We start from the raw sequence: 56951 nt of genomic DNA, 5'->3' as shown, positions 1-56951 counted from the left end.
CCGATCGATGCTGACGCCGGCTGTCGTGGTGGGATCCGATCGGCGCATCAGGTCCTTCAAAGTTGACTCTCATGCTCCGCCGCGCGTTTCACGATATCCGCGGCGACGATTCGCCCGCCTGTAGCCTCGCGGACGCACTGATCTGCCGCAGTCATCGCGCGCCAGCCCGGCACGGCAGTCACTGTCCGTGTCCGCCGTTTGATGAACAGGTGCACGGCTTAGCCGAGAACAGCGCGTCCGATGTCGTGTCGAATGGCGGCCAGCGTGCAGTTCTCGTTGAGTCAGAACGTTGACGACGTCCACCCGGATCGGTACGAGGTGTTCCGTCGTGGCGATGATTCCTACCCGGCGCCGACTTCACACAGATTGATGACGCCCGGCCAACTCCCGAAGATCGGTGACCAGTTCGTCGATCCATCCGCGGGACACCGGGACCGCGTGGACGCCGGTCTCCACGACCCAGCGCAGCGCGTTCATGGTCCAGCACAGGCCGCCGGTCACCAGCTGATCGGTCACCGTCTGCGGGTCGGTGCCGGCTTCGTGCGCGAACAGCTCCGGCAAGGCTTCCATCCGTACGCTTTCGATCCGGCCCTGTTTCCGGCCCTCGCGGAGCAGGAGGTAAAGGTCGCCGAGGTGTGGGTGCACGTAGGCGTCCGACCAGTCGATGGTGACGATCCCGCCGCCGGGGGTGTGCAGCAGGTTTTTCGCCTGGAAGTCGCCGTGCACGATGGTCTCGGGTTCGCTGGAGAGTTGCTCCAGGCGGCCGGTCATCGCTCGGACCGGGTCGTCGAGCGCGCCGGCCAGGTCTGGGCGCAGGGCTGTCATCGCCGCGTCGGCCCGTGCCGCCACGGCCACGAGATCGGCGGTTGACCGGCGCAGACCGGCGGCCAGTGCTGGGTCGCAAGCCAGGCGCAGCGCCGACTCGGCACGGATCCGGGCCAGGACGCGGACGGCCTGCTCGTATCCTTCGGCGGTCGGGCGGTCCTCGAGGTTGTCGCCGCCGAAGTCCTCCAGGACGATCACCCCCGGGCCGCCCGCTGCGAGCAACCGCGGCGCGGGAATCCCGAGCGGAACGACCAACTCGTGATAACGCCGCGCTTCGCCGGCCGGCTCGCCGACGCCCCGCTTGGCGATCACCGATTTCCGGGTGGCACCGTCCAGGCGGATCCGCCAGACTTCCGACAGCGCCCAGCCGCGCAGTAGATCACCGCCGACGATCGTGCCGTCGAGGTCGGGAAGCCAGCTGGGCAGCGTTGTCTCGATCACCACGGCATTCTGCCCAAGGAGCCCCGCTATGCGCGTGCTGATTCTCGGCGGCACCAAGTACCTCGGTCGTCACCTCGCCGAGCACGCCCTGCAAGCTGGGCACGACGTCACTTTGTTCAACCGCGGGCGTACGGGCACGGATCTGTTTCCCGGCGTGCCCCGCCTGATCGGCGACCGGACCGCGGACGGCGACCCAGCCGGCCTGACCGCGCTCGGTACCGGCACCTGGGACACGGTTTTTGACTTCAGCGGCTTCCACCCGCGCCAGGTCGCCGCCACCGCCGGGCTGCTGGCCCCGCGCATCGGGCAGTACGTCTTCATGTCCTCGATCGCGGCCTATCCCCACTCGGCCGAGGCGGGCCGGTCGGAGGATGCCAAGCTGCTGCTGGCGGAGCCCGACGACGGCGAGTACGGCAACCTGAAGGTCGCCTGCGAGCAGGCGGCCGAGGCGGCCATGCCCGGCCGGGCGACGTCCGTCCGCGCGGGACTGATCAGCGGCCCCGGTGATCCGTTCGGCGCGTTCACCAGCTGGGCCCTCGCCATGGCCGGCGCCGGGGTGGTCCCGTGCGCGGCTCGGGCCTCGCAGTCGGTCCAGGTGACCGATGTCCGTGACCTGGCCGCGTTCCTGCTGCGGATCGGTACCGGCCCGTTCAACGTGATGCCGCCACCGATGACCTTCGCCCAGATGCTCGACACCTGCCGCCGGGCCGGTGGTGGAACGGCGACCGTCAAGTGGACGCAGGACGAGAACGTCGACGACCTCGGCGGGTTCATCGTGCAACCCCGCGACGGCAGTGACGACGGTGTATTCCAGCTCTCCGGCGAGCGCGCGCGGCTGGCTGGCTACCGGCCCCGGCCGTTCGCGGAGACGGCTCGTGACACGATCGAGTGGGCGCTGCGTACGAAGGCGACCTTCACCTACCCGCACTGACGCGCTTCGTTGCGCCGAAAGTCAGCAGCGAGTCGACCCGGGGCAGGGCCGTCCCACGTTTCGGTCGCACTCGCACGGCCAGCTTCCGACTCACCATCACTCTGGTCCGCAGCCGCGGGCTCAGAGCCTCCCACCAGGCGTCGCACGCATGCCGCCATTTTCGCCGGCCACGCCGAACGGTATCTCCGCACCCACGCGGTCCTGACGCCATCCGGATCTGCCGCAAGTCGGGCGCTCGACGGACCAGCGCGATCAGTAGAACAGGCCAGGTGTCCAGACGGATCCGGGCCCTGGCCTGTTCGCACGTGACCCGTGGTCGAAACGGGGACGGGGCGGAAGGTCGGTGAGCCGCCCGCTCTGCCGGGATCATCGCGATCGGTTCTGCCACGAACCGCTACGGACGTACGCCGACCCCGTCGACGCTGCACCGGATCCGGGCGACCCTGCGCTCGGCGTTGAACGCCGCGATTCGCGAGGGCTTGCTGCGGGATAACCCGGCCCGCTACGTCGAGGTGCCATCCCCGCGGCGTCCGCACGCGCTGGTGTGGACCGCCCCACGGGTGCAGGCGTGGCAGCAGACCGGCGAACGGCCGGCGGTCGCGGTCTGGACCACGCAGCAGACCGCCGCGTTCCTGCGCTTCGTCGCCCGGGACCGGCTTTCGGTGATGTGGTGGCTGATCGCCCTGCGCGGCCTGCGTCGAGGTGAAGCCGCCGGGCTCCGCTGGACTGACGTGGACCTCGACGCCGAGGTGGCGATGATCGAGCAGCAGCGCATCGCCAACGGCCACCTGATCACCGTCGGTCCGCCCAAGACGGCCGCGAGCCGGCGTCTGGTCGCGTTGGACCGGCACACGGTGCGGCTGTTGCGCGAGCACCGCCGCCGGCAACGCGCTGAGCAGCGGGCGGCGGGGGAGGTGTGGCTGGACAGCGGCTACGTGTTCACCACCGAGGACGGCGCGCCGCTGCACCCGGACTACCTGACCCGCCGCTTCCACCGCCTAGTGCTCGACACGGGGTTACCGCCGGTGCGGTTACACGACCTGCGGCACGGCGCCGCGAGCCTCGCGCACTGCGCCGGCGTCGACCTCAAGACGGTGCGGGCCCAGCTCGGGCACAGCAGCATCGTGCTCACCGCAGACACGTACACCAGCGTCCTGACCGACCTCCTGGCGTACGCCGCCGAAGCCACCGCCCGGCTCGTCCTCGCCGCCGCAGCCCGCAATCCCGGCCGCCGCCACCGCGGCAACGACCGCCCGACGAAATCCGCTGGGCCGGGCGGAGTAGCCCGCCCGAAACGGCCGGCGACCAGGCAGTCCGGCCATCGCAGGGGCGTGAAACGGCGGCGCCCACACACGTCCCACCGACGTCCCACAAAGATCAAGGCCGTATAGCCTGACGGCCATACGGCCTGGTGAAGCATGGTGCGCCGCGTAGAACTTGAACCTACAACCCGCGGATTAAGAGGGGTGGCCGTCGGGACGGGGGACCAGCTGGCTCAGTAGCATTCCCGCCATGATCGAATTTCCGGTGATCACGGCAGGGTCGCGGGTCGCTCCCGAACATTTCCACGCCCGATGGTGTGACGTGGTGACGCATCCGGAGTGGGCACCCGGCATGGAATACATCCGGCTCGACGGGCCGGTGTGTCCCGGCGCCCGCGGGGTGATGAAGACCCGGGCGGGGCAAGAGACTCCGATGCTGGTCAGCGATGTTGTTCCCGGGGTGGCCTTCCAGGACACCATTTTCCTGGACGGAGGTGCCTTGACGGTCCGTCACGAGTCGCACCGTGACGGCACGGGCAGCCGGCTGGAACTACACGCCTGGATCGACGGGCCACGGGCGGCGGAACTCGCGGCGACGATGGCTGGCCTCGAGAAGGTGCTTGCTGCTGACCTGGCCAGCTTGATCGCCCTGGTGGAACGCGAACACAACCGATAAAGGGTGCCCCTGGGGGCGCTGCCGCATCAAAGTTCAATGCGCGATTCGGGTCGGGCCGGGCGGAGTGGCAACGTCAGGCGGGCCGCCATCGGCCGACCTTGGCCCCGAGCCCCAGCCTTAGTCAAGATCACGTCTACCGACCTGGTTCCAACGGCGTGTACTTCCTTCGCCGACGGCCGGTCACGGACAGAGTGACGCAGCGGCTCCCTGTGTCGATCTCGCCACTGACTCCCGATGGTCAATAAGGTGGCGCTCGTTCTGTCGAACCGGTTCGAAATCGCAGACAGAACCACACCAGCCATTCGGCCGACCGGTCCCGCACGAACCTGTGAGTGGTCAGCCGCCGGTACCGGGCGTTTCGGCTCGGGCCGGAATCGGCTGGTCAACGGCTGGTCCACCCGAGATGATCTTCGAGTGGCGAACCTTCTCACTCAGCTGTCCGGAATCGAGTATGGCGAGACACCGACCGGTGTGCCGCTGGTGAGCGCCCGCTTTCCGGAGGGCGAGCACGACCGGGTCTGGCGTGCGTTGCGTGCCGAGCACAGCCGCACGGGTCTGTGGCCGGTGCTGGGCTGGACGGCTCCCCAGGCAGCCGAGATAGCACACCATTGGCCGTTCGGACCTCAGGGCCGCCCGTTGCTGGCCGCACTGCGTGATTTCGACGCGACGGAGCGGATGGCCCTCATCGTGCGGTCGATCCGGGAGTCGTGCATCGAGGGACTTGACCCGGCCGACCCGCAGGACGCCACCAGGATCACGGAATTCGAGGCGGACTTCGATCCGGTACGCGTGGCCGACGCGGTTGCGCCGCTTACCGAAGTCCCGGCCGGAGTCGAGCGGCATACCATGTGTGATCCGCCCACGCAGGTACTTCTCGTGCCGGCGGCGGCCGGCCATGAGGTTCTCGCCCTGGCGCCCGGGGTCCTTCCCGTCATGAACAACTGGACGGGAGGCCCGTCGCACCCGAGCCTCGAATACGCCGACCACATACTGGTGTTGCGGCACTGGGAACGCGCCTGGGGTGCGCAGCTCTACTACGGCCGCGGTGCGGTCCTGGAGCTTGCGGTCGCCCGACCACCGCGTGACCCGCTCGCGCTCGCGACCTGCGCGATCGAGCAGTCGTCCTACTGCGACGATCTGGCCCAAACCGTCGGCGCCGTGGCGGTCGTCGCGCGCGAGCAGGCGCCCGCAGGCCACTGGTCGTTCTGGTGGGACTGAACCGGCCGATCAACCAGGGGCGCGCGGAGCCTCGTCATGACCGCCATCCTTGCCGGGCTGCGCTCTTGCCGTGGGCGTGCACAAATCGCATCCGCCGGGGCCGGGTCCACTCCGGGTCCGGATGAGCCGGTTAGAGGTCTCGCGGGCGGCTGGGCAGCCAGATAGGGTGCCTCACCATGATCCGGATCGCGGGTGTGGAATTGACCGAGGCAACCGTGACGGGGCGCCCCGCGTGGCGACATGATCCCTCCGGGGTCGTATTCCGGCTGGTGCCGGCGGGCTCGTTCCAGATGGGGTTCTCGGACCGGGAGCTTGCCACCATCGAGGCCCTCTGCGACGACGAACTGGAGTGGCAGGACGACTACGCTGAGCGGTCGCGGCCGGTACGGGCGGTGAGCGTCCCGTCGTTTTTGATGGCGTGGCATCCGCTGACGGCTGCCCAGGCGCGGTGCTTCCTGCCCGGCTACAACGAGGGTGATCAGGGCGAGGACGAGCATGCCGCGGCAGCGCTGCACAGCCTGGAGTGTCTGGACCAGCTGCTGGCCGCGCTTCCTTTCCGGCTACCGAGCGAGGCTGAGTGGGAGTACGCCGCCCGCGCCGGAACCGCCACCCTGACCTACCGCGGCGACCAGCTCCCGGACCAGGACACGGACCTGCTCAGTAGCTTCGGGGACGAGGTTGTGATCCGGCGGCACGAGAATCGGTTCGGCGTTGCCGCGATGGGATCGGTCCTGGAGGCGTGCGCCGACACCTACCGGCCCGGCTACAGCCACGCTCCCCGCGACGCCGAACCGTATCTCGGTCAAGGTTCCCGAGTGAGCCGTGGCGGCGCCGCCGATTGCAGCCCCTGGCAGGGCTGCGGCGAGGAAGCCCTCATGTTCTCGGGCTTCCGTGCGGCCATCGAGCCGGACACCGTGATCGGCATGATCAACGCCGGCATCCGACCCGCCCTCGACTGGCCGCCCGCATCCTCATGACTGGCGCAGCGCATCAATGGCTCGAACGCGCTGCTTCAGCCGACTTGGGGACCCTCGTCTCCCATCGCGTCGCCGCCCGGACCGGTGTCCGGCGGAGATAACCCGGCGTCCGGATTTCGCCGAGAGCCGCGCGTTACCGACTGTGAATACCGCCCCGACTTGGTCGGCGCGGTGCTCTTGCCGAGGGTGCGTATGTCTATGGGGTAGGCGCGCTTGAGCTGCCTACGGCACCAGCGTGGCCCGGCGGATCATGGGCTTCTTCACCGGCGCACACAAGGACTACGCCGTCACGGTCTTCCCCGAGCTCACCAGCCGGGAACGCGAGATCCTGGAACTCGTCGCCGCCGGCGACGCCCAGGTGCGGGGGCTGTGAGGCCGTCGAGGGTGCGAGAAGGCCCCCAGCTCGGCTAGCAGGATGAGCGTTTCTTGGGGAGGTAGAGGGCGTAGGCGTGGTCGGAGGATTGGGGGTCCTTGACGTAGGTGGCCGTGATCAGGTGGGTGTCGTCCAGCGACTGCAAGTAGGTGACGGTCTTACCGGTGGGGACGTCGGCGCAGGAGAGGACTCGGCCGGTCTTGGCGTCGAGCTTGGCGAGGAGGCGGTCGCCGCCGTACCAGGAGGGGGAACTGACCCAGATCGATTTATCCTCGGGGCGCAGTTCCCGATGGTTGTAGGCACCGAACTGGTAGCCCGTCTCGCGGGTATCCCCGGTCACCTTCCAACGGGTCTTGTCGGACGGCTGATCGACGATGAGCATCTCGCCGCCGCCCTGGACGTGGGCGTAGCCGCGGTAGTCGACCCCGGCACCGGTGGCGACCAGCTTGCCGCTGTCGGTCATTGCGTAGAAGCGCGCCTTGTAGTCGTTGCCGTCGGAGTTGTGGTGTTCGAGGAGCAGGCAGTCCGAGCCGTCCGCCGCGCAGCCGTGCACCGCCACGCCGTCGGGACCCCTGCTGCCGGGGGTGTGCGGCCAGGATCTGGGGCGGAGCTCACTGGTGACGACGCCGGTGCGCGCGTCCAGCACCTTGACGTGGATGTCGGGGGAGGTCTCGCAGCCCGCGTCGACCACGACGAAGGCGCCCATCGGATTCCAGTTGGCGTCGCGGTCGCAGCCGGCCTGCTCGGTCTGCCACAGTTTTTTGCCGGTCGCCAGGTCGTAGCCGGCCAGTTGCCAGGCCCAGCCGACCAGCAGCGTCGAACCGGCGGTCGTGAAGGCGGCGCCGGAGTAGTAGCCGCTGACGCTCGATACATTGAACGAGCCGGTGATGACGCCCTCGCCCTGCGGCTCGAACTCCGCATGCCACGCGATCTTCCCGGTCAGCGCCTCCAGAGCCACCAGGCCGCCGTCGTCCCAGCCGGCTACCACGAGCTTGCGCCCGTCCAGCTCGACCACTCGCACGTCGGAGACGGCGGGATCACCGGCGCGCTCGTACGACCAATGGGCAGCGGCGTCCAGCGGGGCATCGATCGGCTGGGCGACCACCTTGTGCTCGAACACGGTGACCCGAAGGGCGTCGTCGACGGCCAGCGGCGGCGCCGGGAAATTCTCGATGACCGTGCCAGGCGGTGCGGACACGGCGACGACCGCACCGGACGCGGTGTGCACGGTCTCATCCCAATCGAAGCTGCTGTCCTCCGCACCGAGGCTGCAAGCGGCAAGAGACAGTGTGAAACCGGCGGCCGCCCCGGCCGCGGTCAACCTTCGCAACATGTGTAGTAGTCCTCCCGTGAGGGGAAGACCCTAACGCGCCCGGACGGTCTGACCGGCGACGAGGTGGCGGCGCCGAGGCCGGCGACCTCGTCGATGCGGTATAATGCGCCGACCCTCGCCTTACCCCGACGTGCTCGTCGGGGCCCCGCCGCAGCCGTTCCAGGTCCAATACCCGGGCCTGTCCGCGACGTAATAGGCGCACCGGGCCCGGGCTGCGAGCCCGTACCCTTCTGTCGCGATCCGCGCGTTGCTGGCTGCGGTGAGTGATGCTGCGTTTGCCCTTCCGAGCTCCACATCGGAGTGACCTGGTAGCCATTGGTGTGCCGCTCAGGCTCATTGTTGAGCTATCCGATCGAGGGAGGCGTGGCGATGAGCGGTGGAGTGTTCAAACGGTGTGGGTGCAGGTCGTCGAGCACGGGCCGGCTCCTGAACTTGAGCTGTCCGCGGCTGCCTGAACGGTGCCATGGGAGCTGGTACTTCGACTGCGCTGTGCCGGTCCTGCCCGGCATGCGAGAGCGCCTGCGTCGTGGGGTTTACCCGACGCGGCGAGATGCCGTCGCGGCCCGCGACGCGTTGATGGGTGACGGCGACACTGCATTGGCCGAGGGATGGACGGTAGCCCGGTGGCTGCGGTACTGGCTGACCACCCGAACGAAGATCCGCCCGACGACCCTGCGTTCCTAAGGTCCACGTCGAGCGGCATCTGATCCCGCATCTCGGCCGGGCCCGGCTCAGTGATCTGGCTGGTCGGCACATCACTGACATGATCACCGCGATCGGTTCTGCCACGAACCGCAATGGACGTACGCCGACCCCGTCGACGCTGCATCGGATCCGCACGACGCTGCGCTCGGCGTTGAAAGCCGCGATCCGCGAAGGTCTGCTGCGGGACAATCCGGCCCGCTACGTCGAGTGCCGTCCCCGCGCCGTCCGCATGCCTTGGTCTGGATTGCGCAGCGCGTGGACGCCTGGCAGAAGATGGGCGAACGGCCGGCGGTCGCGGTGTGGACCACCGAGCAGACCGCCACCTTCCTCACCTTCGTCGCCCAGGATCGCCTCGCCGTGATGTGGTGGCTGATTGCCCTACGCGGCCTACACCGAGGCGAGACCGCCGGGCTGCGCTGGGCCGGCGTGGCCCTCGATGCCGGCGTCGCGATGATCGAGCAACAGCGCATCGCCAACGGCCACCTAATCACCGTCGGCCCGCCCAAGACCGCCGCGAGCTGGCGTCTGGTTGCCTGGACCGGCACACGGTGCGGCTGCTGCGCGAGCACCGCCGTCGGCAACGCGTCGAACAACGGGCGGCGGGGGAGGTGGGTGGCTGGACAGCGGCTACGTGTTCACCACCGAGGACGGCGCGCCGCTGCACCCGGACTACCTGACCCGCCGCTTCCGCCACCTGGTCCTCGAATCCGGCCTACCGCCGGTGCGGTTACACGACCTACGGCACGGCGCGGCCAGCCTCGCGCACTGCGCCGGCGTCGACCTCAAGACGGTGCGGGCCCAGCTCGGGCACAGCAGCATCGTGCTCACCGCGGACACGTACACCAGCGTCCTGACCGACCTCCTGGCGTACGCGGCCGAAGCGACTGCCCGGCTTGTCCCCGCCGCCGAGCGAAATCCCGGACGCCGCCACAGCGGCAACGACCGCTCGACGAAATCCGCTGTGCCGGTCGATTCCGGCTGGCCGAAGCGGCCCGCGACCGGGCAGTCCGGCCATCGAAGGGGCGTCAAACGGTGGCGCCCACCCACGTCCCACCGACGTCCCACAAAGATCAAGGCCGCATAGCCTGACGGCTATACGGCCTGGTGAAGCATGGTGCGCCGCGTAGGACTTGAACCTACAACCCGCGGATTAAGAGTCCGCTGCTCTGCCAGTTGAGCTAGCGGCGCTCGCTGACAACGCAGAAACATTAACACGGGGTTCGCGGCGGCCCGAAATCGGGCCGCCCGCATGATCGTCCGGGGTAAACCCGCCCTGTGGATGACCCCGCGCGTTGCGCGCATAGGGCAGGATGTGCCAGCCGGAACGTGAGAACGGGGCACAGAATGGTCAGCATGCGGCGCTCGGTCGTGGCGGTTGTGGCGTTGGCGGTGGTCACGCCGCTGGCGCTGGCTGCCTGCGGCGGTGACGAGGACAAACCCACCGCCGCGTGGGTGGGTGGCTCGCAGGCTCCACCGTCCTCCGGTGTGGTTCCCGAGTCCGGTTCGACCGCGGCTGCGACCGGTCCGGTCTCACTGAGCGTGACGCCCGCCACCGGCAAGAAGGGTGTGCCCATCAGCACTGAGATCGGTTTCACGGTCTCGGGGGGCAAGGTCACCACCGTCGCGCTCAAGGATGCCTCCGGCAAGGCCGTCGACGGCGCGCTGCGTGAGGACGGTTCCGCCTGGGTGCCGAGCAAGCCCCTCAAGACCAGCAAGCGGTACGACGCCACGGTCACCGCCGTCGACGCCGCCGGGCAGGCCAAGACGGCCTCCACCACGTTCACCACGATGGGCAGCCCTGGTAAGCGGACGGGTACGGGCCTGTACCTCTTCGACGACCGCACGTACGGGGTGGCCATGCCGGTCGTCGTCGAGTTCAGCCCGGGCATCAAGAAGAAGGACCGGGCCGCCGTGCAGAGGCGGATGTTCGTCAAGACCGAGCCGGCGCAGCCCGGAGTCTGGTCGTGGACCGCGAGCGGCTCACAGGCCTACTACCGCGCCCCCGACTACTGGACGGCGGGCACCAAGCTCTCCGTGCGCATCGCCGTCGGTGGCCTGCCGACCGGCGGGGGGCGCTACGGCGACCAGGACCGGGGTGCGGTTGCCAAGATCGGCCGCAGCTTCGTGATGAAGGTCGAGAACAAGACCAAGAAGATGACCGTGGTGCAGGACGGCAGGACGATCCGTACCATCCCGGTCAGCCTCGGCAAGTCCAGCACGCCCTCGTCCAGCGGCACCATGGTCGTGATGGAGAAGAAGGCGGCCACCGTCTTCGACACCACCGCCGAGCTCGGGCCGGAGGAGGGCTACCGGACCGAGATCGAGTACGCCCAGCGCATCACCTGGAGCGGTCAGTACATCCACTCGGCCCCGTGGTCGGTCGGCTCGCAGGGCCGCCGGAATGTGTCACACGGGTGTGTCAACGTATCCCCGTCGAACGCCCGCTGGCTGTTCGACAAGACCCTGATCGGTGATCCGATCACCATTCGGGGTACTGGGGACAAGCTGTCCGCCGGCAACGGCTGGACGGCCTGGGACATGAGCTGGAAGGACTTCGTGAAGGGGAGCGCCCTGCCGGTGCCCGCGGACCTGGCGGCCCGGGCCGCCTGAAACCTCGAGGCGCGGGGTGATTCGCAGCACTGATCCGGGCGCGGCGCCATCCTCCAGAGGGTCACGGCACGAATCCGGGATTGGTGGCCCGGCATTCATGGAGGAAGATGGGCGCCTGGACGACGGCGCGCTGAGAGGGATCATGGGACTTCGTGGAGAACGGTCGACGGACGTGGATGCGCTCCGCCAGGCCGGCCTGGCCGGGCGGCGGCCGTGGCGGATGGCCGCGGCGGCGCTGGTAGCCGCGAGTGTGCTGGTCACCGCCGGCTGCAGTGGCGACAAGGCCGACACGCCCTCGTGGCAGGGTGGCGCACCGGGCGACGGCCAGGCCGCTTCGGCGTCTCCCTCGCCGCAGCCGACGCTGAGCACGGTGGCGGTCACGTCGCCGGCCGCGGACGCCAAGGACGTCGTCGCCTCGGCCGAGATCAAATACGACACCGAGGACGCCGAGAACACCTCCGTCGAGGTCAAGGACGCCGACGGTGCCGAGGTCAAGGGCACTCTCGACAAGGACGACAGGGTTTTCCGGCCGGCCAAGGCGCTGGGTTGGGGCAAGACCTACACGGTGACGGTCAACGGCACCCCTTCGGGTGACAAGGGCGGCACCACGACCAGCACCTTCACGGTGATGAAGAAGCCGTCGAAGCTGGTGCGGGTGACGAGCTTCCTCGGTGACGGCCAGACGGTCGGCGTCGGCATGCCGCTGATCGTCAGGTTCGGCCGCTCGGTCCCGTCCAAGTACCGCGACGATGTCCAGCGCCGCATGACGGTGACGGCGTCGCCGGTCCAGGAGGGCATCTGGCACTGGGTCAGCCCCACCGAGGTGCACTACCGGCCGAAGACGTACTGGAAGGCCTACACCAAGATCTTCTACAAGGTGCAGCTCGCCGGCGTGCCGATGGGTGACGGCTGGTATGGCCGCTCCGACATGACCGTGGACATCAAGACCGGGCGCGCGCTGGTCATGACGGTCTCCAACAAGACCAAGAAGATGACCGTCAAGCAGGACGGCAAGGTCATCAAGACCATCCCGGTCAGCCTCGGCAAGAAGAGCACCCCGTCTTCGAGCGGCACGATGGTCGTCATCGACAAGCAGGCGCACACCGTCTTCGACACGCTTGACGAGCTCGGCCCCGAGAAGGGCTACCGCACCAAGATCGACTATGCGCAGCGGATCACCTGGAGCGGCCAGTTCATCCACGCCGCACCGTGGTCCGAGGGCGTGCAGGGCCGGGCCAACGTCTCGCACGGCTGCGTGAACATCTCGATGGCCAACGGCAAGTGGCTGTTCGGCCGCACGATGCTCGGCGACCCGATCACGGTCAGCGGCACCGAGGAGAAGCTGAAGAACGGCAACGGCTGGACCGACTGGAACATGAGCTGGGAGCAGTACAAAAAGGGCAGCGCGATCTGATCGGCGCGCAAGCGGCCTCGCCTAGGCGCCGGGTGCGACCCGGGCGAGGTCGCTGCGGAGCTTCGCGCGTATCTCCGCGCTGTCCGGGTGGTCGATCTCCTCGTAGATGTCCAGCGCCTGGCGCCAGGCGTCGTGGGCCATGCCCGGGTCGCCCGCGGCCAGGTGGGTGTCGCCGATGTGGGTCAGGATGATCGCCTCCAGCCGGCGGTCGCCCTGGTCGCGGAACAGTTCGCGGGACCGGCGATAGCAGGCCAGGGCCTCGGCGTACGCGCCCAGGTGGTGGTGCACGTAGCCGACGCTGTCCCAGGAGTGCGCCGCGCCGGGCCAGTTGCCCACCGCCTCCTGGATGGCCACCGCGCGCTGGCAGTACTCCAGCGCCACCGCGTGGTTTCCCAGGGTCACGTGGCACCAGCCCAGGTTGTTGAGCGCGCTCGCCTCGCCGGGGCGGTCGCCGTGCGCCCGGTACACCTCCAGGGCCTTCCCGGCCTGCTCCAGCGCCTCGTCGTAGCGGCCCAGCCGGCGCGCGGTCGTGCCCAGGTTGAGGTGGATGATGGCCCGTTCGCCGACCTCGTCGTGCCCGTCGAGCAGCTCCAGGGCCAGGGTCAGGTGGCGGTGTGACAGCTCGGGGCGGCCGAGCTCGCGGTGGGCGTACCCGAGGTTGTAGTGGATCCGGGCCAGCCGGACCGGGTCGCCGGAGCCCTCCGTGACCGCCAGCGCGACGTCCAGGCAGGCCATCCAGTCCCGCTCGTTCCACTCCCGCTCGAAGAAGGTCGCCAGCGCCCAGGGCAGCAGATAGGAGTGCGTGTCGAAGCCCGCCGCCGCGGCGAGGTCAACCGCGGCGCGCAGCGGCCGCTTCTCCCGGGCGAACCAGGCCAGCGCGGCCGCCATGTCGGCGAGCGGCTCCGGCGCCGCGCCGGCGGTGAGCGGGTCGGGCCGGTAGTAGAGCTTCGTGCGGTTCGGGTAGAGCAGGCGGTCGCCGGCCAGCGCGGTGTGCAGATAGAAATCCAGCACCCGGTGGGTCGCCGCCCGGCGGTCGGCCTCCGGGTCGATCCGGTCGGTCAGTTCCCGCGCGTACGCCCTGAGCAGGTCATGGCAGCCGTACCGCCCGGCCGGCTGCTCGGCCAACAGGTTGGCCCGGATGAGCCGGGTCAGCGGCGGCCGCACCTCGTCCGCGGGCAGCCCGGCCAGGCTCGCCACGGCGCCGATGCCCGCGTCGGGGCCGGGGTGCAGCCCGAGCAGGCGGAACAGGCGCGCCGCGGCGGGGTCCAGCGTGCGGTAGGACCAGGAGAACACCGCCCGCACGTCGGTGGCGGGGTCGGGGTCGGCCAGCGCGTCCAGCCGGTGCCGGGCCTCGGTGAGCTCGGCCGCGACCGCACCCAGGGAGAAGTGGGGGTGGGTCGCGGCGCGTGCCGCGGTGATGGCCAGGGCCAGCGGCAGGCCGGCGCAGGCCGCCAGGATCCGGTCGACGGCCTCGGGGTCGTCCTTGATCCGGTGCTCGCCGACCCGGCGGGCGAGCAGCTCGCGGCCCTCGGCGCCGGACATGACGTCGAGCCGCAGCGGCCGGGCGCCCTCGGCGGCCACCAGGCCCGACAGCGAGGCGCGGCTGGTCACCAGGGCGAGGCAGCCGGCCTCGCCGGGCAGCAGCGGGCGGACCTGTGCGGCGTCGGCCGCGTTGTCGAGCAGGATCAGCATCCGCCGGCCGGTCAGCCGGCTGCGGAAGAGGGCGGCCTGTGCCCCGACGTCGCCGGGGATCCGCTGCGCCGGTACGCCGAGCGCCTCCAGGAATCCGCGCAGCACCTCCGCCGGCGCGGCGGGCGGGCCGCCCGGGTCGAATCCCCGCAGGTTGACGTGGAGCTGGCCGTCGGGGAACCGGTCGCGGACCTCGTGCGCCCAGTGCACGGCCAGCGTGCTCTTGCCGATCCCGGCGGTGCCGGACACCACGGCGACGACCAGGCCCTCGGCCTCGTCCAGGAAGTCGTCGAGAGTGGACAGCTCGGCCTCGCGGCCGGTGAATCCCCGGACGTCGAGCGGCAACTGCCGCGGCACGTGCGCCTCGGTGACCGGCCGGCGCGGGTCGGCCTGGTGTGCCTCCTCCAGCTCGGGTCCAGGCGCGGCGCCGAGCTCGTCCCGCAGCCGTTGCCGGGTCCGGCGGTAGCAGGCCAGCGCCTCGGAGGGCCTGCCGTCGGCCCGCAGCGCCCGGATCAGCACCGCCGCCAGCGGCTCGACCAGCGGATGGGCCTCCAGGAGCGGCCGGAGCAGGTCGGCGACGGCGCCCGGGGGCGTGCCCAGCTCGAGCTCGATCGGCGCGAGGGTCAGCGTCGCGGACAGCCGCTGCTGCTCGCACTCGTCGCGCACCTGGGCCGCCCAGCCGCCCCGCAGGCCCGCCAGCGGCTGGCCGTGCCAGAGCCCGAGCGCCTCGCGTAGCAGGTCAGCGGTCTGGCCGGGGCTCTGCCCGGCGCCGCGGGAACGCCCGACCAGGCGCCGGAACCGGAGCAGATCGACCCGCTCCGGATCGGCGCGCAGGGCGTAGCCGCCGTCACGGAACTCCAGCCGGACGGTGTCCTCCAGGGTCTCCAGCGAGCGGCGCAACCGCAGCACGTACGTGTGCAGGGCGTTGCGCACGGTCCGGGGCGGATGCTCGTCCCAGACCCGGTCGATGAGGACCTCGACGGGCACCGTGCGCCCGGCGTCGACGGCGAGCGCGGCGAGCACGGCGCGCTGCTTGGCGGGGCCGAGGTCGAGGCGTTGCGCACCGGCGAGGAGCTCGACCGGCCCGAGGATGCGCAGATCCCACATGGCGCGGCGGCCCTCCGGTTCCGGTGCGGCATTTCAGCCTTCATCAATCCGGATTTCAGAGTAGTCGCGCACGATGCTCGATGGCTCGACGCCAACGGGGGTGGGTGGAGCCGTCGGTCACCACCGACGGCTCCACCCAAGAGCCGGTCCGGGCGGCGTCGTCGTCACCTGGGCTGGATGAGCCAATTCCAGGCGCGGCGGAGGCCGTCCGTGAAGTGGGCGTCCCCGTCCGGCGCCGGCTCCGCCGAGGGATCCTTCAGCTCGCCGGCCGGCACCGAGATGATCACGCCGTGCTCGAAGATTCCGTCGACCTGGGACGCGCTCGCGTAGCGGTGGCCGTCGGACGTTTTCAGCACCAGGCCGTGGAAGATGTCCTCCTGCTCATCCGCCAGGACGTGTGCGACCGAGCCGACGCTGTCGCCCGCGCGGTCGTAGACCGGCGTGCCGTCGGCGAGGACCACGAACGACTGCGGGGCCCCGAGGTCTTCTGGGGCGTTGTTCTGCGACATGCCCTGGAGATACCCCGGGCGGGCGCCGGATAACCGAAGGTCAGTCGCCCATCGGGAGCAGGGCCACCTCGCTGTAGAAGCGGTCGATCGTGCGGACCGTCGCCTCGAACTCGTCCAGGCCGAACGGCTTGGTCACGTACGCGTTCGCACGGTGCTGGTAGCTCGACGCGATGTCCGGTGCCGCGCCCGACGTGGTCAGTATGACCACCGGTATCGCCTTCAGCCGGTCGTCGGTCTTGATCGCCGCCAGGGTCTCGCGGCCGTCCATGCGGGGCATGTTCAGGTCCAGCAGGATCAGGTCCGGGCGCTGGGCGCTCTCGTACGGGTGCGTCCGGCGCAGGTAGTCCAGCGCCTCGCGGCCGTCGGCCACGCGGTTGACCGTGGCACCGTGCTCCGCGTTCTCCAGCGCCTCCGAGATCATCAGGGCGTCGGCATCGTCGTCGTCGACGACGAGGATTTCGAGACTCCGCACCGCTGCGCCCCCTTTGTTTGCAGTCCGGCAAGCATAGGGGGTAGTGGGCCCCTGAACCACTTGCCGCCGACTCGATCTCGTTGCGCGAAGAGACATGTCTCACCCGCCGGTCCGGCAACCTCCGCGAAACGACTGGTCACTGCCCGTAGATGAAAGGTGAGTAATTGAGTACGCAAAGTAGTTGCGCCGGGGGCTGCACCGATCGACGCCCGGCTCTCGTCCCCTCAGCGTGGGAGATCATCGGCGGGAACCGGCAACGGCACGGAAACGATGGAATCCGCGGCGGATCGCGGCGCGGCTCGCCGTGGTCGCACTGTTGCTCTGCGGCGCGGGCGCCGCGTCCATGGAGGCGTACGTCGAGTCGGTGCCGATGTCCGCCGGACCGGCCGAGCCGCAGGCGTCGACGCTGTACTACCGCGACGGTCGCACCATCCTGGCCCGGGTCGGCACCACCGACCACAGTGACGTGCCGCTCAGCTCCGTGCCCCCGGCGGTCCGGTCCGCGGTCCTCGCCGCCGAGGACCGCGACTTCTACGACCACAGCGGCGTCTCGATCCGCGGCGTCCTGCGCGCCGTCGTCGCGGACGTCGGTGGCAGCCGGCAGGGCGCCTCGACGATCACCCAGCAGTACGCCCGCAACGCCTTCCTCACCCAGGACGTATCGGTGGAGCGGAAGGCGAAGGAGTTCGCGATCGCCATCCGGCTGGAGCGCGAGCACACCAAGGACGAGATCCTCGAGCGCTACCTCAACACCATCTACTACGGCCGCGGCGCGTACGGCATCGCGGCGGCGGCCAACGCCTACTTCGGCATCACGCCGGACCGCCTGACCGCCGCACAGGGCGCGGTGCTGGCCTCGGTGATCAAGGATCCGTACGGGTTCGACCCGGCGAACGACGCCTCCGCCGCACGGTCCCGCTGGGAGTGGGTCATCAAGTCGGAGCGCGAGCAGGGCTGGCTCGCCGAGGAGCCGCACTATCCGCCGGTGAATCCGGCCACCGTGCAGGCTCCCGGCCCCGACGGCCTGGTCGTCGACCGGGTCGAGCGCGAACTGGCCGGGCACGGCGTGACGCCGCGGGCCCTGCACACCCTGGGTCTGTCGATCATCACGACTCTGGACCCGGCCGCGCACGGCGCGGCCGTCAACCAGGTCGCGGCCCACCTGGCGAGCCAGCCGAAGGGCCTGCGGGCCGCGCTGGTCGCGGTCGACCCCGCAACCGGTGGGGTACGGGCCTACTACGGCGGTGACCAGGGGCGAGGCTACTTCGACGACGCCTCGGCGGCGCACCCGGCGGCCTCGACGTTCAAGCCGGTCGTGCTCGCGGCGGCGCTGCGCGAGGGCATCGGCTACCTGTCGCGCTGGGACGGCAGCTCGCCGCGCCTCTTCGCCGGCCGGCTCGGCGTGCCGCTGTCGAACCGCGGAGACCAGCAGTGCCCGAGCTGCACGCTCGAGAAGTCGATGGTCGAGTCGCTCAACACCCCGTTCTACGCGGTCACCGAGGAGATCGGCGCGGCCACCGTCCGGTCCATGGCGTACGACCTGGGCGTCGCGAGGACGTACGGTGGCGCACCGACGCTTGTGGACGCCAAGGGCGATCCGACGCCGGGCAGGACCCGGTCGGACATCGCGATCGGCCGCTATCCGGTCACTCCCGGCGACCTCGCCTCCGTGTACGCCACCTTCGCCGCGGGCGGCGTCCGGCACGACCGGTACTTCGTGGAGTCGGTGTCCACCCCCGACGGCCGGCGCCTCTGGACGTCCGCGCCGGTGGCGAAGCGGGTGCTCGACAGCAAAGCGGCGGCCGACGTCTCCACCGTCCTGAGCGCCGTGGTGCGCGGTGGCGACGTGCTGCCGGGCCGTCCCGCCGCCGGCAAGGCCGGCGCGCAGCAGTGGGGCGACACAAAGGACAACCAGGACGCCTGGATGGCCGGCTACACCCCCGAACTGGCCACCGCGGTCTGGCTCGGGAAGGCCCGGCCCGGCCCGATCCGCGACTCGGCGGGCGACGCGATCAAGGGCGAGACCGTGCCCGCGCGGCTGTGGCGTGACTTCACCCGTGACGCGCTGGACGGCACGCCGAAGACGGCGCTGCCGAGGCCGGCGCACGTGGGACGGATCGACGTCGGCGACGCCGGGCGGTCCAAGGCCGCCGCCAGGCCGAAGGACGAGGACTCGAGGCCGGCGCCGGGCGTACCGGTCGTGAACACCGCGGGGAAGGGCAGGCGGCTCGCGCTGACCTTCGACGACGGGCCGTCGCCGTACACGGCCCAGGTGCTCGATCTGCTCGCCGAGCAGCGCGTCAAGGCCACCTTCTGCATGGTCGGTGAGGAGGTCGAGAGGTATCCGGAGCTGGTGCGCCGGGTCGTCGCCGAGGGTCACCAGCTCTGCAACCACTCCTGGAAGCACGACGACCTCGGCCGGGTCTCCGCGGTCGCGGCCCGCGACGACATCATCCGTACGAACGAGGCCATCGCCGCGGCCGCGCCGGGGGCGCCGGTGCCGTACTTCCGCGCGCCGTACGGGTCGTGGGGCAGCTCCGCGAAGGTCGGCAGCGACCTCGGTCAGACCCCGCTCGGCTGGGTCGTCGACCCGGACGACTGGCTGCTGCCGGGCGCGGATGTCATCGCCGACCGCATCGAGAAGCAGCTGAGGCCGCGCGCGATCGTGCTGATCCACGACGGCGGCGGCGAGCGTGAGCAGACGGTCGCGGCGCTGACGAAGCTGATCCCGAAGCTGAAGCGCGACGGCTGGAGGTTCGACCTGCCGGAGCGGACGGTCATGTCACGCCCGCTGCCGCAGGCGCCGGCTCCGGAGTCCTCGTCGGCCTCGGCCTCCCCGTCGCCGTCCACCACGCCGACTCCGGAGGCCGGCGCCTCAACCCGCCCGTCGAGCGGTGCGACCCCCGGCCCGTGAGATCGGGCCCGGCAGCTCGGCGAACCACTCGGCGATCCGGGCGGGTGCCACGTCGTAGCCGGTGGCGCGCCCGCCCGCCCAGTTCACCCCGACGAGCAGTCCGTCGCGCTGCAGGCCGGGCAGCCAGTCGTCGAGCCAGTCGGAGAAGGGGATCTCCACCACGTCGAAGCCCCGGTACGCCGCCACGGTCCCGACGACCCGTTTGGCCCGCGTCGGCTTGGACCAGAACGGCATGGCCCGGTTCCCGGCCGCATCCCGGGGTGCGGGGAAGCCCGCGGCGTCCCGGATCGACCAGACCCGGCGTTCCTGGGGTACCTCGCGGCGGAACGCCGCCGAATGGGCCGCGCTGAGCGACATGCCATCCCTCTCTGTAACCGATACTCCACCCATCGTCCCCTATCGGGGGTTTGCAGGTGATTTGAACCGATAAATCCGGGTGCTGGGCTCGGCGTTTGCACCAGATCGTGCTCCCCGGCCACGGCCGGCGAGGGCTCGGGGGTCCGGCGATCCGAGTCGCCGTATGTTCCCAGCCATGGATATCAGAGAGGCGACCCCGCAGGACTGGCCCCGGATCTACCCGTTCTGGTCGCGGATCGTTGAGGCCGGCGAGACGTACGTCTACCCGCTCGGCCTGGGCTCAGACGACGCGCGGGCGCTGTGGATGGAGCCGCCGCCGGGGGTGACCGTCGTGGCCGTCGAGGGCGACGACATCCTCGGCTCGGCGAAGATGGGCCCCAACCGGCCGGGACGCGGCGCGCACGTCGCCACCGGCAGCTTCATGGTCAACCCCGAGTGCCACGGCCGGGGTGTCGGCCGGGCGCTGGGCGCATACGTCGTCGACCGGGCGCGTTGCGAGGGCTACCACAGCATCCAGTTCAATGCCGTCGTGGAGAGCAACGCCGCCGCCGTGCACCTGTGGCGCTCGCTCGGCTTCGAGATCGTCGGCACCGTACCGGAGGCATTTGATCATCGGACGAACGGACTAGTCGGTCTCCACATAATGGTCAAAAAGCTATAAATCACCCAAAACGCCACTCAAACGGCGTCCATGGGTAAAAAGCTCCCATAACCTCTGGTTGTCGAGCTGGCCGTCAGGCTTGGCTACGTGACCTAGTTTCGGAGGATTTGGGATGAGCAAGGGTCGTCGAATCGGAGCCCTCGCGGTCGCCGCCGCTTCCACTGTCGGCATGGCGTCGCTGGTGGCGCCGACCGCCGCGGAAGCGGCGCCGCGTGGCCCGGTGCCCGTCTCCAGCGGGATCCGGACCGTCCGGGCCTTCGCGCCCACCTGGGTCGGCATCCGCTGGACCACCGACCGCCGCATCTGTGACGTCGCGGTCCGGGTCAACGGTCGCGGCGTGTACGTGGGCTACCCGGGAGGGCGCCGGTTCACCTCCTTCCCGCGGGGCGGCTCGCTGCTGCCCGGGCGCACCGACGTCACGACGTTCCTGGTGAACCCGCAGTTCCGTCGCTCCAGCGTCGCGCGGCTGATCGCCACCATCGAGTACGACAACTGCGGGCGGCACGCCCGCACGATGCGTAGGTCGTTCAACCTGGCCATGCCGGTCGTGGTGATCGGCGGCGGCGGCCCGCAGGGCGGGGGTCAGCACGGCGGTGGCCAGCACGGCGGTGGCCAGCACGGCGGCGGCCAGCAGGGCGGCGGTTGGCAGGGTGGCCAGCAGGGCGGCGGCCAGCAGGGCGGCGGTTGGCAGGGCGGTCAGCAGGGCGGCGGCCAGCAGGGCGGTCAGCAGGGCGGTCAGCAGGGCGGCGGTCAGCAGGGCGGTCAGCAGGGTGGCCAGCAGGGCGGCGGCCAGCAGGGTGGCCAGCAGGGCGGCGGCCAGCAGGGCGGTCAGCAGGGCGGCGGCCAGCAGGGTGGCCAGCAGGGCGGCGGCCAGCAGGGTGGCCAGCAGGGCGGCGGCCAGCAGGGTGGCCAGCAGGGCGGCGGCCAGCAGGGCGGTCAGCAGGGCGGCGGCCAGCAGGGCGGCGGTCAGCGCGGGTAATTGCTGAAGTCTGTGCTGCGTAGATAGCCAAACGCGTGGCCGGCCACCTGGCCGGCCACGCGTTTGTCGTCGTCTCTCCTTTTCAAACCAACTTCGACGTGACGGAGATCGCAATATCATGCGAATTATTGTGGTTTGAAGCTGGCTGAGGCATTTGGAGAGCTGATGAACGGGACCCGGCGAATCGCAGTGCTGGCGGCCGCGGTGATGGCGGCCACAGGCCTGATGACGGCGACCCCGGCGGCCGCGGGGCACCACGGTCCCCGCCCGATAATCCACTGGATCGAGATCGTCCAGGCGCACGAGCCGACCTGGGTCAAGGTCTGGTGGACCACCGGCAGACGGATCTGCGACGCCGAGGTGACCGTCAGGGGCGAGGACGTCGGGATCGTCTACCCGGAGAACACCGGCTCGTACACGTCGTTCCGCCGGGACGCCGACCTAAAGCCGGGCCGGCCCGACTACACGGCGTTCAAGGTGGACGCGGACTACGACCGGAACACGCTGGTGCCTCTCGAGGCGACGCTGACCTACAACACCTGCGGCAGCCAGGCGGTCGAGAAGGCCAGGATCTACTGGCTCCGGCTCCCAGTGCTGCGGAACCCCGACCACGACCGCTGAGGTTCTTACGCGCGGCCGGCGGGGGCGGCCGACCGCGCGTAAGAACCGGTCCTGGGTGGTGCCTAGCGGGTCGCCATGATCAGCGCTGCCGGGTCGGCGCAGACGAGCTGCAGCGCCCGGGCCACCACGGCCGGGTCGTAGGTGGAGGCGTGGAACGTCGCCTCCAGGTGCAGCACCCCGCCCATCTCGGACGTGGTGAGCGTGATGCCCTCGGGGCCGTTGAGCGTCGGGACGCTCTGGTTCACCCGGCCGGCGACGTCGACCGCCCAGGGCAGGTCGGCGAGCACGTCGTGCCGGCCCTGGTTGCTGAACGTCAGCCGCGGCCGCGGCTCGATCGGCGCCTCGCCCGGGTACGGGTCGGGCAGGCCCGGCGCGCCGGTAACCGCGATCTTGCCCTCGCGCAGCAGCATCATGGTCAGGATCCGGCCGGTGGCCAGCTCCGCCTTGAGCGTGGTGTGTATCGCCTGCGGGTCGGTCAGGCTCGCCGGGCTCAGGTACGGGCCCATGCAGAAGTTGCTGTCGATGCTGACGCCCTTGTCCACGTACCGGCGGGCGTCGGCCAGGAACGTGCCGCCGGACATGTCCGGGTTCAGCCCCAGCTCCCGCAGCGCCGCGGTGAAGGCCGCGAACGTGATCGCCGACGTGGTGACCCCCGGCGAGTGCTCGTCGCGCCACACCCGCATTTTGCCCAGCACGTCGGCGGAGCGGGCGGTCTCGACGGTCAGGCTCGCCGTCCAGGGCCGGGTCGCGGACTGCTCCTGGTGCGGCGGCCGGGCGAAGCTCAGCCCCTGCTTCCAGCGGCCCGGCTTGGTGCCGAACTGCTTCCACCAGGCCTTGGGCAGCGCCCAGCGGTGCCGCGCCGACGCGGCGATGACCGCCGGCCGCTCCTCGCCGGCCGCGCGGACGAGCTCGCGCAGGAGCACGTTGACCGGCCCGGCGTCGCCGTACGCGTGCGCCACCTTCATCGCGACGTAGCCGCCGCCGGCCAGGATCCGTACGGGGTGGTGCGCGCGCTGCTCCGCCTGCAGTTCCCGGGTCATCGCGTCGAAATCGACCGGCCCGTCGCCGAGGTCGGTGACGGCCTCGGCGACGTAGGCGGCGAAGGCCGCCGCGTCCATGTGCTCCCACCGCGCTCCGGCCCGGTCGAGCCGCGACACGGCGCGGTGCGTCGGGTCCGCGGCGTGCAGCCCGATCAGCGCGTTCCGCAGCCGTTCGGCGGTGACGCCGGTCAGCGGGCCGACGGTCCGGATGTACTCCAGCGGCAGCCAGGCGCGTTCGCGCAGGGTCAGGCTGGTGGTGGACATGATGTTCTCCTCGAGAGGTGTACGGGCGAAGACGACCCGGAGCACGGTCGGCGCGACCAGCACGGTCTCGGCGGCCATCACCAGCGCCACCCAGGTGACGAGTTCGGTGAGGCTGCCGCGGCTGCCCCCGTACCAGGCGGCGGCGAGCTCCGCGACGCCGGCGAAGACCGAGAAGATGCCGGCTCCGCGGACCCGGCCCTGTACCCGCGAGATCGCCAGGAAGAAGTGGTGGAAGACGAACGGCAGGTAGGTCAGCGCCAGGATCATCAGCGCGGTCCCGGCGCTCTCCGCGTAGCCCGCCCCGAAGAGGCTCATGATCGGCTTCGCGGCGAAGACCACCACGAGCGAGACGGGCAGGCCGCCGCCGAGGCAGATGAGCAGGCCCATCCGCACCTTGGAGCGCAGCGCGGCCTTGTCGCCGCTGGCCACCGCGAAGAGCGTGAGCGCGACGTTGCCCGGGACCATGGCGAGGAAGGACAGCACCATGAACGCGGTATAGAAGGACGCGTTCGCCTCGGCCGACAGCACCGCGGTGACGACCAGCGGCAGCGCCGCACGCGGCAGGTAGGTCGCCAGGTTCAGCAGGTTGTGGTCGAACGTCGACCGGCCCCGGCCGCGCAGCAGCGACGCTCGCGGGCGTACCGAATCGATCATGCCCTTGCGCCGCAGGGCGCGACCGAGGATCACGACCGAGGCGACCATGCCGGCGATCCAGGTGAGCAGCAGTTCGCCGCCGGTGAGGGTGAGCGGCAGCACGACGAGGGCGCCGAGCAGGGCCAGCTTGATCACCGAGAACCAGGCGTTGCGCATCAGCTGCATGGGCCCCTGCAGCAGGCCGACCAGGGCCTCGTCCAGGACCAGCGTCATCGCGTTCAACGCGATGCCGAAAACCAGCAGCACGGTGGCGGCCGTGCCGCCGAGCGCGTTCTGCAGGCCGGGGATGGCCAGGTGCGCGAGCGCGACGTAGACGAGACCGCCCACCGTCGAGGCGCTGCCGGCGACCAGCAGGCAGGTGGAGATCAGTTCCCATTTGCGGCCGCGCAGCGCCGGTAGGTCGGAGATCAGCATGGTGCCCATGCCGAACATCCCGATCGTGCCGATCAGCGTCATCGCCGACACCGCCGCGGACGCCTGTCCGACGGCCTCCTTCGACGCGCTCTGCGCCGCCAGCCACCAGTAGGCGAAGCCGAACAGCGAGGTGATCGCGGTCGTCGCCATCAGCGAGCCGGCGTTCAGGAACAGATCCAGATGCCCGCGCAGGATGGCCACGATGCCGGTGCGGCCGGGCCCCTCGGTGCCGGAATCCAGGCTCTGCGGTTCGGCCTCGGTTATCGTGCTCTCCACCTAGCTACCGCCCCCAGTGCAGTGATCGAAGCCAAACGGTAGTTACCTTGCGTGTTCGGCTGCCACGGCAGACCGGTACACACTCGGTGCACTGTCCGGAGTGGAGATCATGCGGACCGGGTGACGGGTCCGGGACCGTTCGGTGGAATTCTGCGACGTGTGGGACCTCAGGCGTTATGCCTGGTCACAGCCGCAACGCCCGATGCGTGGGATGAGTTCGGCCACGTAGCGTGACCTACTCCTCCCAGACCGGTACCGAGGGTAGACCCCGGGCGGCGCGGGCGGCGTCGGTCAGTTCCTGGATCAAGCCGGTCTTACCCCGCGTGTACGCCTCGCCGGGCCCGTACCGGTCCATCAGCTCACGCTTGAGTGCCGCGTAGCGCTCGCGGTCCGCGGGATGCGCGAGCAGGTGGTCGCGCAGCAGCCGCTCGTTGCGCGTCGGCCAGCTCTCGGCGGTCACCACGTGCAGGTGGTAGCCCGTGCTGTCGTAGTCCTCGCGCCGGTAGAAGAGCCGCTCCGGCATGTCGGAGCGCATCATGTGGTAGCCGAGCGTCGCCAGTGCCTGGTCGTTCACGTCGTCGAGATCGTCGACGCTCGCCATCAGGTCGATGACGGGCTTGGCGGGCAGGCCGGGCACCGCGGTGCTGCCCACGTGCTCGATCTCGAGGAACAGGGGCGCCAGCACCACGCAGGCCAGCCGGCCGAGGGCGGCCCAGCGCTCGTCGGGCTCCGCGATCGTCACAGCCAACCCGCCTTCTTCAACCGGCGATGCAGCAGCACGGCGGCCGTGGCCATCAGCAGCACCGCGCCCAGATAGCCGTATCTCCAGCCCAGCTCCGGCATGAACTCGAAGTTCATTCCGTAGACCCCGGCGATGGCGGTCTGCACGGCCGCGATGGCCGCCCACGAAGCGATCTTGCGCATGTCGTTGTTCTGGTCGACCGAGACCTGCGCCAGCCGCGCCTGCAGGATCGAATTCAGCAGGTCGTCGAAGCCGGCGACCCGGTCGACGGCCCGGGCGAGCCGCCCACGCAGATCGACCAGGTACGGCTGGAGCCCCTCCGGCACGACGCCCCGGTCGAGCAGCCGCTGCAACGGCTCCTGCAGGGGTATCACGGCGCGCTTGAACTCGACCATCTCCCGCTTGAGCTGGTAGATGTGCGCGATGTCCGGCGGCTTGCTCGCGGAGAAGGCGACCTCCTCCAGAGCCTCCAGGTCGTGCTCGACGTGCCCGGCGACGTCCAGGTAGAGGTCGACCATGCGGCTGCAGACCGCGTACGCGACCGCCCACGGCCCCTGCGCGAGCAGGGCGGGCCGCTGCTCGAGCTCCTCGCGTACCGGCTTGAGCGCCCCGGCGGCGCCGTGCCGCACGGTGATGACGAACCGCGGCCCGATCAGCACGGTGACGTCACCGGTGTCGACCACCTCGGAGGTGGCGGTGAGCTCCTGGTGCTCGACGTAGCGCGCGGTGCGCAGGACGAGCCGGGTGACGTCGCCGAGCGTCTCGGCGGCCGGCCGGTGCCCGGCGTTGGCGGCCTGCTCGGCGGTGAGTTCGTGCAGCCCGAAGACGCGGGCGATGGCGGCCATCGTGGCCTCGTCGGGTTCGTGCAGGCCGAGCCAGACGAAGGCGTCGCGCTGCCGGTGTGCCCGCCGGGCGGCGTCGGCGTAGTGCACGGGCCCGGGCCGACGGATCCCGTTGTGGTAGACGGCGCAGTCGACGACGGCATCGGGATTGCTGCGCCGCGCCTGCGGTATCGCGTGCCGGGGCCGGTTGAGGCCCTCGATGAGCCGGCCGAACGTACGCGGGATCAGCGGCATCTCCCGCCGCCCTCGCCCGAACATCGCCCGTGGTCCCCCGTCGCTCGCAGCACATGCGGGAACGACGGTATCCGCTCCGCGCCGCCCCGCGCCGCACAGTCTGGACCGCCGGCCGCGGAGCCCGTCCAGTTTCCATGATCTAGACGAGGTGGCAAGGGGGCCGACCGGATGGTCGGCCCCCTGCCGGATGGGATGGCGGGAGGTCAGTCCGACCGCTTCATCGCCCGGACGCCGACGAGCAGGCCGAGTGCGCCGACGCCGGCCGCGGCGATCGCGCCGGACGCCGTCGTCGATGCCCAGACGTCGCCGCTGAAGAGCGCGCGCTCCGCGTCGACCACGTAGGTGAGCGGGTTCCACTTCGACAGGGCCTGCAGCCAGGCCGGGCCGGCCGAGACCGGCAGCAGCATGCCGGCGAGCAGCAGCAGCGGGAAGAGCAGCGTCTGCTGCACGGTCCAGAACAGCCACTCCTGGTTCTTCGCCGCGAGCGCCAGCGTGTACGAGAGGGCGCCGAGTCCCAGGCAGAAGACGCAGAGGATGACGAGGCCGAGCAGCGCTCCGCCGAGGTGCAGTTCGAAGCCGAACGGCAGGCAGATCGCCACGATCACCGCCGCCTGGGCGACCACCGGCACGATCTCCTTGAGCGCGCGCCCGATCAGCAGCGCGGGACGGCGCAGGGGAGTGACCAGCATCCGCTCGTGCGAGCCGGTCTGGATTTCGAAGAGCAGGTTCGAGCCGGTCATCGACGTGCCGAACAGGCAGGACATCACCACGATGCCGGGCACGAACCACTGCAGCGGCAGGTCGTCGGGCAGCAGCGGCGCGAAGAGGCCCAGGAAGACCAGCGGCTGGACCATGGAGAAGACGATGCCGAACGGGTTGCGCAGCATCGGGCGCAGCTCGCGGCTGAAGACGACTCCGGTGTCGGTGACGAGGTTGGACATGGTTCAGGCCTCCACGAGTGCCGGGTCGCGGTCGGTGGTCTCGGCGGCCGCGCCGCCCTCGCGCAGGCTGCGGCCGGTCAGCTTGAGGAACACGTCGTCGAGGGTCGGGCGCCTGATCTCCACCTCGGCCGCCGCGAGGCCCGCGGCGCGCAGATCCTCGAGCAGGTCGGGCACGAGCCGGGGCGCGTTCGGTACGGCGATCGTCAGCTGGGTGCCGTGCCGGTGCAGCGGGTGCGCGATGCCCGCCGAGGCCGCCGCCGCGTCGACCTCGTGGTCGAAGCCCAGGATGATCCGGTCCCCGACGTGCTCGGTCTTGAGCCGCGCTGGGGTGTCGTCGGCGATGATCCGCCCGTGGTCGATCACGATGACCCGCTCGGCCATCGAGTCGGCCTCGTCGAGGTAGTGCGTGGTCAGCACGATCGTGGTGTCGTGCTGCTTGCGCAGCTGCACGATGTGTTCCTGCAGGTTGGCGCGGTTCTGCGGGTCGAGTCCGGTCGACGGCTCGTCGAGGAAGAGCAGCTCCGGCGCGTGGATCAGGCCCATTGCGATGTCGAGCCGGCGGCGCTGGCCGCCGGAGAGCGTCGACACCGTCCGGTCGGCGACCTCGCCCAGGCCGAGCGAGTCGATCAGCTCGGCGGCCCGGCGCCGGGCCGCGACGACCTTCAATCCGTACGCACGGCCCTGGCTGATCAGTTCGTCGCGGCCGCGCTGGCTGTGCCCGGCGCCGTTGCCCTGTCCTATGTAGCCGATCCGCCGCCGCACCTCGCGCTGGTCGCGGACCACGTCGAAGCCGGCGACCCGCGCGGTGCCGGAGGTCGGCGGTATGAGCGTGGTGAGCATGCGCAGGGTGGTGGACTTCCCGGCGCCGTTCGGGCCGAGCAGCGCGACCAGCTCGCCGGGGGCGACGGTGAGGTTGACGCCCTGCACGGCGCGTACGTCCTTGAAGTGCCGGGTGAGCTCTTGCGTCTCAATCATGGATCCCACGCTAGGGTTCATAGCGGCCAGTTCTTGACCGCAATCGGAGCGAGACTGAATTCATGGCGAACACGAGTGCGCGGATGCTGAGGTTGCTCTCCCTGCTGCAGACCCACCGCTACTGGCCCGGCACCGAGCTGGCCGACCGGCTCGAGGTCAGCCCCCGCACGCTGCGCCGCGACGTCGACCGGCTGCGCGAGCTTGGCTATCCCGTCGACGCGGCGCGCGGTGTCGCCGGCGGATATCAACTGCAGGCGGGTGCGGCGGTGCCGCCCCTGCTGCTCGACGACGACGAGGCGGTCGCGATCGCGATCGGCCTGCGTACGGCGGCGGCGGGCGCGGTGGCAGGCTTCGAGGAGACCTCGGTGCGCGCGCTGGCGAAGGTCATCCAGTTGCTTCCGCCCCGGCTGCGCCGGCGCATCGACGCCCTTCAGGCCGCGACCGCGCCGGGTGTCTTCGGCGGCGGCCCGACGCTGGACGCGACGACGCTGACGACGCTGGCGATGGCCTGCCGCAGCGAGGAGCGGCTGCGGTTCGGCTACACGCCGCGCGACGGCGACCCCTCGGCGCGTCACGTCGAGCCGCACCGGCTGGTGTCGCTGGGCCGTCGCTGGTATCTCGTGGCCTGGGACCTGGACCGGGGCGACTGGCGCAGCTTCCGTGTCGACCGGCTGGCGGCGCCGGCCCCGACCGGGGCGCGCTTCCGCCCGCGCGAGATACCGGGCGGCGATCCCGTCGCCTGGATGCGCGCCCGCCTCGCCGCGGCGCCGAACCGCTACGACGTGTCGGTCGTGATCCACAGGACGGCGGAGCCGGTGCGGCAGTTCGTCGGCCACTGGGCGACGGTCGAGGAGCTGTCGCCGGCCGCGTGCCGGCTGCGGATGAACGTGGACGACCTGAGCTGGCCGGTCATGATCCTCGGCGCGATGGGCGCGGACTTCACGGTGGAGTCGCCGCCGGAACTGCCCGGACGGATCCGCGAATCGGCCGAGACCCTGCTGCGCGGCGCCGCCGGTCAGATGGACGGATCGGCGCCCCCGTGGCGCCGATCCGCACGATGAATCTATCGATCACCCCCGACACTTTCCCCCTGCGTTTGCAGCTCGGCTTATATAAATCTCAACTTAATAATGCCGCCCGTCCCGACAGTCCTATGTGGTGCGCACGGCGAAATCGCGGGAAAGATGTCGGAGGCGGGCGGCATAATTCCCGGCGTGAACGAGATGCCGGGAACCGTCGACGAGGTGATCGAGCTGGCCCTGGCCGGCCGGCGGGTGAAATACCTGTTCTTCTGGGGCCACCGCCCGCAGCGGGACGGCTCCATCGGCACCGGCTGTCTCAGCCAGTGGTGGCCGTCAACCTTCACCGTCGACGGCATCCGCTTCCAGACGGCCGAGCACTACATGATGTGGCGCAAGGCGCTGTGCTTCGGCGACGACGAGGCCGCGCGCCGCATCGTCGCGGCGAGTCACCCACGCCAGGCCAAGATGCTGGGGCGCCGGGTGCGTGGCTTCGACGAGCAGACCTGGGCCGATCAGCGCCGCGCCATCGTGGTCGACGCGAGCGTCGCCAAGTTCGGTCAGCGCCCCGAGCTGCGCGACTTCCTGGTCGGCACGGGGGAGCGGATCCTGGTCGAGGCGAGTCCGACCGACCGGATCTGGGGCATCGGCCTGGCGGCGACGGACGAGCGCGCCGCCGACCCGGCCCGGTGGCGCGGGCTCAACCTGCTCGGCTTCGCCCTGATGGAGGCGCGCGCCCGGCTCGTCTGACGGGCCCCGCTTCTGTCACAGGCACCGTGGAGGATGGCCCGATGACGAGACTCGGCGCGATCTTCCTGCCCTCCAATCCGCCCGAGCGGCTGCGCGACATCGCCCGCGCCGCCGACGAGGCCGGCCTCGAGCAGCTCTGGCTGTGGGAGGACTGCTTCCTCAACGGCGGCGTCGCCGCGGCCTCGGCCGCCCTGGCCTGGACCACCCGGCTCGAGATCGGCATCGGCATCGCGCCGGTGCCGTTCCGCAACGTCGCCCTCGCGGCGATGGAGATCGCCACGATGCGCCGGATGTTCGGCGACCGGGCGATCGTCGGCATCGGTCACGGTGTGCAGGAGTGGATGGCTCAGGTGGGCGCCAAAGCCGCCTCGCCGATGACCATGCTGCGTGAGCACGCGACCGCGCTGCGAGCCCTGCTGCACGGCGAGACGGTGACCACCCGGGGTCGCTACGTGAAGCTCGACGCGGTCGCACTGGACTGGGCGCCGGACCCCGCGCCCGGTCTGCTGATCGGCGCGACCGGGCCGAAGACGCTGCGGCTCTCGGGCGAGCTGGCCGACGGCACGATCCTGACCGGCGGGACGCCGCCGGAGGGCGTGTCGGCCGCCCGCGAGCACATCGGCGGCCGCGAGGGCCACGAACTCGTCGTGTTCGTGCCGGCCGCGACCGGGCCGACGGGCGCGCGGCGGATCGCGAAGCAGCAGGAGAGCTTCGGGATGGACTTCGCCGGGGCGGCCGGGGACGCCAGGGCGGTGGCCGCGACGGTCGAGCGCTTCGCCGAGGCCGGCGCGACGACGGTGGTCCTGCAGCCGACCGCCGACGATCCGGACCCGGAGGGTTTCGTGCGGTTCGTCGCGGAGGAGGTCCGCCCACTGATCGGCTGACAACACGCTGCGCGGCGTGGTCGGCGGTGCCGCCCGACGGCATTATCTTGTCCGGCATGCCCATTTCGCCGTATATCAAGAGCCTCCGTGAAGTCGTCGGGCACCGCCCGCTGCTGCTACCCGGCGTGACCGCCGTCGTCTTCGACGACGCCGGCCGGCTCCTGCTGGGGCAGCGCTCGGACAGCGGCCGCTGGGCGCTGATCGCGGGGGTCATGGACCCGGGCGAGCAGCCGGCCGAGACCGTGGTCCGCGAGGTGTACGAGGAGACGGCGGTGCACGTCGTGCCCGAGCGGGTCAGCAGCGTGTTCACCCAGCCGCCGAACACCTACCCGAACGGCGACCAGACGGAGTTCGTCGACATCACCTTCCGGTGCCGCGCGGTCGGTGGTGAGGCCCGGGTGAACGACGACGAGTCGCTGGCCGTGGGCTGGTTCGGCCTGGCGGACCTGCCCCCGATCTCGGAGCTGGCCCGCCAGCGCATCGAATGGGCGCTGCTGCCGGGCTCGGGCGCGTGGTTCAGCGCCCCGGCCGTCCGCAGCATCTGACCCCGGCGGTCAGAGCGGGCGGGCCAGGACGTAGTCGTCGTGCCAGATCTCGCCGACCAGGAAGCGCTTCGTGCCGATGATCTCGAAGCCGTTCCTGGTGTAGAACCTCACGGCCCGCGCGTTCAGCTGGTTGACGCCCAGCCAGCAGTGCCGTGCGCCCGCCGCCGCGGCCGCCGCGAGCGTCGCGGCCATCAGCGTGCCCGCGGCGCCGGAGCCGTGACTGTCCGCGGCGACGTAGAACTTGCTGAGTTCGATGGCCGGACCGGGTCCCGCGGCCGCCACCGTGCACGCCAGCTCCGGATCGGCTATCGGCCCGGCGACCAGCATGGAATAGCCGATCGTGGCGCCGTCATCCTCGGTCAGCAGCAGGATTCGGGCCGGATCTGCCAGATACTTGTCGAAGCTGGACAGTGCCAGGTGCTCCGCGACGAACGCGTCGATGTCGCTCTGCAGCGTGCCGGGCGGCGTGGCCAGCCCGAACGTGCGTGCCGCGAGTTCGTGCAGGTCGGTCGCGTCCGCCGGGACGGCCGGCCGGGTGGTGATCGCCATGGCGCCACGATAACGGCGGCGTGACGCGCTTCATCGCGGCGCCCGGAAACTGAAAACAGGGTTTAGAGTCGTGCCGACCGATCGGCGGTCCGGAGACGGGGAGGGCGTAGCGGTGAGCGAACCGGTACTCGAGCGCAGAGGGCTCGGCGACGTGATCCCCGCGCCGGCCGACGTGCGGCCCGACCCGGCCGCGGCCTTCACGATCGATGCGGGTACGGCGATCCGTACGGCGCCGGGATCGGTCGAGGCGCGGCGGGTGGGCGAGCACCTGGCGGCCCTGCTGCGCCCCGCCACCGGCTTCGCGCTGCCGGTCGGCGAGGGGTCCGGTGCGATCGCCCTGCTGCTCGACGGAGATGACGCGCTGGGCGACGAGGGCTACCACCTCGAGGTGAGCACCGCCGGGGCGACCGTGCACGCCGTCGCGCCCGCCGGACTGTTCGCCGCCGTGCAGACGCTGCGGCAGTTGCTGCCCGCCGCGATCGACGCGGCCACGCCGCAGGAGGGCGCCTGGGTGCTGCCCGGCGGGCAGATCGTCGACCGGCCCCGGTTCGCCTACCGCGGCGCGATGCTCGACCTCGCCCGGCACTTCTTCACGTCGGACGAGATCAGGTCCTATATCGATTCGATCGTCCAATTCAAGATCAATCATCTGCATCTGCACCTGACGGACGACCAGGGCTGGCGGCTCGAGATCGACGGCTGGCCCGCCCTGACCGCGATCAGCGGCGGCGAGGGTACGGGCGTCGACGGCACCGGACCCGGCTTTCTCACCAAGGCCGACTACGCCGGGATCGTCGCGTACGCGGCCGAGCGGTTCGTCACGATCGTGCCCGAGATCGACATGCCCGGCCACGTCAACGCGGCCCAGCACGCGTACCCGGAGCTCACCGCGGACGGGCTCGCCGTGCCGCAGCGCACGGACCGCGAGGTCGGCTACAGCTCCTTCGTCGCCGACCAGGAGGGCACGTACGCGTTCATCGAGGACGTCCTGCGTGAGGTCGCCGCGCTGACCCCGGGGCCCTACCTGCACATCGGCGGCGACGAGGCGCAGGCCACCACGGCCGAGGACTACCGCACCTTCATCCAGCGTGTGCTGCCGCTCGTCGCCAAGTACGAGAAGCGCGCGATCGGCTGGCACGAGATGGCCGGGGTGGAGCTGCCGGACACCGCGATCCCGCAGTACTGGCGAACCGAGGCCGCCGACGACGGCACGGCCCGCGCGGCGGCGAACGGCAGCAAGGTGATCATGTCACCGGCCGACCGTACGTATCTGGACATGAAGTACACGGCGGACAGCCCGCTCGGCCTGGACTGGGCGGGCCACATCGACGTCGAGCGTGCGTACGGGTGGGACCCGGCCGACCGCCTGCCCGGGGTCGGCGAGGAGTCCCTGCTCGGCGTGGAGGCCCCGCTGTGGTCGGAGACCCTGCGCAGCCTCACCGACGTCGAGACGATGACCTACCCCCGGCTCCCGGCGATCGCGGAGATCGGGTGGTCGCCGCGGAGCGCGCACGACTGGGAGTCGCTGCGGGCCCGCCTGGCCGCGTTCGCGCCGCGCTGGCGTAATCAGGGCGTCGCGTTCCATCCGTCGCCCGAGATCCCCTGGACCTAGGTGTCCCGCCGGGGCGTACCGAAATCTTTCTTAAATCTCGGTGACTGGAATATGTCTTCCGGGCGATATTTCCGCACGTCGTGGGGGAGTTCGGTCCGTTGATCGTGGCGGAAGGCCGAGCGGCGGATGTCGGCCGGTCGGAGGCCACCCCTAGGCTTGCCCGCGTGCAGAAGAGGGTGCTGGCATCTGCGACCGCGCTGGCCGGATTCCTGATCGTCGCGGCCGCGCAGCTCGCGCTCGTCGTGGTGCCCGTCCTGCTGCTGCTCTCGATGCTCCCGGGGAGGACCGCGCTGCGGCTCGGCGTGCCGGTCTGCATCGCGACCGTCGGCGTGATGGCCTACGCGACCTGGCGTGCCCTGCACACCCGGCGCCGCGAGCCGATCGGCATCCCGGTCGCCCGCGCCGACGCCCCGCAGCTCTGGGCGCTGCTCGACGGCGCCGCCGCGGCGGCGGGCACCCGCGCCCCCGACCGGGTCACGATCGTCGCCGACGCCGCCGCGAAGATCATCGAGCGCACCCACCTGCTCGGCCTGATCGGCGGCCGCCGCGATCTCTATCTGGGCCTGCCGCTGCTTCAGGCCTGGGACGAGGCGCACCTGCGTGCGGTCGCCGCGCACGAGCTCGGCCACTTCTCGCCCCGGCTGGGCCGGCTCGCGCCGCTCGCCTACCGCGGCCGGGTCGCGGTCGCCCGGACGGTGCCACGCATCCCGCCGCGCAACCCGGCGGGCCCGCTGCTGCGGACGTACGCGAAGTTCTACCGGCGGGTCGACGCGCCGTTCAGCCGAGCCCAGGAGCTGGCCGCGGACCGGATCGCCGCGGATTACGCGGGCCGCACCGCGGCGATCGCCGTGCTGCGTGACCTGCCCGCCCTCGACGCCCTGCAGCGGATCTTCCACGCGGAGTACCTCGGCCCGGGCTGGCAGGCCGGCCACGTCCCGGACGACATCTTCGGGGGCTTCCTGCGGGTGCTGGCGGCCCGCGCGGACGACGTCGCGGTGCTGCGCGCCCGCGACCCGGGCACGCTGTCGGCGTGGGACACCCACCCGCCGGTGACGGACCGCCTCGCCGCCCTGACCGCGCAGCCTGCCGACTCCCCGGCCGGAACGCAGCCTGCCGACTCGCCGGCCGGAACGCAGCCTGCCGGCATCCCGGCCGGAACGCAGGCCGCCGGGGTCAAGGCGGGAACCGGCGAGGACGCGGCCGCCGTCACCGGGTCTCCCACCGAAGCGCCGGGTGCGAGTTCCGAGGAGCCGGGCGCCGGGACGACCGGCCTGGTCGGCGCGGGCGATCCGGCCTCGGCGCCGGCGGCGGACCGGTCGGCCGGCGCGCCCGATGCCGATCAGGATGCGGAGGCCGCTTCGGCGCCGGAGGGGAAGACCCCCGGCGCCCAAGCGGATCACCGCGACGGCGCCGGGCTCGGCGCGCCCGCCGGGGATCTCGTTCCCGACCTGCCCGGGCTCGGGCGGGCGCTGCAGGGCGTCGCGTTCCCGCCGCAGGGCCGCACGACCGTCGACTGGGACGCGTTCTTCGGCGTGGCCCGAACCGTCGAGATGCAGCGCGAGGCCGACGCCGCGCTGGCCACGATCTCGCGCGCCGCGGGTGCGCCCGTGGTGAACGCCGCGGACGTGCTGGATCTCGCCGCGGACGGCCGGCTGCACAAGGCGGCCGAGTCCGTCTTCACCGGCCTGTCCACCGAGGAGACCGCCGGCCGGGTCGCCGAGCTGGTCACGCTGCTGCTCGCGCTGGCCGCACTGCACAGCGGCGCCGCACGCTGGCGGCACAGCTGGACCGGCGCCGCCGAGCTCGTCGCCGCCGACTCCTCGCACCTCGACCTCGGCGGCCTGGCCGCGCTGGCGAGCGACCCGGCGACGGTCGCCGCCGCCCGGGAGCGGCTGGCCGCCCTGGGGATCGACGCGGCGGCGGCACCGGGTGCGGAGATCGCGCAGACCCGGCCCGAGGTGGTCGGCGGTGTGGTCAACCTGGTGGTCGACGGCGCCCGCACGGACGTGCTTATCGTCGACACCGGGCTGTTCCTGGTGCCTGGGCTGCCACGCTCGCAGAACGGCTCCGCGAAGCGGCGGCTGGCTCGGTTCGCCGCGGCCGACGCGCCCCAGCGCGATGCCGCCGCTCCCGGCAGCCGGTTCGTGCCCTACGCCGAAGTCGCCGGCGCCACCCGGACCAAGCGCCGAAGCTGGGATCTCAGCCTGCGCGACGGCGGCACGCTGCGGTTGCGGACCGCGCTCGACTCCGACGAGCTGTCCGGCGGCTGGGCCGCCCTCGACGACGCCGTAGCGTTCCTTTCTCGTACCAGATAGTCACCCCGTCCGCTGAACCGTTCGCGCCCCCGAAGCGTGCTGGTTGGTAGTGGGTCGCATGGCTGACTCAGGAGTCATCGATTCATCACAAGGCGTCATGATGGGATCGGCGTCATTCGCTTACCGTTCGCCGAATTGGGTAGAAGTAGGCCACGCGGAACAGCGATGATCGTCATTGACAGGGGGGAGGGGCGCTGTGGATCGGGGACCGATGGCGCTCTTCGGGGCCATCGTCGCGGTTGGCCTCGGACCGGCGATGTGGCTCGGCGCGCAGTTCGGCCAGGTGACGCAGACACCGGACCGGCCGCCGGCGGTGACCACCGTCCAGCAGAACAGCACTCCGAGGGGCGGCACCGGCGCGGGTGACGCGCCGACCGACACCGAGGTGATCGACAACGAGCCCGGCGCGGGCAACCAGTCGACCGGGTCGACCAGGACCGCGCGCCCCGAGGCGACCAAGGCCACCCCGTCTCCGTCCGAATCGGACGGATCGCCGACCCCGCCGGTGGAGTCGTCGCCGACACCCTCGAACACGACCGGCGCCGGGGGCGGCACGCCGACGGAGCCGACCACCCCGCCCGACGACCCGCCGACCGAGGACGAGCCCGACGTGCCGCCGTCCCCGCCCTCCGACGCGGAGACCGGGCAGGTCTACGCCGAGGCGTCGACCGCCTGACCCCGCCCGACCGGCGCCGCGGCCTCGTCCTTCGGCCCGAGCGGGTCACCCGCGCCGCGAAGCTCCGCCTCGAGATACGTCCCCGCGAGGCCGCGGGCGGTCTCGGCGAGGCGCTCGCGCAGCTCCGGCGGGTCCAGCACCTCGGCGTCGGCGCCCAGCCTCAGCAACTGCGTGTGGCCGTGCCTGACCGATTCGATGGGCACGGTCGTGGTCAGCCGGCCGTCGTCGCCCACCGGGCCGGCCGAGGCGCGGGCCACCCGCGACATCTCCGGCGGAAACAGGTACGCCATCCGGTCGAGGGCCTCGGCGGTCATCCGTACGGTCGCCTGCGCGGTGTAGACACCGCGCTCATACCGCTCGGTCCAGCCGCCCCAGAACGAAGCTAGGTCGAAGCCCGGCGGGCGCCGCGCCGGCTCGTCGAGCAGCGCCGCGTCCAGGACGTTCGCCACCCGGTACGCGGTGACCTTGTCCCGCGACGTGGCCACGAGATACCACCGTCCCGCCTTCAGGACCACACCCAGCGGAGCCAGCGTCCGGGTCACCTCGCGGGGCGCCTTCCAGCGCAGGTAGCGCACCTCGAGCATCCGTTCCCGCCAGACCGCGTCGGCCACCGTGGCCAGGTGCGGGGTGGGCTCGTCGGCCCGGAACCATCCGGGCGCGTCCAGGTGGAAACGCTCGCGTACCCGATCGGCCCGGTCCGCCAGCTCGCCCGGCAGCGACGCCCGCAGCTTGAGCTCCGCGGCCGCCAGGACCGAGCCGAGGCCGAGCTCCGCGGCCGGCCCGGGCACCCCGGCCAGGAACAACGTCCCGGCCTCGTCGCCGGTCAGGCCGGTCAGCCGGGTGCGGTAGCCGTCGAGCAGCCGGTATCCGCCCGCCGGCCCGCGGTCGGCGTAGACCGGCACGCCGGACGCGCCCAGCGATTCGACGTCGCGGTAGACCGTCCGCACGGACACCTCGAGCTCGTCGGCGAGCTCCTGCGCGGTCATCCGCCCGCGCGTCTGCAGCAACAGCAGCAGGGAGACGAGGCGGGACGCGCGCATCGGCCCAGCATGGCACCGGCCGCGTGCACACAGCACGCGGCCGGTGTGCCCGGAGCTACAGGCTCAGGATGCGGTTGAGGATGTCCCGGTACCCGCGCAGCTGCAGGCGCAGCCGTTCGGTGTCCTCGGTGTCGTCGGTCAGGTCGTCACGCTGTGCCTTCAGGCCGGCGGTGAGCTTCTCGACGGCCTCGTCGATCAGCGTCGTCGCCTCGGCGGCCGCGTCCTTCGGGCTGTCGACGAAGCGCAGCTGGACCTCGCGCCAGCGCTCCTGGAACGACTTGGCGTCGTCCGCGCCGAAGATCGTCTCGGCCTTGGCCGCGGATGCGGTCGCGGCCGCACCCACCGGCACCGGCACCGGCACCGGTACGACGGCAGGCTCCGTGCCGTCGACGGCGGGCTCGTCCGCCGCCGGGGTGTCGTCGGTCGCGAGCGGTGCGTCGGTCACCGGGGCCACCGCCTCGGTGTCGTCGGTCTTGTCGGAGGCGGGGGAGGTCTCGGTGTCGGCGTCGTCACGGGGTTCGTCGGTGACCGTTTCGACCGCCTCGGGGCCGTCGACCTTGTCCTCGTCCTCGGTCCGGTCCTCGTCCGATTCGGATTCGGCCTTCTCGGAGTCGCCCTTCCCGGACTTCGCCTGCGCCGCCTCGGTGTCGGCGGGCGCCTCGCCCGCGGCGGGCTCGTCGTCCAGCGGGACGTCGACCTCGTCGGTCGGGCCGCCGTGGTCGTGCGCGTCCACCCGGTCCTCGTCCTCCAGCCAGGTGTCCTCCGGGCCGGTGGCGGCGGGGCTGCCCGCGTACGGCCTGTCCGCGGTGGTCACGGCGCTGTCGTCCGGATCGCTGCCCGGCGCGCCCCACCGGTCGTTGTCCCGGGCGGACGAAGCGCCGAAGGCGGTGGTCCGGTCCGGGTCCCCTGTCGTGTCGTCATCGTTCACGGTGCCGTCGGCCGGGTCGGCGGTGTCGTCACGCGGCTCGTCGTCCGAGCGCGCACGGTCGGCGTCGTCGACGGCGTCGCCGGTCGTCGCCGGCGTGTTCGACCAGGGCGACGGCGGGCGCTGGTTCGGCACCGCCACCGGGTCGGACTGGACCCGCTCGGGCCGGTCGTCGAGCGCCAGCTCTTCGTCGGCTTCGCGAGCGTCGTTGGAGAAGAAACGCATGATCAGGGCTCCTCAGCGGCTCGTGGCGTCGGGACGGGAGCCCGCGACGTCGCTGTCGTGGTTGTTGATCGGTTGGGTCGGTACCGTCGGCTGGGATTCCGCGGCGGCGCCTTCGGTGCGGACGGGGTTCTCGCCGAGCAGGTCGGCGAAGAGCGCGCGGTAGTGGACCAGGGCCTGCCGCAGATCCTCGGTGTCCGCCTCGCCGGCCGCGTTGCGTTCGCTGATCGCGTGTGCGTCGCGGTAGTGCTCGAGGGTCCGGGCGTGCGCGACGGACAGGTTGGCGAGTTGGTCGTCGTAGTCGCCGGTCGGGTAGCCCCGCTCGGCGATGAGCTGGGTGACCAGCTCGTCGGCGGTGGACACGGCCTCACCGGGTGAGTCCACGAACTGGATCTGCACCTCTTCCCAGGCGGCCGAGTACTTCGCCTTCGACTCGGCCGACAGCTCCTTGAGCTCGAACCCGGCGTGGCGCTTCTCGCGCTCACGGAGCTCACGCTCGCCCTCCGAACGGCTGTCGGCGTCGCCGACCACCTTGTCGTACTCGGGGCCGAACGTGGTGCGAAGCTGCTTGCGGCGGCTGGCGCGTACGCCGTAGACGGTGACGGCGACGACCAGCAGCGCGACGACGATTAGAATGATCACGACTGTGGGGGACATCGGATTCCTCCTTCTTCACCCCGGGATATGCCCACCCAACCAGGGTCATCAATCCGATTCGACAACCCGGCGTGAAAACCCTCCGTCTGTGTGGCCGGAAACTTGACCCCGTCGTCCTCGCGGAGGCGCACACGAGCCGGCGGACCGTGCCTCACCGCTGACCGTAAGCGGACAGATCGCCCGCCTGCCCCGCCCCGGCCCGGCCGGCGTGGGGCGGTTTTGTCGTGAGATTCGCCAAAGCGCGACCTGTTACGCATGTCGTTCCCCCAGGACAATTAGGACAGTCCGCTTTATTATGGCACGTAGCGGAGCTAGCTCGGATCGCGTCCATTACGTATCCTGCCGAAGGCGCGCTCAGCTCGAAAACGGCCGTTAACAAGCGTCGACGGCCACCTCGGCCTGCGCTGCGCAAGTCCTGCATCCCCTCGGGCGGAGTCTGATGAGAACCCGCAACTGGTCGATCCGTTCGAAGATCATCGCGATGGTGGCGGTGCCGCTCGCGGCCCTGCTCGCGCTCTGGGTCTTCGCGACGGCACTGACCGTCGGCCCGGCGCTCAACCTGATGTCGGCACAGACCCTGCTGGACACCGTCGGCACCCCCGGCGAGGTGCTGACGGGTGAGTTGCAGCGCGAGCGGCGGCTCTCCGTCGAGTTCCTCGCGGACTCCGAGGGCAGCGCAGCCGCGCTCGTCGCGCAGCGCGCCGCCACCGACCGCGCCGCCGCCGAGTTCCGGCGCACCGCCGGCAGCGACGACGCCCGGGGCGCCGCGACCGACACGCTGGAGGCCCGGATCGGGCAGGTCTTCTCCGACCTCGACGGGTTGAACCCCAACCGCCTGCACATCGACCGCCGCGCGGTCGACCCGATCGGCGCGCAGAACCTCTACAACAGCATGGTCGACAGCACCTTCCAGATGTACTCGGCCCTCGCCACCTTCAGCGACGAGCGCATCGACCGCCAGATCCGCGCCCTCATCCTGATCGGACGCGGCCGGGAACACCTCAGCCGCACGGACTCGCTGCTCGCGGGCGCGCACGCGGCCGGCAAGCTCAGCCCGGTCGGCCGCACCGAGTTGCTGCAGTCGATCGCCACCGCCCGCTTCCTGCTCTCCCAGGGCGTCAACGACCTGCCCGAGCGGGACCGCACGGCATACCGGCGGCTCAGCAACGGCGCCTCCTTCAACCGGCTCGGCGAGCTGCAGGACCTTCTGGTCAGTGACAGCCGCCCCGGCCTTGCGGCGCCGGTGCCGGCCGCGTCGTGGCAGCCGGCGTACGACACCTCGGTGCAGCAGTTGCGTGCGTTCGAGATCAACGCCTCCGACTCGCTCGCGCAGGAGGCCCTGCCGGTCGCCGCCAAGGTGCTCATCCGGCTCGGGCTGGCGGGCCTGCTCGGTCTGATCGCGGTCGTCGTCTCGATCGTGGTCTCGGTGCGCATCGGCCGCTCGATGGTCGGCCGCCTGAGCCGGCTGCGCGGCGAGGCGCTGGAGATGGCCGGCGAGCGGCTGCCGTCCGTCGTCCGCCGGCTGCAGCGCGGCGAGGCCGTCGACGTCGACGTCGAGACCCCACCCCTGGAATACGGCCGCGACGAGATCGGCGAGCTCGGCCGCGCGTTCAACGAGGTGCAGCGCACGGCCGTGCAGTCGGCGGTCGAGGAGGCCAACGTCCGGCGCGGGATCAACGAGGTATTCCTCAACATCGCCCGGCGCAGCCAGACCCTGCTGCATCGCCAGCTCGCCCTGCTAGACCGCATGGAGCGGCGCGAGACCGAGCCGGACGAGCTCGAGGATCTCTACCGCGTCGACCATCTCGCCACCCGGATGCGCCGTCACGCCGAGGACCTGGTGATCCTCGCCGGCGCCGCACCCGGGCGTGGCTGGCGCAACCCGGTGCCGGTGATCGACGTCGTCCGGGGCGCGATCAGCGAGGTCGAGGACTACAAGCGGGTCGACATCGTCTCGATCGAGTCCGCCGCGGTGCTCGGCCGGGCCGTGGGTGACGTCATCCACCTGGTCGCCGAGCTGCTGGAGAACGCGGCGTCGTTCTCCCCGCCGCGCACCCGGGTCCAGGTCGTCGGCCAGGTCCTGCCGAACGGCTACGCCCTGGAGATCGAGGACCGAGGCCTGGGCATGTCGCCCGAGGCGACCGCCGAGGCCAACCGCAAGCTGCTCGAGCCGCCCGACTTCGACCCGACGGACAGCGCCCGGCTCGGTCTCTTCGTGGTCGCCCAGCTGGCCAACCGGCACGGCATCCGGGTGTCGCTGCGCCCGAGCGGCTACGGCGGGGTGACCGCGGTCGTCCTGGTGCCGGGCGATCTCGTGACGCACGGACCGGGCCGGACCGCGCTGCCCGCCGGGCCGTCGCCCTCCGACAAGTCATGGGACCGGCCGCTGGTCGGCACGGGCACCGAGGATCCGTCGCGCCCCTCGCTCGCGGCCCTGCAGTGGCAGGGCACCGAGGAGCTGCGCTCGATCTCGGTGACCGGCCGTCCGGTGACGATCAACGGAACCGCCACCGCGGGCCCGGACCTGGCCGACACCTCCGTCGACCTGACCCCGGCGACGCCGGCCGAACCGAGCGGGCCGAGCCCCAGCGCGGTGGTCGACGGGCTCACCGAGGACGGCCTGGTACAGCGCCGCCGCACCCGGCCACGCCGCGCGAAGGGCGGCCCCGCGGCACCGCCGGCCCTGCTGCCGCCGAATCTGACCTCACCGGCCGGACTGACCCCGATGGAGCTGCCGTCGGCCGGCACCGGCCTGGCGGCGAACGGCACCGGCCTGGCGGGCGACACCCCGCTACGGCACGGTGACGGTCCGACCGCCGTGCCGGGCCCGGCCCCGGCGTCGTTCCGGCCCCGCATCCCGGCGCCGCGCATCGAGCCGGACCCGATCGGCCCCGCGGCGGATCTCTCCGCGCCGGGTATCGCGCCCGATCCGCTCGGGTCCGATCCGTTCGCGCCCGATCCGTTCGCGCCCGATCCGCTCGGGTCCGACCCCCTTGGGTCCGACCCCCTTGGGTCCGAGCCGTTCGTGCCCAAGGCGGATCTCGGCCGGCGGGCGCCCGCGGAGCCGCTTGGTGAGGCCGACGAGGCGCTGCTTCCGCGGCGGGTTCGGCAGGCCAGCCTCGCGCCGCAACTGCGGGGCCCGGTCGCGGAGCGCGTCAGCGCCGGCACGTCCCGCTCCCCGGAGCAGGTCCGCAGCCTGATGAGCGCCCTGCAGCGCGGCACCTCCGAGGGCCGCATCGCGGCCGCCGCCCTCAGCGCCGCCAAGAACCCGGAGAAACCCACCGAGACATCCGTCACTGACAAACAGGAGACGTTGGGGGCGCAGGCGTTGTCGGAGGCGGCTACCGTCACGTTCCCGGCGGTGCAGATCCCGGTGGCGGCCGGGCTTCCCGCAGGTACCGACAACGCGCCCGATGAGAACCACGAGAACCGGCCGGAGAAGGACGCATAGTGGCACACACGACGAACCACCAGAGCGCCAACCTCACCTGGCTCCTCGACGACCTGGTCGAGCGGGTGCCGTCGGTGCAGCAGGCGGTGGTGCTGTCGGCGGACGGGCTCATGATGGGCGCGTCCGCCGCTATGAGCAGGGAGGACGCCGAGCATCTCTCGGCGATGGCCGCCGGCTTCCAGAGCCTGGCCAAGGGGGCGAGCCGGCACTTCCGGGCCGGCCCGGTGCGCCAGACCGTCGTCGAGATGGAGGACGCGTTCCTCCTGGTCACGGCGGCCGGCCTGGGCGCGTGCCTGGCGGTGGTGGCCGCCAGCGACGCGGACCTGGGCCTGATCGCGTACGAGATGGCCATGCTCGTGATCCGGGTGGGCCAGACGATGGACGCCCCCGAGCGGCCCGCCGGGTCCAATGGGCGGTGATCCGCTGCGCGCGCCGCACGACTGGCTGGACCACGACGCGGGTCCGGTGGTCCGTCCGTACGCGATGACGCAAGGCCGGGTCGCCCCGTCCGGCGGAGAATTCGATCTCGTCGCGTTCGTGGTGGCGACGATGGCGGAGGCGACACCGTCGCCCTCGTTGCATCCGGAGCATCACGCGATCGTCGGCGCGGCGTGGGAGCCGACGCCGATTGTCGAACTAGCCTCCAAACTGGACCTCTCCCTCGGGGTCGTCCGGGTCTTGCTGGGTGATCTACGCTCAGCGGGACTCATTTCGCTCTACGAGCCCCCCGCGGCCTCTCAGCCGCACGACGTCGACGTACTCAAGGCGGTTGTCAATGGACTCCGTGCGCTCTGACCGAGACGGCACGCGCTCTCGCATCCCGGTCGCGCTCAAGATCCTCATCGCCGGCGGGTTCGGTGCGGGCAAGACCACGATGGTCGGCTCGGTCAGCGAGATCCGGCCGTTGCAGACCGAGGAGGTGCTGACCGGCGTCGAGGGCGCCGACGACACCTCCGGCGTCGAGGCGAAGCGGACGACGACGGTGACGATGGACTTCGGTCGCATCACGATCACCGAGGATCTGCAGCTCTACCTCTTCGGCACGCCCGGGCAGGACCGCTTCTGGTTCCTCTGGGACGAGCTGTCGCAGGGTGCGCTGGGCGCCGTCGTGCTCGCCGACACCCGCCGCCTGGCGGACTGCTTCCCGTCGATCGACTACTTCGAGCAGCGGGGCACGCCGTTCGTGGTCGCCGTGAACTGCTTCGACTCGGAGCGCCGATTCGGCGCCGAGGCGGTCGGCCGGGCACTCGACCTCGACCCCGACGTTCCGGTGGTGGAGTTCGACGCGCGCGAGCCGCTGGCCGCCCGCAACGTCCTGATCGAGCTGGTCGAGTACGTCGCCCGCCGGCAGCTGCTGGCCGCCGGTTCCCGCTAGGGGCTCAGCCGCGCGGTGCCGAGTGTGGTGAATGCCAGCCGGCCGGGGTGTTCGCCGGGGTCACCGGCAGGCAGATCAGCCGGGTGGCGAGCCGGGACACCGTCCGTGCCGGCAGGACTCCGCGCGCGATCAGCTCGTCGGGCCGGGCGTACGGCCCGCGGTTGAGCCGGTCCATCACGATCCGGTGCGCCTGCTCCGAGCTCAGTCCGGGCAGCCGGGCCAGCTCGTGCCCGGGCACGTGGTTGACGTCGACGAGCCCGCCGTCGTCGAAGGCGCGCAGGAGATCCGGCCGGCCGATGCCCAGCTGGCGGGCGCGCGCCGGGTCGAAGAGCGCGAACTGGCGTGCCTGCTCGCGCAGGCTCCGGGTACCCGGTGTGTCGCCGGGGTGGGAGGCGAGGACCGCGCCGTGCACGGACGCGACGACGGCGATTCCCATGAACATCAGGAAGCCGATGGCCTCCGCCGTGCTCAGGTCCGGGCTCTCCAGCGGGCTGGGGTCGATCGCGGCGAAGACGAGCGCGACGACGAACAGCAGGGCGTAGCCGACCGCGACCAGGAACTGGCGCTTGTCCTGCCGGCGGGCGCCCGCGTACACGAAGTAGATCCAGCTGCCGAACGAGCACACGACGAACGGGAGCAGGGCCGCGAAGATGACCTCGCCGATCGGGAACCGCCGCCGCGGCGCCGCGTACGCCGGAGGCGGTGGGGCCCCACCCCACGGGGACAGCGGCGGGTGGCCCGGCGATGCGGGGGCCGCCACGATCTCGGTGGGGTCCGGCGGGACGTACTGCTGTATGTAGCCCGACGGCGCCGCGATGAGTGAGCCGGAGGTGGCCGCGGGCGGCGCGTCGCCGGCCGGACCGCGGGGTACCGGAATCTCGTCGCTCGCGGCCCACGGGTCGACGGGCTCGGCGTAGAAGGGCTCGCCGCGCAGGATGCGCCGGTGGGTCTCCTGCATCCGCTCGCCCGGCTCGGCGCCGAACTCGTCGAGGAAGTACGCGCGGGCGTCACGGAACACCGCCAGCGCCTCGGCCTGCCGGCCGCCCTGGTGCAGGGCGATCATCAGCTGTGCGCGCAGCCCCTCGCGCAGCGGGAACTGCTCGACCAGCCGGACCAGGTCCGGCATGAGCCCGGTGTGGTTGCCCCGGGCCAGTTCGATGTCCGCCCACTTCTCCCAGGCGGTGGCGCGGGCGTCGGAGAGCCGGTTGCGGGCGGCCTCGAAGACCGGCCCCGACAGGCCGGCGAGCGCCTCGCCCTGCCACAGGTCCAGCGCCTCGCGGAGGGTCTCGGCCGCCTCGACGAGCTGCCCGGCCCGGCGTTCCGCGGAGGCCCGTGCCAGGCCGGTCTGGAACCGCTCGGCGTCCAGCGCGTCGGGGTCGGCCCGCAGGACGTACCCACCGTTGGTCAGCGCGATCAGCTCGCCCGGGGTACGCGGCGAGCGCTCGGGCTCGAGCACGCGGCGCAGCCCGGCCACGTACTTCTGCACGACGTTGGCGCCGTTCTCCGGAGGCCCGTCGCCCCACACCGCGTCGACGATCTGGTGTGTCGGCACCGGCCGGCCCGCCTCGAGCAGCAGCACCGCGAGTACCGCACGCTGCTTGGCGGGGCCGAGATCCACCGGTTCGTCGCCGCGTAGGGCCCGGACCGCGCCGAGGATCTCGAACCTCAGCGTGCGGCCCGCGGGCGCGTCTGTCACGGCGCCAACCCCCTTGAGCAGCACACCTGTGTAACGGCAGCGGAACGGCAGCCGGCAGCAGCATAGCCGCAGCGCGACGGCAGCACTGTCTCCGAGGCTTCAATGCGTCAACCCGACAGGCGGACCGGGACGGGCCGCCGCGCGGAGAAAGCGATGAGTCGATGAACGTTCGTAAGGTTCGGCCGGCGGCCGTCGCCGCCCTCGTTGCCGTGGGTGTGGCCGCCGCAGGCGGCTGCGGCCTCGCCGATGCCGCGCGGGAGCCGGCCGCGGCCGCCTCGGAGGCGCCGCGGGAAACACTGCTCAAGTCGCTGCCGGACGCCAAGACCGGCAGCTTCCACTTCGCCGTCGAGGGCGGCGAGGCGCCGGCCTCCGGCGACTTCGACGCGGGCAGGCGGAGCTACCGGATCGGGTTCCGCTACCGCGAACCGGAGGCCGGCTTCACGATGCACTCCGACTTCCTGGTCGTCGAGGAGCGGACCTGGATCAGGATGCGGTTCACCGGCACCGAGGGGCTGACCGGGCTCCCGAAGCTGCCGAAGAAGTGGATGCTGATCGACCCGGCCAAGGTCGAGAACACCGACGAGATCCCGCTCGGCTACGACGGCGAGACGGATCCGGGCGAGGCCGGCGCCGTGCTTGCGGCGATCGTCGACGTCCGGCGTACCGGTGCGGGTGGGTTCGCGGGCACCACCGACCTCACCCGGCAGGGTCAGGCGGAGATCGTCGACCAGGAACGGCTCGCGGCGCTGGGCGCGCGGGCCAGGGCGGTGCCGTTCGAGGCCACCGTCGACGGCCAGGGGCGGCTGCTCTCCACGGTCGTGCGGATCCCGGCGGCCGGAAAGTACAAGGCCTCCGAGTACGAGGTGACCTACAGCGACTACGGAAAGGCACCGACGCCGACGGCGCCCGCGGCTGACCAGCAGCAGAAGGCGTCAAAGGACGCCTACGAGCTGTTGAACGGCTGAGGTGGCGCAGAGGCGGCAGCCGCGCGGGTCGGACGGGGGTCCGCGCGCCTGTCGCTTCCGCGTGATTGGATCGGTGCATGGGCGCGAACGATGAGTACGTCTTCGTCGGCTGCTACACGGGCGAGAGCGGTGGCGAGGGCGAGGGCATCGCGCTGCTGCGCCGCGATCCGGCCACCGGCGAGCTGACCCGGCTGGGCCTCGCCGCCCGCACGCCCTCGCCGTCCTTTCTCGCCCAGCACCCGCGCCGCCCGGTGCTGTACGCGGTCAACGAGCTGGACGCCGGCACGGTGAGCGCGTTCGCGGTCGACCGGGACGCCTCCCTCACCCCGGTGGCCGTGCAGTCCACCGGCGGCGGCGCGCCCTGCCACCTCGCCGTCGCCGCCGACGGCCGCCACCTGCTGGTGACCAACTACGCCGGCGGCAGCGTCGCGGTGTTCCCGCTCGACGCCGACGGCGTACCGGGCGAGCACTGCGACCTGCTCGACCTGCAGGGCGGGGGCCCGGTCGCGGACCGTCAGGAGGGCCCGCACCCGCACATGGTCGCGCCGGATCCGAACGGCGCGGACGTGCTGATCTCCGATCTCGGCTCGGACCGGGTGTGGCGGGCCCGCCTCGACCCGATCTCCGGCCGGCTCGTCCTGGCCGGCCCGGCCGTCGTCGCGGCGCCCGGCACCGGCCCGCGGCACCTGCTGCACTCCATCGACGGCGCGCTGCTGCTGGTCGGCGAGTTGGCCGGCGAGCTGAGCTGGTACCGCCCGGACCCGGCCGACGGCGGCCTGCGGCAGGCCGGTGGCGCGTCGACGAGCGCCGGGAAGCCGAACCACCCGTCGGAGCTGACCACCGGTCGCGACGGGCGTTTCGTCTACGTGGCCAACCGCGGCCCGGACACCGTCTCCGTCTTCTCCTGGGAGCCCGAGGGCGGCACGCTGGTCGCCGAGGTGGCCGTCGGCGGTGCCTGGCCGCGGCACATCGCCCTGCTCGGCGACCATCTCTACGTAGCGAACGAGCGCTCACACAACGTCACGATCTTCCGCATCGACCCGGACACCGGCATTCCGCAGTCCCAGGGCGAGCCGGTGGGCGAAGGCAGTCCGACGTGCCTGCTGCGCTGGAACGGTCTCCAGGTGAGCGGATGACCTATAGCGGACGGCGACGGCGCGCCGACGTTACCGGCCGAAATCCGGCAGAGACCCCCAAGATCCGCACACGGCCCGGAGGCGCTTCGCTACGGAAAGTGAATTAGGTACCGGGAATTTCCAATCCGAGTAAGTTTCGTCCGAACGTATATGGCATTCAGGTCCGGAGATGCGCAGTATGGAGCGCGTGTCAGGCCGCCATCGCAGAAACTTCAATCTCAGGGGAGCCGGCGTCGTCGCATCTGCGATGGCGATCGTGGTTGTCCTCGCCGGTTCCTGGCTCGGCTACCAGAGTCTCGCCGATGCCGGATGCTCAGGTCAGATCAAACTGACCGTCGCAGCCGCCACCGAGATCGCTCCCGCCGTGGAACAAGCTGCCCAGCAGTGGACCTCCGGCGGTGCCAACGTCAACGGAACCTGTGTCGCCGTGAACGTGTCCGGCGTAAACCCCGCCACTACGGCCTCGGCCGTGGCAGCCAAGCACGGCGTCTCCCTCACGGGCATCGGTTCGGGCGGCAAGTCGTCCGTCCTGCCGGACGTGTGGATCGCGGACTCGTCGACCTGGCTGCTGCGTCTGCGGTCGGAGGCGTCCGGCTTCGTGCCGACCGACGGTAAGTCGGTCGCGCAGAGCCCGGTCGTGATCGCCATGCCCGAACCCATCGCGCAGCAGGTCGGTTGGCCTGACAAGAAGCTCACCTGGAAAGACCTGTTGCAGAAGATGACGACCGGCAACTCGCTGCGTACCGGCATCGTCGACCCGACGCGCGACTCGGCCGGCCTCGCCGGTCTGCTGGCGCTCGGCGGCGCCGCCGGCGGCGGTCCGGAGGCGAAGGCGACCCAGGTAGGTGCGCTGCGTGCCCTGGCGGCGGGGAGTTCCTCGCTGCGCGACGACCTCATGCAGAAGTTCCCGCGGTCGCTCGACGCGGCCGACCTCGCCAGCGCCGTGAGTGCCGCGCCGCTGTCCGAGGAGGACGTGATCGCATACAACGCGGAGCGTCCGCAGGTGAAGCTCGCCGCCCTCTACCTCGAGCCGACGCCGCCGCTGGACTACCCGTTCGCGGTCATGCCCGAGGTCGACCTGACCAAGTCCGCGGCCGCCACCGGGCTGCGCGAGGCGTTGCAGCAGCCCGGTTTCAAGAACCTGCTGGCCTCGGCCGGCCTGCGTGGCCCCGACGGCACGGTCGGCGCCGGCTTCGCCGGGCCGGTCGGTGCGCCGCAGCCTTCCCCAGCCGCCGAGGCGCCCGCGACCGGCACCGAGGGCACCGCCGCGGCGGGCCTCGACGCCAGCTCGATCAACCAGGTGCTGGGTAGCTGGGCCGCCATCACCCTGCCGGGCCGCGCGCTTGCCGTCTTCGACGTGTCGGGCTCGATGCTCGACAAGGTGCCGACGGCCGGCAACGTGACCCGCGCCGCGGTGACCCGCGCCGCGGCCTCGCAGGGCCTCTCGCTCATGGACGACAAGTGGGCGGTCGGCGTCTGGCTCTTCTCGACCGAGCTGGTCGGCAAGCGGCCCTGGAAGCAGGTCGTGCCGATCAGCCCGCTGACCTCGTCCCGGGCCGCGATCCAGGACTCGATCAGCAAGATCACGCCGAAAGAGAACGGTGGCACGGGCCTCTACGACACCGCGCTGGCCGCGTACAAGAACGTGCAGGACACGTGGCAGGCCGGCCGGGTCAACTCGGTACTGCTCTTCACCGACGGGCAGAACGAGAACAAGGACGGCATCGATCAGCGGACCCTGGTCAACGAGCTGAAGAAGCTCGCCGACCCGAAGCGCCCGGTGCGGATGGTCATCATCGGCATCGGACCCGGTGTCGACCGCACCGAGCTCGAGACCATCACCAACGCCTCGAGCTCGGGCGGCGTCTTCATCGCGCAGGACCCGGCGAAGATCGGTGAGATCTTCCTCGAGGCGATCTCGTCCCGCACGGGCGCCGCGCGCTGACGCTCGGAACGACCCAACCGGCCGCCGGATCCTCCCAAGGGTCCGGCGGCCGTTTCATTGCCGAGATGCGGCGGTCACGTCCAGGCAGACGGCCACCGCGTCGTCCTCGAGGTCCCCGCCGACGAACACGCGCAGGTCGCCGAGCAGCGAGCGCACCGCCTGCAGGGGCGCGAGCGACCCGGTCCGCCGCACGAAGCGGTGCAGCGCGGCCTCCCCGTAGCGGCTGGTGCCCGTCGCGGCGTCGAACACGCCGTCGCTGACGATGAAGAGCCGGTCGCCGGCGCGCAGGGTGAACGACTGCGGCGCGTACTCCGAGGACTCGAACATGCCCAGCGGGAACTGCGCCTCGAGCGGCTGGTCCAGTACGTCGCCGTCGCGCAGCAGCATCATCCGCGGCGACCCCGCATCGACCGCCTGCATCTCGCCGGAGTCCAGGTCCAGCTCCAGCAGCAGCGTCTCCACGTGCCGGTCGCCTCGGTGCTGCGCGAAGACCGCCTGGTCGGCCAGGGCGGCCTGGTCGGCCAGCGGCAGCCCGGCGCGGCGGGCGTTGCGCAACGCGTACGTGGCCAGCGAGGTCAGCAGCGCGGCGCTCGTACCCTCGCCGTGGCCGTTGAGCACGCTCAGGTAGAGCCGGCCGTCCTGCTCCGCCCAGTCGAAGCTGTCCCCGCGCACCGCGTACGAGGGTTCGAGCTGCCCGGCCAGGCTGAACGACGGCCGGATCCGGCTGCGACCCGGCAGCAGCTCCCACTGCATCTCCGCGGCCAGCGTGAGCCGGCTGGTGCGGGCCGCCGACGTGTACCGGTCGGTTCCGGCGGACGCCGCCTGCAGCTCGTGCGCGAGCAGCGTGGCGATCTCGGCGAGCTCACCCCGGGTCTCGGCCGAGTCGGCGGCGGGGGAGCACCGCAGCACGCCCATGCGCTCCCCGCGCCCGGTCACCGGCAGGTAGCCGACCTCGCCGTCCCTGACCTCGGACTGGTGGTCGAAGGAGCGCCAGGCGGGTTCGCCGGGTCGGGTCAGCGGCGGGCCGCCGGTCAGCGGCAGCAGGGCGGCCAGGCGGTAGTCGACGAGCAGCAGCTCGATGTCGATCGCGTAGTCGCGGGCGACCGCCTCCGCCAGACACTCGACGATGAGGTCGGCCGGAGCATCGGTCAGCGCGCGCTGCACGGCGGTCAACCGGTCGGACATGGCTTCACCACCTGGACAGTCTCCGCCGCAAGGGTAGTCTCTGCTGCAACATGGCCGAACACCATGGGCCGGATGGGCCGGACCCGATGCGTGCCGCGGCAGTCGACGACGCCGCGCCCGCCCTGCTGGCCGCCTGGGACGCCGCCCGCGAGCGGATGACTCCCCGGCTCTCCTGGCCCCAGCTGAACGCCCTGCTGGTGATCGAGCGCGAGCAGGGCATCAACCTGCGTGGCCTGGCCGGGCAGCTCAAGATGATCCTCTCCTCGGCGAGCCGGCTGTGCGACCGCCTGGTCGCCTCCGGCATGGTCGAGCGGGTGCCGGGCCAGGCCGACCGGCGCGAGATCGCGCTGTATCTGACGCCGGCGTCGCGCCAGCTGCTCGAGCGCCTGCGGGCCACCCGCCGGGAGCTGCTCGCGGAGGTGCTGGAGCGGATGACATCCGCGGGCCGGACGGCGCTGGTGCGCGGCCTGACCGAGTTCGCCGCGGCCGCCGATCCGGGTGCGGCCGCCGAGACCGCCCGTACGGCCTGAGTGGTCACTGCCGGGCGAGCCACGCGGCGGGGTCGTCGAGCAGCGCGCGGACGACCGAACCCGCCGCGCCCCGCATGGCGGCGTCCGGGCCGAACGTGGCGGCGTGCAGCCGCACCGGCGACCAGGCCGCGGTGAGCACCCGCCGGCCGGCCTCGGCCGCGATCGGCTCGCGGAGCCAGGGCAGCAGCGAGGCGTAGCTGCCGCCGAGCACGATCGTCTTCACGTCGAGCAGGTTGACCACCGCGGCCACCGCCATGCCCAGGGCCCCGCCGGCGGCGGCAAGCGCGGTCAGCGCGGCGGTCCCGCCGTCGGCCGCGGCGCCTGCCAGGGCCTCGACGGTGGTCACGCCGGCGGCGCGCAGCACGGCCTCCTGGCCGGCGTACTGCTCGAGGCAGCCGCGGGCGCCGCAGCGGCAGGCCGGGCCGTCGGGGTTGATCGGGATGTGGCCGATCTCGCCGCTCCAGCCCCGGGTGCCGCGGTAGAGCGCGCCGTCCAGCACGATGCCGGCGCCGATGCCGATCTCGCCGGAGATGTAGACGAAGTCGCGGGGCGGCTCGGCCGTGCCGAGCTCGCTGAGCGCGGCCAGGTTCGCCTCGTTGTCGACGGTGACCGGCAGGTCGCCGAGGAGGTCGCCGACGGCGACGTCCTGCCATCCGAGATTGGGGGCGATGCGGACGACGCCGTGCGCCGTGACCAGGCCCGGCACGGCCAGGGCCGCCCCGGCGATGGTGAGCCCGTCCGCCTCGGCCAGCGCCCGGGCCCGGGCGGCGAGCCGGCCCAGCGCGGCGATGGCGGTGCCGGGACCGGTCAGGCGCTGATCGCCGGGCTCGACGAGGCGGTGCCGGACGGTGCCGGCCAGGTCGACCACGCAGGCGGCCCGGTAGTCGACGTTGATCTCCAGCCCGAGTCCGGCCGGGCCGTCCGGTGCGAGGGTCAGCCCGACCGCGGGCCGGCCGGCGCCGCTGCGCGGCGCGGGCTCGACCTCGGTGAGCAGCCCGCCGGTGACGAGGTCGTCGACGAGTGCCGAGACCGTGGCCCGGGTCAGGCCGGTGACCCCGGCCACCGATGCCCGAGATATCTGACCTGTGCTGTTCGCCACGGTTTGCAGAACAAGCGCGAGATTATGGGCCCGCACGCTCGATTGCCGGACCGGCGACCCCGTCGCACTCATCATCCGCCCCGTCACGCCCTTGACAATGCCACACGCCGGTCAAATAATTCAACCAATAAACAAATCAGCTCTGTTACGTGGAGGTAACCGTGTCGGTCCAGCCCACGCGCGACGACAAGTTCTCATTCGGTCTCTGGACCGTCGGATGGCAGGCCCGGGACCCGTTCGGCGAGGCCACCCGGGGCCCGCTCGACCCGATCGAGGCCGTGCACAAGCTCTCCGAGCTCGGCGCCTACGGCATCACGTTCCACGACGACGACCTCGTCCCGTTCGGCTCCGACGCGCAGAGCCGCGACGGCATCATCGCCGCCTTCAAGAAGGCCCTGGACGAGACGGGCATGGTGGTGCCGATGGTGACCACCAACCTCTTCACCCACCCGGTCTTCAAGGACGGCGGCTTCACCAGCAACGACCGCGGCGTCCGGCGCTACGCCCTGCGCAAGGTGCTGCGCAACATGGACCTGGCCGCCGAACTGGGCGCGCAGACCCTGGTCCTCTGGGGCGGTCGCGAGGGCGCCGAGTACGACGCCGCCAAGGACATCCACGCCGCGCTCGACCGCTACCGCGAGGCCCTCAACCTGCTCGCACAGTATTCCGAGGACCGCGGCTACGGGCTGCGCTTCGCCATCGAGCCCAAGCCCAACGAGCCCCGCGGCGACATCCTGCTGCCGACGGCCGGGCACGCGATCGCGTTCGTGCACGACCTCGAGCGCCCGGAGCTGTTCGGCGTCAACCCCGAGGTCGGCCACGAGCAGATGTCGAACCTCAACTTCGCGCACGGCATCGCCCAGGCGCTGTGGCACGGCAAGCTCTTCCACATCGACCTCAACGGTCAGCACGGCCCCAAGTTCGACCAGGACCTGGTCTTCGGCCACGGCGACCTGCTCAACGCGTTCGCGCTGGTCGACCTGCTCGAGAACGGCGGACCCGGCGGCGGGCCGACCTACGACGGCCCCCGGCACTTCGACTACAAGCCCTCGCGCACCGAGGACTACACCGGCGTCTGGCACTCGGCCGAGGCAAACATGCGGATGTACCTGCTGCTCAAGGAGCGGGCGCAGGCGTTCCGCGCCGACCCGCGGGTGCAGGAGGCGCTCGCCGCCAGCAAGGTCCTCGAGCTTTCGACCCCGACGCTGGCCGCCGGCGAGACCTACGCCGACCTGCTCAACGACCGCGGCTCCTATGAGGACTACGACGTCGACGCGGCCGGAGCCCAGGGCTACCACTTCGTCCGGCTGCACCAGCTCGCCATCGATCACCTGCTGCGCGCGAACTGACTCCGAACGGAAGATGAACCCATGACACTGGTAGCCGGGATCGATTCCTCCACACAGTCCTGCAAGGTGGTCATCCGTGACGCCGAAACCGGAAAGCTGATCCGGCAGGGGCGGGCGAGCCACCCCGACGGCACAGAGGTACATCCCGACGCCTGGTGGACCGCGCTGCGGCAGGCGATCGACGAGGCCGGCGGCCTGGACGACGTCGCCGCCGCGTCCGTCGCCGGTCAGCAGCACGGCATGGTGGTCCTGGACGAGAACGGCGAGGTGGTGCGCCCGGCGCTGCTGTGGAACGACACCCGCAGCGCCGGTGCCGCCGCCGACCTGATCGAGGAGCTCGGCGGCGGCGACCAGGGCCGCCGGGCCTGGGTCGACGCCGTCGGGATCGTCCCGGTCGCGAGCTTCACGCTGACCAAGCTGCGCTGGCTGGCCCGCAACGAGCCGGACAACGCCGCCCGGGTGGCGGCGGTCTGCCTGCCGCACGACTGGCTGACCTGGAAGCTGTCCGGCGCGCGGGGCCTGGACAGCCTGCACACCGACCGCAGCGACGCGAGCGGCACCCTCTACTGGTCGGCCGCGGCCGAGGAGTACCGCCATGACCTGCTCGAACTGGGCTTCGGCCGGCGGATCGCCGTGCCGCGGGTGCTCGGCCCGACCGGCATCGCGGGCACGTTGCCGAACGGCGCGCCGCTCGGCCCGGGCGCCGGCGACAACGCCGCGGCCGGCCTCGGCGCGGGCGCGCTGCCGGGCGACGTGGTGATCTCCATCGGCACCTCCGGCACCGTCTTCGTCTCCTCCGACGTCGCGCCGGACGATCCGAGCGGCGCCGTCTCCGGCTTCGCCGACACGACCGGCCGGTTCCTGCCGATCGTCGTCACGCTGAACGCGGCCCGGGTGCTCGACGCGGCGGCCCGGCTGCTCGGCGTCGATCACGGGGAGCTGTCCCGGCTCGCGCTCTCCGCGCCCGCCGGCGCGGACGGCCTGGTGCTGATCCCGTACCTGGAGGGCGAACGCACCCCGAACCGGCCGAACGCCACGGGTGCCGTCCACGGCCTCACCCTGCGCACCTCGGACCCGGCGCACCTGGCCCGGGCGGCGGTCGAGGGCATGCTCTGCGCGCTCGCCGACGGGCTGGACGCCCTGGTCGCACACGGCGCGGCGGCCAACCGCATCGTGCTGGTCGGCGGCGGCGCGCGCAGCGAGGCGGTTCGCCGGATCGCGCCGGCGCTGTTCGGCCTGCCGGTCCTGGTCCCGCCGCCGGGCGAGTACGTCGCGGACGGGGCCGCCCGCCAGGCCGCGTGGGTCGCGCTGGGCGGGGACGCGCCGCCGGCGTGGTCCGCCGAGACCCCCGAGGTTTACGAGGACGAGGGCGTTCCGCTGATCCGCGAGCAGTACGCGTCGGCCCGGGACGCCGTGATCGACCGGGTGTCCCGCTAACCTCGTCCGCGTGAGCTTGCGGGGAGGACCGGCGCATCGCGCGTACAGCGTGGTCGTCTTCGTCATCCTCGCGTCCCTGGACAACGTCGCGATCGGCCTCGTCCCGCCGCTGTACCGCAGCATCGGCGGCGAACTCGGCGTGGGCGAGGGCCGGATCGCACTCGCCACCACGGTGATGTTCCTGATCAGCGCGGTGGCGGCGATCGGCTGGGCGTACGCGGGCGACCGCACCAACCGCAAGCCGGTGCTGATCGCCGGCACGGTGATCTGGGTCCTCGGCACCGCCTGGTCCGGCCTGGCCGGCAGCTACTCGTCGTTCCTGCTGTCTCAGGTGCTCGCGGCGATCGGCCTGGGCGGCGTGGCCAGCGTCAGCTTCTCCGTGGTCAGTGACCTGATCTCGCCGCGCCGCCGGGGCCTGGTGATGAGCTTCTGGGGTCTGTCGCAGGGCATCGGCACGCTCGCCGGGACGCTGATCGGCGGCCTGCTCGGCTCGACCGACTGGCGGCGGCCGTTCCTGATCGTCGCCGCGGCGGGCCTGATCGCCACGGTGGCGTACATGCTGACCTACGACGTCCCGCGCGGCGACAGCCAGCCGGAGCTCGAGGGCGTCGACTACGAGGAGCGGATCCACCGCGACGACCTGCCGCGGATCCTGGCCCGGCGCACCAACGTCTGGCTGATCCTGCAGGGCTTCTCCGCGCAGGTGGCCTTCGGCTCACTGGTCTGGCTGCCGGTGCTGTTCCGGGCCCGCGCCGAGGACCAGGGCTACTCGGCACCCACGGCGGTGATCGTGGGAAGCGTCTTCGCCACGATGTTCCAGCTGGGTGGTGCGCTGTCGATCCTCGGCGGCCTCGTCGGCGACCGGCTGCAACGCCGTACGCCCCGGGGCCGGGCCCTGGTCGCGGCCGTTGGCGTCCTCGCCGCCGTGCCGTTCTATGTGGTGCTGTTCTTCGTGCCGTTCCGCATCGACGTGCCGGACGGCGGCAGCACCGGCGCCGTCGTCGGCGCGATCCTGCGCAACGTCTACACCGAGCCGACCGTCGGGCTGAGCCTGGCCACCGCGATCTTCGCCCTCGCGCTGACCTCGGCGAACTCGCCGAACTGGTTCGCGCTCATCGCGGACGTTAACCCGC

The 56951-nt window shown here is 71.7% G+C and carries 49 protein-coding genes and 1 tRNA gene (1 of these 50 running past the window's edge); 31 read left to right on the top strand and 19 right to left on the bottom strand.

Annotated features, from left to right (window positions below; genetic code table 11):
• Positions 1-357: 357 nt before the first annotated feature.
• Positions 358-1266 carry a phosphotransferase gene (locus AB0B58_RS28370; RefSeq protein WP_360229684.1) on the bottom strand — a complete coding sequence of 303 codons (909 nt, stop codon included), beginning with the start codon at positions 1264-1266 and terminating at the stop codon, positions 358-360.
• A gap of 28 nt (positions 1267-1294) precedes the next feature.
• Here AB0B58_RS28370 and AB0B58_RS28365 point away from each other — a divergent pair, with 28 nt between their 5' ends.
• From AB0B58_RS28365 to AB0B58_RS28340, 6 genes are all read left to right on the top strand, one after another.
• Positions 1295-2197, top strand: a complete 903-nt coding sequence (locus AB0B58_RS28365; protein ID WP_360229682.1) for an epimerase — start codon at positions 1295-1297, stop codon at positions 2195-2197.
• Positions 2198-2652: 455 nt separating this feature from the next.
• Positions 2653-3588 carry a site-specific integrase gene (locus tag AB0B58_RS28360; protein WP_360229680.1) on the top strand — a complete coding sequence of 312 codons (936 nt, stop codon included), beginning with the start codon at positions 2653-2655 and terminating at the stop codon, positions 3586-3588.
• Positions 3589-3709: 121 nt separating this feature from the next.
• Positions 3710-4135, top strand: a complete 426-nt coding sequence (locus AB0B58_RS28355; RefSeq protein WP_360229678.1) for a hypothetical protein — start codon at positions 3710-3712, stop codon at positions 4133-4135.
• 246 nt (positions 4136-4381) lie between these two features.
• Positions 4382-5353 (top strand): DUF4253 domain-containing protein, encoded by a 972-nt coding sequence (locus AB0B58_RS28350; RefSeq protein WP_360229676.1) that lies wholly within the window; start codon positions 4382-4384, stop codon positions 5351-5353.
• A 176-nt stretch (positions 5354-5529) separates the two neighbouring features.
• Positions 5530-6330, top strand: coding sequence for an SUMF1/EgtB/PvdO family nonheme iron enzyme (locus AB0B58_RS28345; RefSeq protein WP_360229674.1), 801 nt, complete (start codon positions 5530-5532; stop codon positions 6328-6330).
• A gap of 235 nt (positions 6331-6565) precedes the next feature.
• Positions 6566-6703 carry a hypothetical protein gene (locus AB0B58_RS28340; protein WP_360229672.1) on the top strand — a complete coding sequence of 46 codons (138 nt, stop codon included), beginning with the start codon at positions 6566-6568 and terminating at the stop codon, positions 6701-6703.
• Between the two features lie 34 nt (positions 6704-6737).
• Here the strand turns inward: AB0B58_RS28340 and AB0B58_RS28335 are convergent, their stop codons facing one another.
• Positions 6738-7931, bottom strand: a complete 1194-nt coding sequence (locus AB0B58_RS28335; protein ID WP_360229671.1) for a PQQ-binding-like beta-propeller repeat protein — start codon at positions 7929-7931, stop codon at positions 6738-6740.
• A gap of 1441 nt (positions 7932-9372) precedes the next feature.
• Here AB0B58_RS28335 and AB0B58_RS28330 point away from each other — a divergent pair.
• On the top strand, positions 9373-9825 hold the full coding sequence (locus AB0B58_RS28330; RefSeq protein WP_360229669.1) for a tyrosine-type recombinase/integrase: 453 nt from the start codon (positions 9373-9375) through the stop codon (positions 9823-9825).
• Positions 9826-9853: 28 nt separating this feature from the next.
• Here AB0B58_RS28330 and AB0B58_RS28325 read toward each other — a convergent pair.
• Positions 9854-9929: transfer RNA gene (locus AB0B58_RS28325), tRNA-Lys, on the bottom strand.
• Between the two features lie 156 nt (positions 9930-10085).
• On the opposite strand from AB0B58_RS28325, the gene AB0B58_RS28320 reads away from it, so the two are divergent.
• Together AB0B58_RS28320 and AB0B58_RS28315 are read left to right on the top strand one after the other, a co-directional pair.
• The gene (locus AB0B58_RS28320; RefSeq protein ID WP_360229667.1) at positions 10086-11351 is read left to right on the top strand and encodes an Ig-like domain-containing protein; all 1266 of its coding nucleotides are present in this window, start codon (positions 10086-10088) and stop codon (positions 11349-11351) included.
• 220 nt (positions 11352-11571) lie between these two features.
• The gene (locus AB0B58_RS28315; protein WP_360229716.1) at positions 11572-12765 is read left to right on the top strand and encodes an Ig-like domain-containing protein; all 1194 of its coding nucleotides are present in this window, start codon (positions 11572-11574) and stop codon (positions 12763-12765) included.
• 21 nt (positions 12766-12786) lie between these two features.
• On the opposite strand, the gene AB0B58_RS28310 is transcribed toward AB0B58_RS28315, so the two are convergent.
• From AB0B58_RS28310 to AB0B58_RS28300, 3 genes are all read right to left on the bottom strand, one after another.
• Positions 12787-15561: a tetratricopeptide repeat protein gene (locus tag AB0B58_RS28310; RefSeq protein WP_360229665.1), complete on the bottom strand. Its 2775-nt coding sequence runs from the start codon at positions 15559-15561 to the stop codon at positions 12787-12789.
• Between the two features lie 164 nt (positions 15562-15725).
• Positions 15726-16070 (bottom strand): PRC-barrel domain-containing protein, encoded by a 345-nt coding sequence (locus AB0B58_RS28305; protein ID WP_360229663.1) that lies wholly within the window; start codon positions 16068-16070, stop codon positions 15726-15728.
• Between the two features lie 40 nt (positions 16071-16110).
• Positions 16111-16542, bottom strand: coding sequence for a response regulator (locus AB0B58_RS28300; protein ID WP_360229661.1), 432 nt, complete (start codon positions 16540-16542; stop codon positions 16111-16113).
• A 304-nt stretch (positions 16543-16846) separates the two neighbouring features.
• Here AB0B58_RS28300 and AB0B58_RS28295 point away from each other — a divergent pair, with 304 nt between their 5' ends.
• A complete protein-coding gene (locus tag AB0B58_RS28295) occupies positions 16847-19456 on the top strand; it encodes a transglycosylase domain-containing protein (protein ID WP_360229659.1) in 2610 nt (869 codons plus the stop codon).
• Here AB0B58_RS28295 and AB0B58_RS28290 read toward each other — a convergent pair.
• On the bottom strand, positions 19418-19813 hold the full coding sequence (locus tag AB0B58_RS28290) for a DUF2750 domain-containing protein (RefSeq protein ID WP_360229657.1): 396 nt from the start codon (positions 19811-19813) through the stop codon (positions 19418-19420). The genes AB0B58_RS28295 and AB0B58_RS28290 overlap by 39 nt on opposite strands.
• A gap of 175 nt (positions 19814-19988) precedes the next feature.
• Between AB0B58_RS28290 and AB0B58_RS28285 the strand changes: the two genes are divergently transcribed.
• The 3 genes from AB0B58_RS28285 to AB0B58_RS28275 all read left to right on the top strand — a co-directional run bounded on the left by AB0B58_RS28285 (position 19989) and on the right by AB0B58_RS28275 (position 22074).
• Positions 19989-20474, top strand: coding sequence for a GNAT family N-acetyltransferase (locus AB0B58_RS28285; RefSeq protein WP_360229655.1), 486 nt, complete (start codon positions 19989-19991; stop codon positions 20472-20474).
• Between the two features lie 112 nt (positions 20475-20586).
• Entirely contained in the window at positions 20587-21453 is an 867-nt protein-coding gene (locus tag AB0B58_RS28280; protein WP_360229653.1) for a hypothetical protein, read from the top strand.
• A gap of 165 nt (positions 21454-21618) precedes the next feature.
• Positions 21619-22074, top strand: a complete 456-nt coding sequence (locus AB0B58_RS28275) for a hypothetical protein (RefSeq protein WP_360229651.1) — start codon at positions 21619-21621, stop codon at positions 22072-22074.
• 62 nt (positions 22075-22136) lie between these two features.
• Here the strand turns inward: AB0B58_RS28275 and AB0B58_RS28270 are convergent, their stop codons facing one another.
• The 5 genes from AB0B58_RS28270 to AB0B58_RS28250 form a co-directional block, all read right to left on the bottom strand.
• The gene (locus tag AB0B58_RS28270) at positions 22137-24722 is read right to left on the bottom strand and encodes a lipopolysaccharide biosynthesis protein (RefSeq protein WP_360229649.1); all 2586 of its coding nucleotides are present in this window, start codon (positions 24720-24722) and stop codon (positions 22137-22139) included.
• 235 nt (positions 24723-24957) lie between these two features.
• Positions 24958-25464, bottom strand: coding sequence for a GrpB family protein (locus tag AB0B58_RS28265; RefSeq protein ID WP_360229714.1), 507 nt, complete (start codon positions 25462-25464; stop codon positions 24958-24960).
• Positions 25461-26540: a magnesium and cobalt transport protein CorA gene (locus tag AB0B58_RS28260; protein WP_360229647.1), complete on the bottom strand. Its 1080-nt coding sequence runs from the start codon at positions 26538-26540 to the stop codon at positions 25461-25463. The genes AB0B58_RS28265 and AB0B58_RS28260 overlap by 4 nt, the downstream gene beginning before the upstream one ends.
• A gap of 203 nt (positions 26541-26743) precedes the next feature.
• On the bottom strand, positions 26744-27481 hold the full coding sequence (locus AB0B58_RS28255; protein WP_360229645.1) for an ABC transporter permease: 738 nt from the start codon (positions 27479-27481) through the stop codon (positions 26744-26746).
• Between the two features lie 3 nt (positions 27482-27484).
• Positions 27485-28456, bottom strand: a complete 972-nt coding sequence (locus AB0B58_RS28250) for an ATP-binding cassette domain-containing protein (RefSeq protein WP_360229643.1) — start codon at positions 28454-28456, stop codon at positions 27485-27487.
• A 62-nt stretch (positions 28457-28518) separates the two neighbouring features.
• Between AB0B58_RS28250 and AB0B58_RS28245 the strand changes: the two genes are divergently transcribed.
• The 4 genes from AB0B58_RS28245 (at position 28519) to AB0B58_RS28230 (ending at position 31654) form a co-directional block, all read left to right on the top strand.
• A complete protein-coding gene (locus AB0B58_RS28245; protein ID WP_360229641.1) occupies positions 28519-29517 on the top strand; it encodes a YafY family protein in 999 nt (332 codons plus the stop codon).
• 162 nt (positions 29518-29679) lie between these two features.
• The gene (locus tag AB0B58_RS28240; RefSeq protein WP_360229712.1) at positions 29680-30225 is read left to right on the top strand and encodes an NADAR family protein; all 546 of its coding nucleotides are present in this window, start codon (positions 29680-29682) and stop codon (positions 30223-30225) included.
• 41 nt (positions 30226-30266) lie between these two features.
• Positions 30267-31109 carry an LLM class flavin-dependent oxidoreductase gene (locus tag AB0B58_RS28235; protein WP_360229639.1) on the top strand — a complete coding sequence of 281 codons (843 nt, stop codon included), beginning with the start codon at positions 30267-30269 and terminating at the stop codon, positions 31107-31109.
• Positions 31110-31165: 56 nt separating this feature from the next.
• Positions 31166-31654 carry an NUDIX domain-containing protein gene (locus AB0B58_RS28230; RefSeq protein WP_360229637.1) on the top strand — a complete coding sequence of 163 codons (489 nt, stop codon included), beginning with the start codon at positions 31166-31168 and terminating at the stop codon, positions 31652-31654.
• 9 nt (positions 31655-31663) lie between these two features.
• Here AB0B58_RS28230 and AB0B58_RS28225 read toward each other — a convergent pair whose 3' ends face one another.
• Complete coding sequence (locus AB0B58_RS28225) at positions 31664-32203, bottom strand: GNAT family N-acetyltransferase (RefSeq protein ID WP_360229635.1); 540 nt, start codon at positions 32201-32203, stop codon at positions 31664-31666.
• Positions 32204-32315: 112 nt separating this feature from the next.
• On the opposite strand from AB0B58_RS28225, the gene AB0B58_RS28220 reads away from it, so the two are divergent.
• The 3 genes from AB0B58_RS28220 to AB0B58_RS28210 all read left to right on the top strand — a co-directional run bounded on the left by AB0B58_RS28220 (position 32316) and on the right by AB0B58_RS28210 (position 36806).
• On the top strand, positions 32316-33815 hold the full coding sequence (locus AB0B58_RS28220; RefSeq protein ID WP_360229633.1) for a beta-N-acetylhexosaminidase: 1500 nt from the start codon (positions 32316-32318) through the stop codon (positions 33813-33815).
• Between the two features lie 164 nt (positions 33816-33979).
• Entirely contained in the window at positions 33980-36130 is a 2151-nt protein-coding gene (locus AB0B58_RS28215; RefSeq protein WP_360229631.1) for a M48 family metalloprotease, read from the top strand.
• A gap of 196 nt (positions 36131-36326) precedes the next feature.
• Positions 36327-36806 (top strand): hypothetical protein, encoded by a 480-nt coding sequence (locus tag AB0B58_RS28210; protein WP_360229629.1) that lies wholly within the window; start codon positions 36327-36329, stop codon positions 36804-36806.
• Here AB0B58_RS28210 and AB0B58_RS28205 read toward each other — a convergent pair.
• From AB0B58_RS28205 to AB0B58_RS28195, 3 genes are read right to left on the bottom strand one after another with little or no spacing between them, the layout of a single operon-like run.
• Positions 36782-37846 (bottom strand): WYL domain-containing protein, encoded by a 1065-nt coding sequence (locus tag AB0B58_RS28205; RefSeq protein WP_360229627.1) that lies wholly within the window; start codon positions 37844-37846, stop codon positions 36782-36784. The genes AB0B58_RS28210 and AB0B58_RS28205 overlap by 25 nt on opposite strands.
• 55 nt (positions 37847-37901) lie before the next feature.
• On the bottom strand, positions 37902-38996 hold the full coding sequence (locus AB0B58_RS28200) for a hypothetical protein (protein WP_360229625.1): 1095 nt from the start codon (positions 38994-38996) through the stop codon (positions 37902-37904).
• A gap of 12 nt (positions 38997-39008) precedes the next feature.
• Positions 39009-39650 (bottom strand): hypothetical protein, encoded by a 642-nt coding sequence (locus tag AB0B58_RS28195; RefSeq protein WP_360229623.1) that lies wholly within the window; start codon positions 39648-39650, stop codon positions 39009-39011.
• Between the two features lie 439 nt (positions 39651-40089).
• Here AB0B58_RS28195 and AB0B58_RS28190 point away from each other — a divergent pair, with 439 nt between their 5' ends.
• From AB0B58_RS28190 to AB0B58_RS28175, 4 genes are read left to right on the top strand one after another with little or no spacing between them, the layout of a single operon-like run.
• Positions 40090-43101 (top strand): nitrate- and nitrite sensing domain-containing protein, encoded by a 3012-nt coding sequence (locus AB0B58_RS28190; RefSeq protein ID WP_360229621.1) that lies wholly within the window; start codon positions 40090-40092, stop codon positions 43099-43101.
• Positions 43101-43520 (top strand): roadblock/LC7 domain-containing protein, encoded by a 420-nt coding sequence (locus AB0B58_RS28185; RefSeq protein WP_360229619.1) that lies wholly within the window; start codon positions 43101-43103, stop codon positions 43518-43520. The genes AB0B58_RS28190 and AB0B58_RS28185 overlap by 1 nt, the downstream gene beginning before the upstream one ends.
• Entirely contained in the window at positions 43510-43896 is a 387-nt protein-coding gene (locus AB0B58_RS28180; RefSeq protein ID WP_360229617.1) for a DUF742 domain-containing protein, read from the top strand. The genes AB0B58_RS28185 and AB0B58_RS28180 overlap by 11 nt, the downstream gene beginning before the upstream one ends.
• Entirely contained in the window at positions 43877-44476 is a 600-nt protein-coding gene (locus AB0B58_RS28175) for an ATP/GTP-binding protein (RefSeq protein WP_360229615.1), read from the top strand. Before AB0B58_RS28180 ends, AB0B58_RS28175 begins: the two co-directional genes overlap by 20 nt.
• 4 nt (positions 44477-44480) lie before the next feature.
• Here the strand turns inward: AB0B58_RS28175 and AB0B58_RS28170 are convergent, their stop codons facing one another.
• A complete protein-coding gene (locus tag AB0B58_RS28170; RefSeq protein ID WP_360229613.1) occupies positions 44481-46172 on the bottom strand; it encodes a BTAD domain-containing putative transcriptional regulator in 1692 nt (563 codons plus the stop codon).
• 161 nt (positions 46173-46333) lie between these two features.
• Between AB0B58_RS28170 and AB0B58_RS28165 the strand changes: the two genes are divergently transcribed.
• The 3 genes from AB0B58_RS28165 to AB0B58_RS28155 all read left to right on the top strand — a co-directional run bounded on the left by AB0B58_RS28165 (position 46334) and on the right by AB0B58_RS28155 (position 50218).
• Positions 46334-47137, top strand: coding sequence for a hypothetical protein (locus tag AB0B58_RS28165; RefSeq protein WP_360229611.1), 804 nt, complete (start codon positions 46334-46336; stop codon positions 47135-47137).
• Positions 47138-47214: 77 nt separating this feature from the next.
• Positions 47215-48273 carry a lactonase family protein gene (locus AB0B58_RS28160; protein WP_360229609.1) on the top strand — a complete coding sequence of 353 codons (1059 nt, stop codon included), beginning with the start codon at positions 47215-47217 and terminating at the stop codon, positions 48271-48273.
• A 247-nt stretch (positions 48274-48520) separates the two neighbouring features.
• Positions 48521-50218 carry a VWA domain-containing protein gene (locus AB0B58_RS28155; RefSeq protein WP_360229607.1) on the top strand — a complete coding sequence of 566 codons (1698 nt, stop codon included), beginning with the start codon at positions 48521-48523 and terminating at the stop codon, positions 50216-50218.
• Positions 50219-50272: 54 nt separating this feature from the next.
• On the opposite strand, the gene AB0B58_RS28150 is transcribed toward AB0B58_RS28155, so the two are convergent.
• Complete coding sequence (locus tag AB0B58_RS28150; RefSeq protein ID WP_360229605.1) at positions 50273-51403, bottom strand: PP2C family protein-serine/threonine phosphatase; 1131 nt, start codon at positions 51401-51403, stop codon at positions 50273-50275.
• A gap of 50 nt (positions 51404-51453) precedes the next feature.
• Between AB0B58_RS28150 and AB0B58_RS28145 the strand changes: the two genes are divergently transcribed.
• Entirely contained in the window at positions 51454-51933 is a 480-nt protein-coding gene (locus tag AB0B58_RS28145; RefSeq protein WP_360229603.1) for a MarR family transcriptional regulator, read from the top strand.
• A 4-nt stretch (positions 51934-51937) separates the two neighbouring features.
• Here AB0B58_RS28145 and AB0B58_RS28140 read toward each other — a convergent pair whose 3' ends face one another.
• Positions 51938-53104, bottom strand: coding sequence for an ROK family protein (locus AB0B58_RS28140; protein ID WP_360229710.1), 1167 nt, complete (start codon positions 53102-53104; stop codon positions 51938-51940).
• A gap of 89 nt (positions 53105-53193) precedes the next feature.
• Between AB0B58_RS28140 and xylA the strand changes: the two genes are divergently transcribed.
• The 3 genes in view from xylA to AB0B58_RS28125 are tightly spaced (at most 21 nt apart) and all read left to right on the top strand, a layout consistent with a single transcriptional unit that may run on beyond the window.
• Positions 53194-54381 (top strand): xylose isomerase, encoded by a 1188-nt coding sequence (xylA, locus tag AB0B58_RS28135; protein ID WP_360229601.1) that lies wholly within the window; start codon positions 53194-53196, stop codon positions 54379-54381.
• 21 nt (positions 54382-54402) lie between these two features.
• On the top strand, positions 54403-55818 hold the full coding sequence (xylB, locus tag AB0B58_RS28130) for a xylulokinase (protein WP_360229599.1): 1416 nt from the start codon (positions 54403-54405) through the stop codon (positions 55816-55818).
• 10 nt (positions 55819-55828) lie between these two features.
• Positions 55829-56951, top strand: partial view of an MFS transporter gene (locus tag AB0B58_RS28125; protein ID WP_360229597.1) — the 5' portion only. 296 nt of this gene lie beyond the right edge of the window; only the first 1123 of its 1419 coding nucleotides appear in the window; it begins with the start codon at positions 55829-55831; its stop codon lies beyond the right edge, outside the window.

It is taken from the genome of Actinoplanes sp. NPDC049118 (assembly GCF_040648555.1).
In the GTDB taxonomy this organism is placed as follows: Bacteria; Actinomycetota; Actinomycetes; order Mycobacteriales; family Micromonosporaceae; genus Actinoplanes.
Note: the sequence above shows the minus strand (reverse complement) of the source record. Positions and strands in the feature narration are given on the sequence as shown.

Bases quoted from the DNA above. Each gene is read 5' to 3' on its own strand.
- AB0B58_RS28140 (WP_360229710.1), bottom strand. From the start codon at position 53,104: ATGAGTGCGACGGGGTCGCCGGTCCGGCAATCGAGCGTGCGGGCCCAT.
- AB0B58_RS28305 (WP_360229663.1), bottom strand. From the start codon at position 16,070: ATGTCGCAGAACAACGCCCCAGAAGACCTCGGGGCCCCGCAGTCGTTC.
- AB0B58_RS28320 (WP_360229667.1), top strand. From the start codon at position 10,086: ATGGTCAGCATGCGGCGCTCGGTCGTGGCGGTTGTGGCGTTGGCGGTG.
- AB0B58_RS28180 (WP_360229617.1), top strand. From the start codon at position 43,510: ATGGGCGGTGATCCGCTGCGCGCGCCGCACGACTGGCTGGACCACGAC.
- AB0B58_RS28290 (WP_360229657.1), bottom strand. From the start codon at position 19,813: ATGTCGCTCAGCGCGGCCCATTCGGCGGCGTTCCGCCGCGAGGTACCC.
- AB0B58_RS28275 (WP_360229651.1), top strand. From the start codon at position 21,619: ATGAACGGGACCCGGCGAATCGCAGTGCTGGCGGCCGCGGTGATGGCG.
- AB0B58_RS28355 (WP_360229678.1), top strand. From the start codon at position 3,710: ATGATCGAATTTCCGGTGATCACGGCAGGGTCGCGGGTCGCTCCCGAA.
- AB0B58_RS28310 (WP_360229665.1), bottom strand. From the start codon at position 15,561: ATGTGGGATCTGCGCATCCTCGGGCCGGTCGAGCTCCTCGCCGGTGCG.
- AB0B58_RS28365 (WP_360229682.1), top strand. From the start codon at position 1,295: ATGCGCGTGCTGATTCTCGGCGGCACCAAGTACCTCGGTCGTCACCTC.
- AB0B58_RS28260 (WP_360229647.1), bottom strand. From the start codon at position 26,540: ATGCCGCTGATCCCGCGTACGTTCGGCCGGCTCATCGAGGGCCTCAAC.
- AB0B58_RS28200 (WP_360229625.1), bottom strand. From the start codon at position 38,996: ATGCGTTTCTTCTCCAACGACGCTCGCGAAGCCGACGAAGAGCTGGCG.
- AB0B58_RS28165 (WP_360229611.1), top strand. From the start codon at position 46,334: ATGAACGTTCGTAAGGTTCGGCCGGCGGCCGTCGCCGCCCTCGTTGCC.
- AB0B58_RS28175 (WP_360229615.1), top strand. From the start codon at position 43,877: ATGGACTCCGTGCGCTCTGACCGAGACGGCACGCGCTCTCGCATCCCG.
- AB0B58_RS28230 (WP_360229637.1), top strand. From the start codon at position 31,166: ATGCCCATTTCGCCGTATATCAAGAGCCTCCGTGAAGTCGTCGGGCAC.
- AB0B58_RS28280 (WP_360229653.1), top strand. From the start codon at position 20,587: ATGAGCAAGGGTCGTCGAATCGGAGCCCTCGCGGTCGCCGCCGCTTCC.
- AB0B58_RS28195 (WP_360229623.1), bottom strand. From the start codon at position 39,650: ATGTCCCCCACAGTCGTGATCATTCTAATCGTCGTCGCGCTGCTGGTC.
- AB0B58_RS28155 (WP_360229607.1), top strand. From the start codon at position 48,521: ATGGCGATCGTGGTTGTCCTCGCCGGTTCCTGGCTCGGCTACCAGAGT.
- AB0B58_RS28190 (WP_360229621.1), top strand. From the start codon at position 40,090: ATGAGAACCCGCAACTGGTCGATCCGTTCGAAGATCATCGCGATGGTG.
- AB0B58_RS28225 (WP_360229635.1), bottom strand. From the start codon at position 32,203: ATGGCGATCACCACCCGGCCGGCCGTCCCGGCGGACGCGACCGACCTG.
- AB0B58_RS28150 (WP_360229605.1), bottom strand. From the start codon at position 51,403: ATGTCCGACCGGTTGACCGCCGTGCAGCGCGCGCTGACCGATGCTCCG.
- AB0B58_RS28235 (WP_360229639.1), top strand. From the start codon at position 30,267: ATGACGAGACTCGGCGCGATCTTCCTGCCCTCCAATCCGCCCGAGCGG.
- xylB (WP_360229599.1), top strand. From the start codon at position 54,403: ATGACACTGGTAGCCGGGATCGATTCCTCCACACAGTCCTGCAAGGTG.
- AB0B58_RS28255 (WP_360229645.1), bottom strand. From the start codon at position 27,481: ATGTCCAACCTCGTCACCGACACCGGAGTCGTCTTCAGCCGCGAGCTG.
- AB0B58_RS28315 (WP_360229716.1), top strand. From the start codon at position 11,572: ATGGCCGCGGCGGCGCTGGTAGCCGCGAGTGTGCTGGTCACCGCCGGC.
- AB0B58_RS28205 (WP_360229627.1), bottom strand. From the start codon at position 37,846: ATGCGCGCGTCCCGCCTCGTCTCCCTGCTGCTGTTGCTGCAGACGCGC.
- AB0B58_RS28145 (WP_360229603.1), top strand. From the start codon at position 51,454: ATGGCCGAACACCATGGGCCGGATGGGCCGGACCCGATGCGTGCCGCG.
- AB0B58_RS28285 (WP_360229655.1), top strand. From the start codon at position 19,989: ATGGATATCAGAGAGGCGACCCCGCAGGACTGGCCCCGGATCTACCCG.
- AB0B58_RS28160 (WP_360229609.1), top strand. From the start codon at position 47,215: ATGGGCGCGAACGATGAGTACGTCTTCGTCGGCTGCTACACGGGCGAG.
- AB0B58_RS28240 (WP_360229712.1), top strand. From the start codon at position 29,680: ATGCCGGGAACCGTCGACGAGGTGATCGAGCTGGCCCTGGCCGGCCGG.
- AB0B58_RS28250 (WP_360229643.1), bottom strand. From the start codon at position 28,456: ATGATTGAGACGCAAGAGCTCACCCGGCACTTCAAGGACGTACGCGCC.
- AB0B58_RS28245 (WP_360229641.1), top strand. From the start codon at position 28,519: ATGGCGAACACGAGTGCGCGGATGCTGAGGTTGCTCTCCCTGCTGCAG.
- AB0B58_RS28345 (WP_360229674.1), top strand. From the start codon at position 5,530: ATGATCCGGATCGCGGGTGTGGAATTGACCGAGGCAACCGTGACGGGG.